Source organism: Haloferax sp. DFSO52, assembly GCF_048158745.1.
Lineage (GTDB): Archaea > Halobacteriota > Halobacteria > Halobacteriales > Haloferacaceae > Haloferax.
Window position 1 is genome coordinate 730,440 of sequence record NZ_JBLOPB010000002.1, and the last position, 56,064, is coordinate 786,503.

Sequence of the window (56,064 nt, forward strand, 5' to 3'; positions counted from 1 at the left end):
CATCTCCTCGTCGTGCCCTGCGTTCGGGATGAAGAGATACACCCGGTCGTCGCGGTCTGGTAACCGATAGACGACGGTGTCGTCGATGATGACGCCCTCGTCGTTGACGATGGCCGAATACTGCGAATCACCCGGGTCGAGGGCCGTCACGTCGTTCGTCGTCAGGCGTTGCATCAAGGCAGTCGCGTCCGGTCCGGACACCTCGATCTCACTCATGTGCGAGACATCGAAAATGCCAACGGACTCTCGGACTGCCGCATGTTCTGCCTTGATGGAGTCGTACTCCACAGGCATGTCCCATCCGCCGAACTCCGTGAAACGCGCCCCAGCGTCAGCGTGGGCGTCGTACAACGGCGGCTTTCGAAGGCCCATACGGGCCACTGCGGACCGCGATAAGTAATGCTTTGGTATCTCTTCTCGCGGTGTGTACACGATTGTGAATTGATTTGCTTGTCAGGGAGGAAGAAAGAGCATACATTCGCAATACTGGTGCCAAAAACAGCCATCTCGGAGCATCCATCTATATTGTTGCCATTCTCGGAAATAAACTGAATACTGCGATACAGAAACGTGCCGTACCCGAAATCATCGCTGGCGATATCTCTCCTCTGTCGAATAACGGGAGCGTGAGTGGCCTACCGACCGACGATGTCGGCCACGTCGTCGAGTGCGACGAACCGCTTTTCGCCGTCACGCGTCTCCAGTTCGACCGCCCCCGTCTCTCGGTAGTGATTTCCGAGGACCGCTTTCCAGGGGATGCCGAGTAAGTCGCTCTCGGCGAAGCGCTCACCTATCGTCTGGGTCGCGTCGTCGAAGAGGAGTGTCTCTTCTCGCCCGCACGCGTGATGGAGTTGGTCGGCCGCCGCCTCGATGTCTCCGTCGTAGTCGAGGGGGACGATTGCGAGGGTGTAGGGAGCGACCGACCCGTGGTCGGTCACGGGCCATCGGAGGCCACTCTCGTCGGCGTGCTGTTCGGCCAACGTGTGGATGAGTCGCTCGACGCCGATGCCGTAACTTCCCATCTGGACCAGTTGTGACGTCCCGTCGGCGGTGTCTACTGTCAGGCCGGCGGGTTCGGAGTATCGGGTTCCGAGTTTGAACACGTGTCCAATCTCGATGCCCTCGCTCGCGACGAGCGTCTCGTCGCAGTCGGGACACGAATCGCCGGCGTCGATACTGTGGTCGGGCGATTCGTCGGTGACGCCGAATCGACACCCGTCGGTCTGGCAGGAGACGAGTTCGAGACTCCCTGTTTCGACGGGGGCGATGAACTCTTCGGAGGCTGAGCCACCCATCACGCTGTTTTGTGCGCTGGCGACGACGAAGTCGACGCCGACGGCGTCGAAGATTCGGCAGTACGCCTCGCGGACGCGAGTGTACAGCTCGTCGAGTGACGCCTCCGTTGCGTGGAGGCTGTACGCGTCTTTCATCGTGAACTCCTTCGTTCGAAGCAGTCCGTTTCGAGGGTGGTCGTCGCGGTGTTTTCGCTCGACTTGGTACAGGAGCAGAGGCACGTCGTCGTAGGAGCGAACGAATCCGTCGACGAGGTGAACGATACCCTCCTCGTGCGAGGGTGCGAGACACATCTCCTGTCCATCGCGGTTTTCGAAGGTGAACATCTCACCCTCGAAACTCCCCCAGCGTCCGCTCTGTTCCCAGATGGCTTTGTGCTGGAGGTTGGGCAGGCTGATTGCCTGGCCACCGATGGCGTCCATCTCGGTTTCGATTCGTCGGACGACGTTCCTGCGAACGCGCTCCCCGGTTGGGGTGAAGCCGAACAGTCCGCTTCCGAACTGCCGGACGAGGCCCGCCCGGACGACGAGTTCGACTGTGTCGTTCTCCCAGCCCTGCGTCTCACGACTCGTGAACAACGTCACGTCGCTACGACGCACTCACACCACCTCCAGTAGTGCGGGTGTGACAGGCTCGAGGCTCGTCTTCGAGGATGAGGATGCTCGTCAGTCGTCGGGCAGAAACAGTGTCGATACGGCTATCGCGGAACCCAGCCGTGAGTCGCGCTGGACCCACGGCTTCGGATACAGAATTGATGATCTGTTGCCATACGATTGTCAGGAGCCACGGTGTGCGAATAAACTTTGTTTGGGTATGCGTGGCAGTGTCACGGTCTTTTTGCCACTGTGTTACCAGGCACAGTTTGAACCCGGACTGTGTTATCTGTCACCAGGCACAGTTTGAATCAGGAGATAGATTTATTAGCACCGGGATAGAAATAGTTACTATGATTGTTGTAACTTCTGAAAAACAGACGCCTGTCCGCTCCACGCCCGCCCGCCGCACCGCCACGTTCGCGGAGATGTCCGCCGCGATGCGTGACCTGTGAATCTCTGTTTTTGCTCCGAACACTCCGCCGATTCGACCACTGTGGGTCTCCTCTCTGAAGTTGTCTAACACTCCTTCGTCGACTGTCAGAGACACGGCCAGAAGTGTAGGTTAGCCTATTATTCCGCGAAATTCTGGCATCTGAGGCCCTCTAACCCGGGATTATGCGGGTGGTTGGATGCGTTTCGGGAAAACGGATATACCCTTGGGTGACATATCCTACCAAACTGGGCAACAGTGCCCTGATACCCATGGCAGACAAACCACACCAAAACTTAGCCATTATCGGACACGTCGACCACGGAAAGTCCACACTCGTCGGTCGACTCCTGTTCGAGACAGGCAGCGTACCCGAACACATCATCGAACAGCACCGCGAGGAAGCAGAATCCAAGGGCAAATCCGGTTTCGAATTCGCCTACGTCATGGACAACCTCGCAGAAGAGCGTGAACGCGGCGTCACCATCGACATCGCCCACCAGCGCTTCGACACGGACAAGTACTACTTCACGATCGTGGACACACCGGGGCACCGCGACTTCGTGAAGAACATGATTACCGGTGCGTCGCAGGCCGACCACGCGATTCTCGTCGTCGCCGCAGACGACGGTGTTGCACCGCAGACCCGTGAGCACGTCTTCCTCGCCCGGACGCTGGGTATCGAGACGCTCATCATCGCGATCAACAAGATGGACACCGTCGATTACAGCGAAGACACCTACAAACAGGTCAAAGAGGAAGTTCAACAACTTCTGAAACAGGTCCGCTTCGACAGCGACGACGCCGGTTTTATCCCCATCTCGGCCTTCGAAGGAGACAACATCTCGGAGCACTCCGACAATATGCCGTGGTTCGACGGCCCGACGGTGTTGGAGGCGCTGAACAACCTTCCAGAACCGTCGCCGCCGACTGACGCACCGCTTCGAGTCCCGATTCAGGACGTCTACACGATTTCGGGTATCGGAACTGTGCCGGTCGGACGCGTCGAGACTGGCATCCTCAAAACCGGCGACAACGTCCGATTCATGCCGTCAGACGCCGGTGGCGAAGTGAAGACCATCGAGATGCACCACGAAGAGGTCGGTCAGGCCGGACCCGGCGACAACATCGGCTTCAACGTCCGTGGTGTCGGCAAAGACGATATCCGGCGTGGCGACGTCTGTGGCCCGGCCGACGACCCGCCGTCCGTCGCGAAGACGTTCAAGGCGCAAATCGTCGTCATGCAACACCCATCGGTCATCACCGCTGGGTACACGCCGGTCATTCACGCGCACACCGCACAGGTCGCCTGCACGTTCGAATCACTCGACCAGAAACTCGACCCCGCGTCGGGTGAGGTCGCAGAGGAGAACCCGGACTTCATCAAAGCCGGTGACGCAGCAATCGTCACGCTCAGGCCACAGAAGCCACTCAGCATCGAGCCATCGTCAGAAATCGCCGAGCTCGGAAGTTTCGCGATTCGCGATATGGGACAGACTATCGCTGCCGGCAAAGTGCTCGAAGTCTTCGACTGAGCCTTCAGCCCGACTGTTTTTTGCCGTCCGTGTGGTCAGGCGTGGCTCTCGATACCGGGGTAGAGCGCTGAGACCTGCCAGACGTTCGCGCGGACGCCCGCACGTTCGATGTCCATCCGGACTTGTTCACCAGCCCGGTGGGTCGCGAGATAGTCGCGAAGCGCCTCGTCGTCGTAGGAGGTGACGTGGTACGTCGACCCGTTTTCGTCTCGGACTGTCGCCGCATCGTGGTCGTTTACTTCGTTTACGATTGTGAACGTCCTCACTTCGTTTGTGGACACCAGTTCGGGCATGTTCGGTAATATGGGCGAATATAGCATAAAACCGCCGACTCGTTTGATAAATAATTATAAACCAAGAAACAGTTGTTGCGTAGCTAGACGTGGGTATGGCGACGGCCAGGCATGGCGTCGCCTCGTCTCAAGGTTGCTTCAAAACGGCCCGACTCTGGCTCGCAACACACGTTTCACGCGCCGGTTGTTGGGACCCGGCGTGGGACGTGACGTGAGTCGGGACACCATCGTCGATGGTGTGTCTGTCTTGGGAATCGACAGGCGACCACGAAACTGTGATTCGTCGGCTGCAGTGAGTCGAGCGCATCCAAGAAAGGGCTCTCTAGTAGGTTAACAAACCGCCTTGATATAACAAGGGATACTTACACCGCTGGTTGACTACTGACGCGTCGACGCACGTCGACGTAGTAATTTTTGAGTACGTCGCGTCCGAGTCGCAGCGGTGTTTCGGGGTCGACTTCGTCGTCGAGGACGGCGGTCACGGTCCGTCTATCGCCCGCGATTTCGACGACGATATCGACACGAGGGGGAGCATCGTCGGTGACGACAGACGGCGGTTCGGTGCCGATTTCGAGGGCCAACTGCGGGTAGATACGGGTCGTCTCGGTGGCCGTGTCGATGTTCGCGAGGACGACTTTCGACCCACTGAGTCCGGTGACTGTCACTCGTTCTGTGAAGCCGACGACTGGGACCCGGTCGTCGCGAACCGTCGATGGTGCATCTTTTGGTGGCGAGCCGTCGAGTTGCCGGCTCAGCCGTTCGAGAAGTTCTTCGTCGACACTGCCGCCTGCTCGTTCGATGGCGAGTCGGGCAATCGCGGCAGCGGGCGAGCGTCCCGTCGCTCGGAAGAACCCGCGGAACCCTGCCGTCGGGTTGACTTCGAGAACGACCCATCCGTCGGGACCTTCGATGAGGTCCACACCGGCGTAGTCGAGTCCGAGCGCCTGAACTGCGCGGAGTGCCGCCGAGGCGGCCTGTTGGGAGATGTCGTCTGTCGCGTCTTCGACGTCGCCGCCGAGTGCGACGTTCGTTCGCCAGTCTCCGGCCGGAGCGTATCGATACATCGCACCGACGATCGTGTCGTCGACGACGTAGACTCTCAGATCGCGGTGTTCGTCTGCTTCACTGAGATACTCTTGGATGAATGCACGGCGGTCGTCGACGCTCACCGACAGCGGTCGTTCGTGTTCAACGAGCCACGTCCCGCCGCCGTTGGTTCCGATCGCGGTCTTGTAGACGAACGGCATCCCGAAGTCCGGCCGTGCTTCGTTCAGTTTGGCGTCACCAGTCGCGAGATAGGTGTGCGGCACTGGAACGCCTGCTGCAGCGAGCGTTGCCGACGTAGCCTGCTTGTGGACGGCGAACAGGACGTTTCGCGGGTCGTTGAGAACCGGACGGACAGCGGCGTAGCAACTGGCGATAGAGAGGTCTTCGAGCGGCGTCGTCGATTTCGAGAGTAAGAGTCGGTTGATGACGATATCGACGTCTGGGTCGAGTTCGACACCCTCCGACGAAACGTCGATACCGATTACTTCCTCGTGAAGCCACACCGCTTCGTGCCCCAGTTCCGTGATCGTGTTGCTGAGTGCTTTCGTCTCTCGGCTATCGTGAAAACCGAGAATTCCTACCGTAATTGTCGACTCACCTCCCACCATACCTCCAATACGGGGTGGAGTAGTATCAGCACATCGCGGAATCTGCGAGTGCGAGAACCACGACTGTCAGGATACGAAGAACGTTCTGGCAAGAAAAGAACAGTGACTGTCCACCGACCGGCGTGTTCGTGGACCCCATCTGGACGTGCTCATGAAACGTCCGTCGTGGGTGATGTGTTTGCTTGCACGGGTCTGTCCACGATATCGCTCGTTACTCACCACCCCTCTGAGAGTGCCCGCTCTGAGAGGGCCGACGAGTTAGTGATACCGCCGAATCTGTCGTCGTTGAACCGCGGGTTCGGCGGCGATTCCTGCATCATGGGTTCCGTTGACGTTCTCGAGCGCGCGGATGGATGCCTTCGGAGGCGACTCGACCGCGGCGGTCTCAAGTACGTCGTTCCCCCTCTGCCCCGATGACCGTTCTGGCGTCCCTGCTGCCACGCCGACCATGTCGGAGTGACCGGTCTCGGCAGCGCGCCGAGGGACGGGCCCTCGTCCGACATGTAGGGAACGTACCATGGGCACACCAATCTCAGAAGCATGTGCTAATATGTACTCGCTTGACTGAAATCGAGATTTCACCAACTAATCGAGAGCACAAGCAGAGATTGGAAAGATAGTTAGTGGGATATTTAGCCAACTCGCCTCCCCCGGCTCGTTGGTTAGCACACGAGGGGCACACTCACTCATCGCACTCACCTCGAAATTTATAAACGCGGAACCGGGTGAGGTGATGTATGGACCTCCTGCGCCGCTTGTTCGGTTCCGATGCCGCACCATCGGGCCGGGTTGCCCTCTTCGTGGACGGCCCCAACGTCCTCCGCGACGAGTTCGACGTCGACCTCGACGACATCCGTGAGGCGGCGCGGACCCTCGGCGGCCAGATGAGCGCGACGCGTCTGTACGTCGACGAACACGCCACGCCGGGATTGATTCAGGCGGCCGAAGCCCGCGGGTTCGAAGTCATCGTCACCAGCGGCGACGTAGACGTCAAACTCGCCGTGGACCTCACCCGGTACGCCGTCGAGGGACGTGCCGAAGTCATCGCAATCGCCTCCCGCGACACGGACTTCAAACCCGCACTGGAGACGGCCAACGAGTACGGAATCCGGACGGTCGCCATCGCACCCGGCAGTCACGGCCGGTCGGATGCCCTCCAGAACGCGGCGACGCACGCTGTCACCCTCGACGAACTCGCAGACGAACAGCGCGACTGACCGTCGATACACTCGCCGCCCACACCGTCGAACCCGAACGGTTCGCTTTTTTCCCGGCCGACCGACCACCCGTCTATGCAGGAGTTCGACACGCCGGTACTGGACAATCACCTCCACCTCGACCCAGACCATGGCCGCGGTGTCGAGGCAGTCAAAGATTTCGCCAGAAGTGGCGGCACGCACCTCCTCGTCGTGAACAAACCGTCGTGGCTCCTGGGCCACGAAGTCGAAACAGGTGCGGACTTCCGCCCTGTCTTCGAGACGACCATCGACGTGGTTCGCGGAGCATCGGAACTACTCGACGGCCGAGCGTGGCCCGTCCTCGGTGTCCACCCCGGACTGGTCTCGAAACTCGTCGACGACAGAGGGTTCGACCCCGAAGACGCGCACGACCTGATGTGTGCCGGCCTCGACACCGCCGCCGAGTTCGTCCGCGCGGGCGACGCGCTCGCACTCAAGTCCGGACGACCGCATTACGACGTGACCGACGCCGTCTGGGAGGCGTCGAACGACGTGCTCAAACACGGACTCGAACTCGCTGCCGACTGTGACTGCGCACTGCAACTCCACACCGAATCGACGACCGACCTCTCGGACGTGGCGTCGTGGGCCGACGAACGCGGCCTCCCCCGCGAGCGCGTCGTCAAACACTACGCACAGGGTCACCTCGTCGGCGGCACCCCGAGTGTCATGAGCGACAGAGACCGTCTCGAAGTCGCCGCAGAACGGGGCGACCCGTTCCTCATGGAGACCGATTTCATCGACGACCCGGACCGACCCGGTGCGGTGATGGGACCGAAAACGGTGCCCAGACGCGTGGACTGGATGCTGGAGGAAGGATACGACGCTGCGGTTCGAAACGCACACGTCGAGACGCCTGCGCTCGTCTACGATATCGATACCGAAGCGACGCTCGACCGGTGAGACAACGAGTTAGGCAAGCGAGACAACGAGTTCGACCGGTGCGACAGCGAGTTGGACAAGTGAGAGCGGCGGTTCGATAGGGCTCACCGACTGTCTGTTCAGTGAGAACGACCCTGGAATGGTCGACCATCTCGCCGTTGTCGGGGAGTTTCGTGCGTCATCTTCGCACGTTTCGGGGTCGCACACGCTGCCATCGGATAAGAAAGGCATTTGAGTCCGGCACGGGAGGATGTAGATATGACCGAGGCCGAGGAACGATACTACTCCCCGGAACGCTGGCAGAACTGGTTGACACGCGTCGAAGAAGAGGACTTGGACCTCGAAAGCGAGGAAACCGGCCGCCTCTTGATGAACATCCAGAACGACGCGGCCATCGCGCTCGCGAAGATTCTGGCCGCGTACGACGACGGCACCCTCGACGAAGAGGGCGCTCTCGACGAACTCGCCACCGTCCACGACATCGTCATGGCGGAAGCCGAGTTCGAGTCCGAGAACGAAGAAGGTGAGATTCTCATCGGAAGCGTCCAGACGAGTCTCACGTGTGCGTTCTTCGCGGCCGAAGAGTACATCGTCGCTGGCCCATCCGAACTCGAAGACGACGTGGAAGCGTACGTCCTCGCCGCCGCGGACGCCGAAGCGAACGACGATTTAGACGCCGCACTCGGCTACATCGTCCAGATGGGGACGAACGTCATCGACGGCGAAGACCTCGACATCTCCGTCCTCGACGACATCGAGTTCGGACTCGTCACCGAGTGGGTCGACGGCATCGAGAGCCTCAAGAGCGGTCTCTCGGAGCCTGAAGTCGTCGAAGAAGAAGACTAACTTCGGCCTCACACGCTCCACTTCTCTTCGTTTTCGCCCCGGAGAGCGTGTGCACCGCCACTCTCTGGCGACACTGTACCGACGAAGCGGAGCGCCGTCAGCGTCGGGGCGATAGCGCTCGAACGAAGTCTTTAGTTCGGGTTTCCGTTGCCAGTCCCGCTGCCGGTTCCACTTCCGCTAGTCGAGTCTTTCTTCGGAACGGCGACGAAGTAGGTCGCGAGCTGACCGTTGTCGAACCGAACGCTGAGGATGAAGAAGTCTCCACCGGCACCGAGTTGGTTCGTGCTCCCATCTTTGAAGAACTCCAGCGTGATGTCCGCCCGCCCGTCCGACGGGAGGGAGACGCTATTCGGTCCGAGGGTGTGTTGCTGACCGCCAATGGGTTGTTGAGCAGACCCGTTGAACGTGACATCGGTCGCCAGTTCGCCGCCCTGGTCCGGGTAGTAGAACGACACGCGGAAACTCGTGATGGTTCGGTCAGCGCCGGTGTTGTTGAGCGTTATGTTCACGATGTTGGCACCGGTGTTCGACCCGGCTTCTGCTCCGTCGAGAATGACGTCACCCTCGTAATCGTTTGGCGGATTTATCTCGTCGGTCGAACCACTTCCCGACCCGTCTCCAGACCCGCTTCCGTCGACGACCGGAATCGTGTAGGTCACAGATTCGACGGGTTCTATCGTCCCGTTTTCGTCGAAGTCGCTCGACGCCTCGATGGTGATGTCGCCCGACGCGTCGTCATCGACGGTGAACGTGAACTTCGACTGGCCCTCGTCGGTCGTCGTGATGGTTTGACTTGTCGGTGTCGCACCGCCGCTGAGCGTGAAGTTGATGTCTTCACCGCCGACCGGGTTGTTGTATCCGTCTCGGGCTTCCACGACCACCGAGGCGGTTTCACCGGGCGAGACAGTAAGGTCAGGCGTCACCGGGACGAGATATTCGGGGGGTGGCGCCTCGACTGACGATGTCGCAGACGCCGACGACAGTTCGACTTTTGCGAGTCGGAGTTCGTACGTCTCGTCGCCATCCAGCGTGATTCGAACGAGCGTGTTCGACGAGTCGGTTGCAGCGTCGAGATCCGTAATCGAGACGACGCGGTCGTTTTCTCGCATCCGGTCTGCCGCAGTCGACCGGTTCCACGCCGTCGCGTTGGTTCCGACGGGGACAGTAACTTCGATGTCGGCGCCGCTCGAATTCGTCACGGTCACCGTTCGCGTGGCCGACGTCACGGGCGTGACGGTGAGTGGGGTCTGGATGGCCGCCTGACCGATTCGACCATCGAGTGCGACGACAGTGAGTCGGTTTCCGGAGAGCAGTGTCTGCCCACCGAGTGGGACGACTCTCGTGCCCGCCTCACGCTGGACCGACATGCCCGTCACCGAGACGGGTTCGGCGTCGAACTCGTTGTAGTCGGGCGAGTAGCGAAGCACCCTGGTCTGGTACTGTCGGGGAGACCCATCCCACACCGTCTCGACCGAGTCCGGTTCTCCGTCGACAGCGTCTGCACCGACAACTGTAATGGTGCGATGGTTGGACAGCGAGAGACTCCCTGTCGGTGGACCGGGGTTCACGAAGAGCGCGCGCGGTTTGTATCGCACACCGGTTCGGACGACAGTCCCCGACTGCACGTCTTCTATCGCACCGGTGAGGATGTTGTTGTGCAGTGAGACGAGGTCGTCCGAAGCATCGAGGTACGCTTCGAACTCCGTCGCTTTCGTCTCCTGCGGGACGACCGTCGCCTGATAGAGCGACAGGCCGATGACGAGGATGCCGAACAGGAGGATGGCCCCCACCTGAATCGACTGCCCTCGTTCACTGTCGAGAAACTCCATTGGCGGGGAAAACCGCGTGGAAGCGTATAGGTCTATTGCCGTGAGTCTCAGTCAGCAGAGAGACTCTGCCACGCGGGCGGTTGCGTCCCGTTTCGCATCACTGGAACCCGCTGAGTCGAACAGGTGAGATTCGAGCAGCGAACGACGAGAGGGTGGTTATTCAGTGGATATCGACAACCGACGTAACTCCCTATCGACAAAACCATATGCCCCCACTCTGAAGAATCATCCATGACTTCCGTGGGCATCGATGCCATCGAGATTCGAACGGGCAAACTCTTTTTAGACCTTCCTAACACCTTCGCGCCGGTGAAGGGCGAAGACCCAGAAAAGTACACCAAGGGGCTTGGACTCTACACGTCGTCGTTCCCAGACGTGTACGAAGACATCGTCACGATGGGGGCGAACGCCGCCAAGACCCTCATGGACCGCAAGGGTCTCAAACCAGAAGACATCGGCCGAATCGACGTGGCGACCGAGTCCGCGTTCGACAACTCCAAGCCCGTGTCGACGTACATCGCTGGCTGTCTCGAACAGGTGTACGATGGCGACTTCCGCCACGCCAACAAAGGCGAGCGCAAGTTCGCGTGTATCGCCGGCACCCAGAGTCTCGACGACGCGTACAACTGGATCAAAGCCGGCCGCAACCGTGGCCGTGCGGCGCTCGTCATCGCCACGGACACCGCACTCTACGAACGCGGTGACCCAGGTGAGGCGACACAGGGTGCCGGTGCCGTCGCCATGCTCATCGACGAAGACCCGGACCTCGTCGAACTCTCGACCGAACAGGGCTACGGCAGCATGGACGAGACGGACTTCCTCAAGCCGAACCAGCAGTTCCCGTCTGTCGACGGCAAGCGCTCCATGCAGGTGTACCTCGCACGCATGCGCGAGGCGCTCGAAGATTACGAGAGCGTCGCAGGTCGCACCCACCCCGCCGACTTCGAGTACATCCCGTTCCACACGCCGTTCCCCGGCATGGTCCGAAAAGCGGCGCTCCTCGGCTTCCGCCACATGAGCCGCGACACGGAAATCGAAGACGAACTCGCCGGCGAAATCGGCCGTCAGCCGCGTGAAGCCGACTTCGAGACGTGGGACGACTACGAAGAAGCGATCCGTGGATACATGGACGACCTGAAGACGACCGAACAGTACCGCGACTGGTACGACCGTGTCATCGACCCGACCATCGACATCTCGAGTCGCGTCGGCAACTGGTACACTGGGTCTGTCCACATCGCTCGCCTGTCGGCGCTGAAAATCGCCGCCGAAGAAGGCAAGGAGATGACCGGGAAGAAGCTCCTCGTCGGCTCGTACGGCTCTGGCGCACAGGCCGAGATTCACGCCGAGACGGTCCAGGACGAGTGGCTCGACGAAATCAACGCCGTCGACGTCGACTCCCAACTCGAAGCCCGGACGGAGATTTCGTTCGACGACTACGAACTCATCCACGACGTGCACAACCACGAGAAGGAGATCGAAGTCGAGGAGTTCACCCAACCCGAAGGCGAGTTCGTCTTCACTGGGTGGGGTCGGATGAACGAGCGGCGTTACGAATACGTGGAGTAACGCGAATCGTCCACGTGAGCGAAGCGAACGTGGAGCCGGAGCAATTTATTGCTCCGAGCCTACGAGTACGTCGAATAGACGTCGAGTAGCGGTTGCGTCCGCGTGAACGGAGTGAACGCGGAGACGAAGCGAGATTTCGCTTCGGGATTACGAATACGTGGAGTAACGCGAATCGTCCTCGCGAGCAGCGCGAGCGAGGAGTCGAAGCGGCTTGCCGCTTCGGTATTCACACGAACGAAGTGAGTGTGAAGCCGGAGCAATTTATTGCTCCGAGCCTACGAGTACGTCGAATAGACGTCGAGTAGCAGTTGCGTCCGCGTCGAATCGCGTCGCACTCACTCGACTGGCCACCACTTTCTTCACGATTCCCTCCACAAGCCCCCGGTGCACCCATGTCCGGTCGAGCCGAAGGCACGGCCGAGACAGTATCGACACAGAACCATCGCGTACTCGACGCTGTCCGGTCCCATCCGTGGGCACTCTCGATAGCGGTCGGGTCACTCCTCGTCGCCTTCTGGGCGGCGGTTATCCAACCGCGGGCGTCTCCGAATGGGTACGTCCCGATTATGGTGTTCTACACCATCCTCGCGGTTGGATTCGTCTACGTGGACGAGTTCAAATCGATTCGACTCACCGGCTGACGACGCTGACTACTCGGACGGAGGCTCAAAACGACCGAATCTCGTCGGGGAGCGCCGACCACGACTCCGCTGGGTCTCCGCCACGGTCGTCGTAGAACTTCCGACCGATGTAGTCGTCGCTCACGTTCCCGATTATCGTGTTGTACAGGTCGTTCGCAGAGTCGAACGTCGTCGCTCCCAGCGGTGTGAGGACGGTCGCAATCGTCTCGGAATCGTCGACGTCTGGCGCGTCGAGTTCAACGTCACCGACCTGTTCGACGACGCGTTCGGACTCGACTGGATAGGTCAACTCGTCGGCGAGGAATGCGGGGAGTGCATGAAATTCCATACGGGCAGTAGCACGCGAGCCCCTTTCGGCTTTTTTCGCACTCTGGCAGACACTCACGAGTCTGGACGGAAATCGATGGGCGAGGAAAATCGAGCGACGGCGTTATGGAAGTTTTCGCAGGTCTTCGAGCATCGAGTCGAGGTCACGGTTCGTCACTGCGAGGCCGAATCCGTCGATGGTCGCGAGCGACGGCGCGTGCTCCCACAGGTCGTCTTCCGAGAGGCCGTGTAAGACGACTGCGTTCGGTGTCGGCGTGACGACGCGCATCGCGACGAGCGGCGACTCACCACGGGTAACGTCCGTGAAGACGAGTGCACGACTCGTCGATTGACCGTACAGTCGGTAGAACTCCTCCGACGAGAGGCGCGTGATCGCCTGAATGCTGTTGATGACGGTGTGGCCGCTGATTCGGTCCTCGTCGCCATCGACGATTTTGGTCGCGCCGATCGCGTCGTAGAACGTATCGAGCGGGATGGAAGTCGGATACTCGCGGAGGTCCTGGACGATATCGCTCTCGAACCCGGCCGAGAGGACGCGAGCGTACTGTCGGATGCGACTGCCACCGCGGGCCTCGTCGATATCGAGGAGCGCTTCGACCATGCGGCGGATGACGCCGATACCGGGGCTCTCGCGGCGACCACTCTCGTAGTCCGAGACGACCGACGACGACACGTCGAGCTGTTCGGCGAGCGCAGTCTGCGAGATATCGAAGTCAGTGCGCCACTTCCGGAGCGTTGCACCTGGGTCGTCAGAGAGGGTAATCTCTCCCGCGATTCTGCGGGCGAGGTCGTCGCGGGGTGCTGCGGTCACCGGCTACACCTCCATACGACGCGGGGGCTAGACATGCGATAACGTGCGGGAGTCCGCCGCAAAAGCGTGTCGAAAGTGGTAGTCGTCGCCTGACGAACTTGCAGGAGTTTCATAAGTGCTGGTGTGGGAAGCCGCCAAGAGGAATACTTAGCCCGCATTTGAATGGGTTGAGAGTAGTGACCCCGAGAAAGAAGAACGGCCATACGAGGATGTCATCTACGCTTCTTGATTTTACCACGGAAGAATCCGTTTCCACCACCATTTCTGTTCTGGCTTTTCGTGGTGTTCCTCGCTTTCTGTTCGCTGTACCGAACCATCGATAGCCACGTCAGGACTGCTATCGGTCTTTTGATGCTTACTCTCCGGTGTTCGACCAGGGAAACTTCTCCCAGAGAGATCCATTGACTTCGGGCCTCGTCCCTCAAGAGATTCATCGTCAGCGAGTCTTTCTCCTGTGCATTGGTGGTTCTCCGGTAGTCGGTGTGTTTCACAGACTAATTCGCCACAGTATGCACATCGATACGGTGGGCCGTTCTCGTTGGTTGGGGCACCACAGAGGTGACAATTTGCCATGTTCATTTTCAGATAGTTCACGGAGACAATATCAAACTCTCCCTAGATTGGACAGGATTCTGCAACGGTCAATACCTCGGAAGTCGTCGCCCGTCGGGGAACGAGCGAAGCGAGTGAACCCCACACAAAGTCTCAAGTCCGTTCGATGAGGAGTGTGTGCTATGCCATCGACCCTCGTTCACGTCGCCGTCGGCGGACTCGTCGGGGCGGCACTCCTCGGTCGTTGGTTCGATTTCCGGGCGATTCTCGTCATCCTCGCGGCGGCGGCGATCCCGGACCTCGACTCGTTTACGAGTACGATTCTCCCCGGAAGCCATCGGTCGCTCTTCCACTCGCTCTTGTTTCCGCTGGTGCTTGCCGCACTCCTCGTCTACGACACGCGAGTTCGAGAGCAGTCGGTGATTCGTGGACAGTGGGGGACGCGTGGCGTCGTCGTCTCGTGGGTCGCACTCGCCGCGCTCTTCGGCGGTGGTATCATGCCCGACCTCTTTACCAACGGTGTCAACGCCTTCTACCCATTTCACGACGCCTTTTACGCGATCAACGGGGAAGCGCTGTGGTCCAGCACACGAGGATTCGTCCAGACGTTCGTCGAACTCTCTCCCGAGTCAGCCCCACCGACGACAGAGACACTTCACTACAGCACCGTCGTGGACCCGTCGCCGGGTGACGAACCCGAGAACGTCGAACGGATTGCGCCGCTCGCGTCGTCCGGTCTCGAACTCATGCTCGTCGTCCTCGGGGGCTGTGTCGTCGGTGGACGACTCGTTGCTGAGCGTCTGTGGTCGCCCCGAGAGTGAGGCGAGAGTCGGTCACCCCACGCGACACCTGTTCGACTCCGAGGGTTCTTATCCGATGCCGGCGCACCGCTTTCTATGAGTGAGACACCGGATGGCGTCGAGATACGCCCGTACGATTCGAGCGATGCCGATGCGTTCTGGGAACTCAAGCGCGGGTTCGAACTCGGCATCGGTGAGGGAACCGGCGGCGACGACAAACTCTCGAAGTACGAAGCAAAGCTCACCGACGACTACCGAGCCCGGTATCTCTCGTGGGTCGCCCGCTGTGCGACCGACGACCCTGGCTGTGTCGTCGTCGCAGACGATGGCGAGACGCTCGTCGGCTACGCGTTCGTCCTCCCCGAAGAGATGACGTTCATCTGGGACGCCGCAGTGCTCAACGAGCTCTTTCTCGCACCCGACTACCGAGGAAGTGGGGTCGCCGACGAACTCATGGAGGCAGTCCTCGACCACGCGCGGTCGCAAGACCTCCCACTCGACCGGCTCGTGCTCGACGTGGACGAGGCGAACGACCGGGCGCGAGCGTTCTACGACCGCTACGGCTTCGACCACTGGGGCGAACTCGTCGCTCGCGACCTCTGAGCGCCGCGTTGAACCCACGACAAAACGGAGGGCGGGCCGACGTTACCGGAGCGCAGCAGCGAGTGCGCCACCGGCGGTTCCGAGTGTAAGCGGGTACACCAGTCCGGCGAGGAGAATCGAGGTCACTGGGTCCGGCCGAGCCGCGCCGTCGCCGAGTGTGACTGCAAAGAGCAGGATTGCAGCGACTGCGACCGGAAGGTAGCCGACGACTGTCGTCGCGCCCGCAACTGCGCCAGACTTCACGGTCGATGCGCCGCGAGCGACTGCGACGGCGACACCTGCACCGACGAGCGCCAGGACGGGAACCGCGTAGAGGAGCACCGAAAACGCCTCGAACTGTTCGACGAGGTTGGCTGTCGAGGTCGTGCCGAAGAGCCCGGGGAACTTCGTCACGACGCCGTGTGTGTTCAGAAACACCCAGCCGACGACTTTCCACGTCGGGAGGCCAGACCCGAGCGCTTCGAGAATCTGACTGGCAGTCGAGTTCTCGATAGTCTCGGACGTCGTGAGATAGGTGACCAGATAGCCGAGGAGGGCGGCACCGAGACCGGACACGGCACCGATTCCGGCGGTTCGTAGTCGTGTCTGTGTCGATTCGGGGGCCGATTCAGTTGCCACTGGCATGATAGTCGGCACCGATGGAGTTGGCGCATATATGTTTCGTGGCCGCCGTGTGGGGTGAACCCAACACGCACACTCGGAAACGTATCAGCGAAAAGGGCCACGTTCAAGACCCGTGACGTGATACCGACTCACATGCTCCTTCGCAGCGCTCGGCTCATAGACGGCGGGCACGTCACCGAACAGACCGACGTGCGAACGGACCCAGCGACGGGACGAATCGAGTCCGTCGGTGACCTCGCCGCCCGAACCGACGAGCGCGTGGTCGACCTCGCTGGCAAGACGGTGACTCCCGGCCTGGTGGACGCTCACCTCCACTTCTCGCTGTCTGGCGAGCGAAGCGTCGAAGACGTCGTTGGGCTCTCCGACGCTCAGCTCACGCTCGTCGAAGCGCGAAACGCCCGAAAGACACTCGAAGCGGGCGTCACCGGCGTCCGTGGGATGGGTGCACGAGATATCGACGTCGTCCTCAAACGCGCAATCGACGCCGGTGACGTCCCCGGACCACGGATGATAGCGAACTGCCGGTCGATTACCATCACCGGCGGTCACGGCCACCATATGGGCAGAGAAGTCGATGGTGCTGACGACGCCCGACGGGCAGTCCGCGAGCAGGTGAAACTCGGTGCAGACTTCATCAAATTCATGACCACCGGTGGGGTGACGACGCCCGGGAGCGACCCCGGTTCCGTCGCGTTCACCGACGAGGAACTCCACGCGCTCGTGGACGAGGCCCACAGACGTGGTGTCCACACCGCAACCCACGCCCACGGCGCTGAAGGCGTCAAAGCAGCTATTCGGGCCGGTGTCGACACTGTCGAACACGGAACGTTCCTCGACGACGAGGCCATCGACCTCTTTCTCGAACACGACGTGACGCTCGTCCCGACGCTCTCTGCGCCGTACCACATCTCTCGCAACACCGAGGCGGCGACGAACGAAGACGTGTCGAAAGTCGATTTCGTCTACGACAGACACCTCGACTCGTTCCGGAGTGCAGTCGATGCGGGCGTCACCATCGCCGGCGGAACCGACGCGGGGACGCCGTTCAACTACCACGGTGGCAACGCCTCGGAGGTCCAGTTCATGGCACAACACGGGATGGACCCCGTCGACGCGATCCGCGCGATGACCGAGACGGCAGCAGAGGCAATCGGGCTAACGGACTGCGGCGTCGTCGAGCCCGGTGCCTACGCCGACTTACTCGTCTTCGACAGCGACCCGCTCTCCGACCTCACCGTCCTCAACGACCCGTCGGCAGTTATGAAGGGTGGGCGCGTCGTCTCCGGGTCGTTGCCGGCGAACTGAGCGCGATTTTCAGAGGGCGCTAGCGGCATCCCAGTGGAACTCGGCGTCGTACTTGCCACCGGTCGTGTCTCGCCACTCGTCGCGAGAGACGCTGTAGACGTACACGTCTGCAATCTCGTCGTCCGTCGGCAGATGGTTCGGTTTTCGTCCATCTCGCCGCCCACCGAGTGCCTCCATGTACTTCTCGATTGCTCGCTGTGAGTTCTCGTTCGCGACTGCATGCTCGACTACGACGAGTTCCAGATCGAGCACGTCGAAGGCCAACGCGACGAGTGCGCTCGCTCGTTCGCCGGAGTAGCCACGGCCCCAGAATTTCGGCTGTAACCACACGCCGAGGGTCGCGATCCGGCGGTCCCACTCCGTGTATATGCCGCCGAACCCCGCGAGTTCACCCGCACCGTCTTCACCCTCGCGTGGGACGATGAAGAACTGGGCGCTCTCAGCGTCGTTCCACTCCGACGCACACCGGTCGAGGAAGTCTGTCGTCGTTTTCGGCGTCTCGTGACGCGACCACGTCTGGAATCTCGTCACCTCGTCCATGAACGGTTGCGAGCAGAACTCGTAGGCGTCGAACGTATCGATGTTCTCGGGGAGAGCCGCGACGAGTCGGAGACGCTCGGTCTCGACGACGTCCGGGAAGAGGTCACTCATCGTCCGCCTCCAGTGGGTCACGGCGTTCGAATCGGTCGCCTGCTTCCACCCCGCCGTCGCATTCCAACCGGTCGTCACCCGCCCAGTGGAACTCGGCGTCGTACTCGCCGCCGGTCGCCTCGTACCACTGCTCGCGGGTCACAGCCCACCCACGAACGTCACGGGGCGTGCCATCGGCATCGATGGCATCGTTGCGGAAGGTTCCAATTTCGTCGCCGCCGAATCGCTCGGTGTACTTCGAGATGGCGCGACACGAGGGTTCGTTCTCGGGCATGGCGTACGCGAGCGCGACTTCGAGGTCCAGCACATCGAAGACAGCGGCGAAGAACGCGGCGGCGCGTTCGCCGGAGTAGCCACGGCCCCAGAACTCCTTTCTGAGCCACATCCCGAAGACGGCGCGACGCTTGTCCCAGTCGGTGCCGAATCCGGCGGTGCCAGCCAGCTCGCCAGCACCAGCTTCGCCTTCGCGTGGGAAGATCGCGTACGTCGCTCCCTCGGCGTTTTCGTGGGCCTCACTGGCTTCACTGAAGTAGTCGTACGCCTCTTTCGGCGTTTTGTGCGGCCCCCACGTGACGTATTTCGTCTCTTCTTCGATGGTGTCGGACCGCGACGCGGCGAAGTAGTCGTAAGCCGCCAGCGGGTCGACTTCCTCCCGCGATAACGGACGTAGACGGAGTCGCGGGGTCACGATTTCGTCGGGGAACATAGACCGGAACGAACTCGTACAGAGCTAATAAATTTTCTGAATACTGACACGTGAGAGCATGCCTCTCGGCGTGTCTTATGGTCGTTTCCACCGATTTCAGTGTGTGCCCTCCAGACGGATGTTTCTCCGGACACTCGCCGGTGTCACAGGGGTCGGAATGATCACAACTGCCGGGTGCATCGGCCGCATCCAACTCCCCGAGGAAGGTGTGTTGACGTACAAAAGCGTCCACGTCGGGTGGCGGTACGAAGAACGAATGCGCTGGGCGGACCTCTGTTGGGTCTGGTCGGATGGTGAGCGTCGAATCTTTGGGTGGTACCCCGAAGAGTATCCGGAGGTTGTACCGTCTTCCAGTGTGGTCGTCGCGACCGACGAACTCGAACGGCGTCTGAACCGAGACTTCGACGGCCTCGAGTACCGCCTCGGGTTCACCAGACCGAACAGGACGGGTGGGGAACTCCGCTCGACAGACTGGTTCGTCGCACTCGCTTCCCGCCACGATTTCAACAGCGTCCAGTTCGGCGACGTGGCCACCGTCGCGTTCGACACGAGTCACGTCTCCGTCTCTCACGTCAGGAAAGACGCGGTGGGACCGGTCGACGACTGGGAGCAGTTGGTTCGTCCGATGGACTTCAGCGAGACGTTCGCCTCCGCGGGCGTCCCAATTACGTGACAGTCGACGGCTACTCCTCGGAAGAATATCGCGTGCTCAGTCGTCTACCTGCGGGTCTTTCCGTTCGAGTCCACCCGCCGACTGGTAGTCACCAAACTCCGGGTGCGTCTCGCGCATCCAGACGAGCGCGATGCCACCTGAGACGAACATCGCGGCAGCAGTGACGTAAAACGCCATCTGGACTGAGGCGAAATCGGCAGCGAGGCCGATAACAATCGCGCCAAATCCGTAGCCAGCGTCGCGCCACATCCGGTAGACGCCGAGTCCCGTCGCCCGCCACGTTGGGTGGGCAGCGTCGCCGACGACAGTGATGAGGTTCGGATACAACAGCGCCATCCCAACACCAGTGAGGCCGGCGGTAGCCATCCATGAGAGATAGCCGGAGACGAACGCCGTCGCAAGAACCCCTGCGCCAGCGAGGAACATTCCGACCACGACCGGTGGTCGGCGGCCGATGTCGTCGGCGAGTTTCCCGGTGTAGAGCTGGAAAACGCCCCAGACACCACCGTAAACGCCGACGACGCCGCCGACTTCCACGACAGTAAGTCCAGCCGAGGTGAGATAGAGTGGGTACGCAATCCAGACGAGTGCATCGACGAACTTCTCGACACTGCCGGCCTGTACCGCCGCGAACAGTGTCCTGTCACCCCACGTCGCTCGCTTCAGCACGGCAACGAACGGGAGGTTCGCCGCCGAGTCGTCGTCGCTGTTCGACGCTTCTGCCTCCGCTTCGGCGTACGGCAACGTCTCGTCGACGAAGAACACAGCGACCAGCAGGCCGACGAGGACGACGCCAGCGAGGAAGACGAACGGGGCTGGGCGAAGGCCGTACTGGCCGGCGATGACGCCAGTAACCCACGACCCGACGGCGACACCACCGTATCCGAAGGCTTCGTCGAGGCCGACTGCGAGACCACGGCGTTCGCTTCCTGCGAGGTCGATCTTGGCGTTGACGCTCATGCTCCACGCGAGGCCCTGATTGACGCCGAGGAGGACGTTTCCAATCGTCACCCACCACCAGTTCGGTGCGTAGATGAGCACGAACGGAATCGGCAGGGCGACGAGCCATCCCGCGACGAGAATCGGCTTTCGGCCGTACGTCTCTGCCCACTTCCCGCCGTAGAGGTTGAGGAGCGCCTTGACGAATCCGAAACTGACGACGAACGACCCGATGACGAGGACCGATTCGACCCCGAGGACGTCGCGTCCGAGGATGGGGACGACGTTGCGTTCTGACCCGATCGTCAACCCGACGGCGAACACCGTCAGCAACTGGAGGGCGAACTGCTGCCAATTCTCGCGAATCCCCTGAACGTACCTGACCATCACTCTGTGAATGTGTCCGAGGTTGGGCTATTAATATTGCACGATGTTCCCACTATAACGATTTTCTGCCTGCTGCTGGTCACGCCGTCGCGTTCTGGTCGTTGGACGCGACCCGCTTCCCGTACTGGACACCTGCCCTGTCGTATGCTTCGTCGAGAAGTGGTGAAAGAACCGTCTCGATGGTCGCCTGAGAGGGAGATAACACGCTCACCCACCCAGCCCAGCCGTAGACTGGGTGTGGTGTGAGTTTGTCGATAACTGTGAAGTCGTGTCCTGTTTCGACAACACCACCGGTCGGAGGATGTTCCGGTCGAGGGCCGAACAGTCGCCGATAGGTGGCCTCGCTGATGCCGAGGTTCACCCGCCAGCAGTCGTCGCGATAGAGGTGCGAGGCGTGGTCGTTCTCGCTGTCGCTGTCTTTGACGGTCACGAAGTACGTGCCGCGAGGGAGTCGCTCGCCGGGGTTGTAGAAGAGCCCTCGCTCACCCCACGCGTCGTGGAGTACCACGTCGTCGTACCGCTGGTCGACGTACTCGAGAAAGTCGTCCGGAGTCATACCCCCTGTATCGTGCGCTGAGAGCGTTATCTTTCCGCAGGCAGGTGGTGTGAGACACTCTCACGCACTAAGAATCACGTGTGAAGTATTTGTTACTCCGACACGTCTGTGTTTGGGGGGGAGAGGATGAACTGGAAGAAGGTCGTCGCAGTGTACGCGCTTCTCACAGGCATTGCGATACTTGGGTTGTGGACGATGCTCGTGATGACTGAACAGGCAACTGAGCTCCGAACTGAACCGTATTCGATGTTTACCCATCTCGTCGCCGAAGGGTTGACAGCGGTGGCACTGGTCAGTGCAGGAATCGGGTTGTTTCGAGAGAGCGAATGGGCCGAATCGCTCTGTCTCGTCGGCTTCGGCATGTTACTCTACTCGGTCATCAACAGTGCAGGCTACTACGCACAACTCGGTGAAATCGGTGCGATGCTGGTGTTTTCGGCGATGTCGCTCACGACTGTGGTTGCACTCGGCTGGGTGCTGGTGGACGGAGCTCAACGGCAGAATCGGCCGTCGTGGTGAGTACTCTGGTGGTGCGGTGAGCACGCGTTCGACTGTGTGAGCGATTTCGAGTCTTTAGGGCCGGTTAGATTCTTCCCAGTCGTGATTCGCTCTCCGCAACCACTAAACGCACCTCGTTCCTCCTTCCGGTAATGGTAGACTGGACGGAGAAGTACCGCCCATCGACGCTCTCGGAGGTTCGCGGGAACGACAAGGCCCGAGACGCCCTCGCAGACTGGGCCAAGTCGTGGGACGACCACCACGAGGCAGTCGTCGTCCACGGGAGTCCGGGCATCGGAAAGACCTCCGCCGCCCACGCACTCGCCGCAGACATGGGGTGGGAGACGGTCGAGTTGAACGCCTCGGACCAGCGAACCGGTGACGTTATCGAGCGATTCGCGGGTCGTGCCGCGAAGAACGCGACGCTCTCGGGGTCGTCGACCGGAACCTCGACTCGGCAGTTGGTCATCCTCGACGAAGCGGACAACATCCACGGCAACTACGACCGCGGCGGGTCGAGCGCCGTGACGAAACTGGTCAAGTCGTCGAGCCAGCCCATCGTCCTCATCGCCAACGAGTTCTACGACATGAGTCGTGGCCTGCGAAGCGCCTGCCGCGAAATCGAGTTCCGCGACGTCTCGTCACGTTCCATCGTGCCCGTTCTCCGCGACATCTGTCGCAAAGAGGGCCTTGAGTTCGAGTCGGCGGCGCTGGAACGCATCGCAGACATGAACAGCGGCGACCTGCGGTCGGCGATCAACGACCTGCAGGCCATCGCTGAGGGCCGTGACCGTATCACCGAAGAAGACGTGGTCATGGGTGACCGCGACCGGTCGGTCGGGCTCTTCGAGTTCCTCGACGCCGTCCTCAAAGAGAAGTCCGCACAGGAGGCGCTCTACACTGCTTACGACGTCGACGAGACACCCGACGACCTGACGAAGTGGATAGAGGACAAGGTGTCGCTCGTCTACGAACCGGACGAACTCGCTCGCGCGTACGAGTTCCTCGCGAACGCCGACCGCTGGTTGGGTCGGGTTCGAGCCACGCAGAACTACTCGTACTGGCGCTACGCGACGGACAACCTCGCCGCCGGTGTCGCCGCCTCCAGAGACCGGACGCGTGGCGGATGGACGCGCTACGGTGGCGCACCCTATCGGTCGACGCGAGACAAGACGCGCGACACCGTCGTCCGAAAGATTGCAGAGAAGGGCGGATTCAGCATGGCGACCGCTCGCCGAGAAGTCCTGCCGTATCTCTCGGCGCTGACGCATCACTGCAAACCACGCGAACTGACCGTCGCCATGACGGCGTACTACGAGTTCGACGAATCGCACGTCTCCTTCGTCACCGGAAGCGGCGAGACGACGAACAAGGTCCAGTCCATCGTCGAAGACGCGGAAGCACTCCGCGAGGAACTCGTCGAGGAACACGCCGGCGGTGCGTTCGCCGGGATGGAGAACGTCGAGATGGACGACGCCGACGCGGACGCCGACACGGACGACGTTCTCGACAGAGACCCCGACGCCGAGGACGCCGCCCAGACCGAAGAGGAGTCGGAGAAAGACGACGGACAGGCCGGCCTCTCCGACTTCTTCTGAACCGCGTCCTGCGCATCTCAGGAGTCGACTCTCGACTGCGTTCGGTGTGGCGAGGGTTTTTATGCGATACCGCACCCACCCGTGAGTATGCGTGCCGCAGTCCTCCGCGAACACGGTGAACCACTCGACGTAACCGAGGTGCCCGACCCAGTACTCGACCCAGCGGGCGTCGTCGTCGACGTCGAAGCCTGCGGCATCTGCCGGAGCGACTGGCACGCGTGGATGGGCCACGGCGAGTGGGCAGACGACGCAGTGTCGCCCGGACAGATTCTCGGCCACGAACCCGCCGGACGCGTCGTCGCCGTCGGCGAACGCGTCGAGACGATTCGAGAAGGTGACCGCGTTGCACTCCCGTTCAATCTCGCCTGCGGGTCGTGTGGCTACTGCCAGACCGGCCATGGAAACGTCTGTACCGGCGACCATCCACACGCATTGGGCTTCGAGCACACCGCACAGGGCGCGTTCGCCGAACAGGTTCACCTCCCGTCTGCCGACTACAACGCCATTCGACTGCCCGACGGAGTTGCATCGCGCGACGTCGCCGCGCTCGGCTGTCGGTTCATGACGGCCTACAACGCCCTCGACGCGCGGGCGGGTCTTCGCGCCGGTGAATGGGTCGCCGTCCACGGCTGTGGCGGCGTCGGTCTCTCGGCCATTCAGGTGGCGAACGCGCTCGGAGCGCGCGTCGTCGCCGTCGACGTTCGTGAGTCAGCACTCGACGTAGCAGCGGAACTCGGTGCCGACGTACTCGTGAACGCGGCGGACGACGACCCAGTGGCGGCGATTCGCGACGTGACCGACGGCGGTGCACACGTCTCGGTGGACGCACTCGGCGTCGCGGAGACCTGTCGAAACTCCGTGCGGAGTGTCAGACCCCGTGGCGTCCACGTGCAGGTCGGACTCACGACAGATGCAGAGCGAGGCGAGGTGTCGCTGCCAACCGACTGGATGACGCGCCACGAAGTGTCGTTCGTCGGTGCCCGCGGGATGCCGCCGACGAGTGCCACCGACCTGTTGTCGCTCCTCGCCTCCGATGCGGTCGACCCGGGGTCGCTCGTGACGAAGGAAGTCACTCTCGACGAGGTTCCCGACCGGTTAGCGGCGATGACCGACTACGACACCGTCGGTGTCGAAGTCATGACCACGTGAACGTCAGGGTGGAGGAGGGGGACCGGTGTCGCGTCAGGCAGTCGGCGTGAGGACGCGTGTCGTCTCGTCACTCTCGTCGGCGTCGAGTCCGCGCCAGACTGTCGTGCCGCAGTCGGGACAGTCGAGACGGTCAGTCCGATCGCCGTCCATCTGTGCCGGCCAGTCGTCGATTCCGGCGGTCCGGCCACAGGTCTGACAGAACAGGACTGTCTTTCGTCGGTGCGTATCGGGCGGGTCGTTGCTGAACGTGTGTGGAGGGCAGTTCATGCCGCAGAAAGCGTCACTCCCGGCTATAAGCCTGTTGGATAGTTGTCGGGTGTGTGCCCGTGTAACCCACCGCAGAGGGTGGAATGAAAGAGCGTGCTCAGAGAAGTACGGGCGTGCTCAGAGAAGTTTCGAGAGGAACTTCTTGCCACGCTCGGTCTTCGGGTTCTCGAAGAACACGTCGGGTGGTGAGTCTTCGACGACGCGGCCATCGGCCATGAGCACGATTCGGTCACCGACTTCACGGGCGAAGCCCATCTCGTGGGTGACGACGAGCATCGTCATCCCTTCGTCGGCGAGTCCGTGCATGACGTCGAGCACTTCCCCGACGAGTTCGGGGTCCAGCGCGCTCGTCACTTCGTCGAAGAGCATCACGCGTGGGTCCATCGCGAGCGCACGGGCGATGGCGACACGCTGCTGTTGGCCGCCCGAGAGCTGGTTCGGGTAGGAGTGAGACTGTGCCGAGAGACCGACACGGTCCAGGAGCGTCTCTGCCCGCTTTTGGGCGGTCGCTTCGTCGGCACCCTTGACCTTCGTCGGTGCGAGCGACACGTTCTCCAGTGCCGTCTTGTGCGGGAAGAGGTTGAAACTCTGGAACACCATCCCGATGCGCTGACGCAGGTGGTTGATGTCCGCGTTGGGGTCCGAGATGGACGTTCCGTCCAGACGAATCTCTCCGCCCTGAATCTCTTCGAGGCGGTTCGCACAGCGAAGCAGCGTCGACTTCCCCGACCCGGACGGGCCGATGATGACGCACACTTCGCCCTCTTCGACGTTCAGGTCGACGTCCTTGAGGACGTGCGTCTCACCGAAGTATTTGTCAACCTCGTCGAATTCGAGGAGACTCATCGGCGGTCACCTCCCCATTCGGAGCGGGCTTCGAGGTAGCGAACCACCTTGCCGAGCGGCAGCGTGATGCCGAGGTAGGCGATGGCGACGAGCAGAATCGGCGTCCACGGGTCGAACGTCGCGGAGTTGATCTGGCGGAACGCGCTGATAAGTTCCGGGACGGCGATGACCGTCAGGAGCGACGTGTCCTTCACGAGGATGACCTGGTCGTTACCGATTGCAGCGAGTGCGTTGCGCCACGCCTGCGGGAGCACGACTTCGCGCATCGCCTGGACGTAGGACATTCCGAGCGAGCGAGCGGCCTCCATCTGCCCTTCGGGGACGGCGTTGATACCGCCACGAACAGCCTCGCCGACGTAGGCGGCGTGGTTGAGCGTCAGCCCGATGATTGCGGCGGGAATCGCCCAGTTCGTGATCGGGAACTGGCCCGGCGGCCAGAACGCAGGAATCCCGAAGAAGATGACGATGAGCTGGAACAGCAGTGGCGTTCCACGGAAGAACTCGACGTAGCCGCTGGCGACCATGTTGGTGACGCGGGTCTTCGAGACGCGTCCCAGACCGACGAAGACGCCGGCGACGATAGAGAGGACGCTCCCGACGAGGAAGATTCCGAGCACCCGGAGGTACGCGAAGACGAACTGCGGGTAGATGATCTCGACGAACAGCTCGAAATCTACCTGTGTGAAAATGATGGCGGCGACGAACGCACCGACGCCGAGTGTGAACAGGATGGCGACAGCAGCGCCCACCAGTTTGAGCGTCTTGTCGTTCAAAATCTGTTCTTGGAACTCGTCGTCGGCGGTCCTCCCCTCCGAGTATGATTCAGCCATTGGTAATTGTTGTCACAGTGTTTATATAAAAAGCGAACGCTACGACCGTCTACCCGGCGAAGTACTTCGCGTAGATGTCGTCGTACGTGCCGTTCTCCTTGATGGTTGCAAGTGCGCCGTTGACCTCTTCGCGGAGGTCGTCGTCGTCCTGACGGAAGCCGATACCGTACTCCTCGACGGTGAGGGTGAGGTACGGCGGTGCATCTTTGCCTGCCTCTTCGGCGGCTCCTGCGCCCTCGAGGAACTCGACATCGCCGCTCTGGTTGACGAATTCAGCGTTGACGGTGTTGTCGTTGATGACCGCGACGACCTGGTTGTTGATGAGTGCGTCGAACGCACCGGTGATCTGGTCGTAGCGCTGGATGGTCAGGTCGCCACCGAACTCTTCTTTGAGTCCGTCAGCAGCACCTGCGCCGGTGGTCCCCTTCTGGACACCGACGGTCTTGCCTTTGAGGTCCTCTTTCGAGGAGATGTTGCCGTTCTTGAGGACGACGATGGTCTGGTACGCGGTGAAGTACGGGTCAGAGAAGTCGATCTTCTCTGCACGTTCGTCGGTGATGGTCATCGCCGACATGATGACACGGAAGTTCCCGTTGTTCAGCGACGGGATGATACCGTCGAAGCTCGTCTTCTGGAACTCGTGCTCGTAGCCGAGTTCGTCGGTGAAGATTGCCTGTGCGATGTCGACGTCGAAGCCGGTGAGTTCGCCATCCGTCGTCTCGTATTCGAACGGACGATACGGAATGTCGGAACCGATCGTAATCGTCTCGCTGCCACCACCGCCACCACCGAGACAGCCCGCCAACGTGAACGCGGCTGCTGCCCCAGCGGAGCCTTTAAGATAGGTACGTCGCTTCATAACACAGAATCGTAGTACACCTCCCTATAACACTTCTTCGATTTTGACCTCTATTCACGCAGTATTTTGTGAAAATTGCCAAGAATACCGCTGAACGAATAGATTGAGCACGATTTTTCAGACAGACTTCGACATCTCCGAAATACATTGGATATTGGTCCAATCATCGGATGTCATCTTGTTTTGGACGAATCCACACGTCCAGACGAATCGCTGAGAAGCTATCATTCGTTCGATGAGACAGCGCCGATGGGTGAAGCGACGTTTCGAACGAGCGTTTCTCTCAGTCCTTTCGAACGAGCGTCTGTCTCAGTTTGGTTCGTTCGTTGGTCCGTCACGTGGTGCGGGCAGTCCGCCACGGACCACGAGCACAGCGGCGGCGACGAGAATCAACGCGACGACGGTTCCGCCGAGGTGAGCGAGTTGGAGCGTCGGGCCGTACACCTGTCGACCAGCGATGAGCAGGCCAACGACGACGACGCTCGCGGGGGCGGTGACGAATTGGAGTCGGCGATACACGTCCGCTCGAGACCCGTGGGCAGCGTTCGCCCATAGCGTCACGGCCACGAGTGCGGCGTACGTCGTGAGGCCGACGACGTAGTACGTCGCCTGCGTCAGCGGGCCGAACGAGACGAAACTGTGTGGTGCGAGCACGAGCAAAACAGGGGTTCCGACGAGTGCGAGTCGAAGGGCATCAGCGATGCGTGGAATCCCACGGTCGGCGAGTCCCCACGCCGCGGCGGCGACGACGGCGGTGAAGATGGACGTCGCGACGACGTAGTGGGCGGTGAGGATGACCCACTCATACTCGGTGACGGTGAGTGCACCGAGCACGATCTGCGCTGGGAGGATGACGGTTGCGACGACGAGCGCCCAGCGGACGCGTGCTTCGACGCCTTCACGCCAGGCTTTCACCGTCGTCCCGAGGATGAGGAAGCCAGTGAGCATGGCGACGAGTCGGTGGAACCACTCGATGAAACTGCCCCAGTTGGCCGGAAACAGTCCCAGAAACCCGTCACAGAACGGCCAGCGACCGGCACACGTCAGTCCGGCACCCGAGGCGGCAGTGTAGACCCCGAGCACCATCAGGACGCCAGTCATCGCAGCAGCCCACGCGAGGAGGCGGCGAAGCTGAGGTGTCATAAGCGAGGGTCAGGTCTGCGCAAACTTATACTTCGTAGGTCTGCGCCTCGAAGGTGCGTCTCGGAACGCACGAGCGCGAGTCGTCCCATTCAAGTCGGTTCAGTTGGACGCCGGGATATGAACGAGCGACTCGCATCTCGGGCCGACCGCCTCGACCCGTACCTCGAAGAGACCGGCCTCGAAGCAGTCTGGTTCGCCCGCCCGAACTCGTTTGCGTGGCTTCTCGGCGGCGACAACGTCGTCGACAGGGACTCCCCCGTCGGCGTCGCGGCCGCTGGCTACGACGGCGACGAGTTCCACGTCGTGACCGACAACATCGAAGCGACTCGTCTCCTCCACGAGGAAGTGCCGCAGGAAGACGTTCGAATCCACCAGTACCAGTGGTACGAGGGTTCGCTCGCAACAGGTGTCGCCGCAGTCTCGCCGACGCCGGCGGCCGCCGACTTCGACGTTCCCGGGTTCGAATCTGTCGATGCGGGCGAACTCAGACACCCACTGACCGAAGCCGACATCGAAACCTTCCGAGAACTCGGCCGCGACGTGGCGAGTGCTGTCGAACGCGTCTGCCGGCAACTCGAACCGCAAGATTTGGAAACCGAAGTCGCATCGGCCCTCCGTGTCACACTCGGTGCGATGGGCATCGAGACACCCGTCGTCCTCGTCGGGGGGAGTCGACGCGCCCAGAAATATCGCCACTACACGCCGACCCAGGAGCGCATCGGCGACTACGCACTCGTCTCCGTGACGGCCCAGCGTGACGGCCTGTACGCGAGTTGTACGCGCACCGTCGCGTTCGACGCCCCCGACTGGTTGGAATCGCGGCACCAGAAGGCGATGCAAGTCGAGACGAACGCACTCGCGGCGACACAGCGAACCGCCGCAGACGGCGGGACTGCCAGTGACGTGTTCGACGCCATCCGCGACTCGTACGACGCAGTTGGCGAGTCCGACGAGTGGTTGAATCACCATCAAGGCGGGGCCGCGGGATACGCCGGACGTGAGTGGTTCGCACGCCCTGATGCTGCCGACACAGTCTCGGTCCCGATGGCGTACGCGTACAACCCGACTATCGAGGGTGCAAAGAGCGAAGACACCGTCCTCGTCACCGACGACAGCATCGACGTGTTGACGACGACTGGCCAGTGGCCGACGACGGCGGTCACAGACTCGACAGGGGATGTCGAACTCGAACGCCACGACATCCTCCACATCGAGACGGCGTAATGCGCTGCTAGAGACGCCCGTCTGTCCCTGTCCACCGTCTGCCCAGCATCCGGTGGCGGTTCGACTTGTCCGCTGTCCGGCGACGGTTCGACTATCGTCGAATCCGATATTCGACGGTGTGGATAGTTTTTTGCCTCCAGCGTGTACAGGTCTAAATCATGGGACTGGACGACGATTCACGGGAATATCACCGGCAAGACCCGCCGGGTAAAATCGAGATTGCAACGACGAAACCGACGAACACACAGCGAGACCTGAGCCTCGCGTACTCGCCGGGTGTAGCGGCACCCTGCCGCGACATCGCCGAGGACGAAGATGCCGCCTACGAGTACACCGCGAAAGGGAACCTCGTCGGTGTCGTCTCGAACGGGACGGCGGTCCTCGGACTCGGTGACATCGGTGCGCAAGCGTCGAAACCCGTCATGGAAGGGAAGGGTGTGCTGTTCAAGCGCTTCGCCGATATCGACGTGTTCGACGTCGAACTCGACATCACCGACGTCGAAGACTTCGTCGCCGCGACGAAAGCGATGGAACCGACGTTCGGAGGAATCAATCTGGAGGACATCAAGGCCCCGGAGTGCTTCGAAATCGAACAGCAACTCCGCGACCAGATGGACATCCCTGTCTTCCACGACGACCAACACGGGACGGCCATCATCTCCGGTGCGGCCCTCCTCAACGCTGCAGACATCATCGAGAAGGATTTAGACGAACTCGAGATCGTCTTCTCCGGTGCGGGTGCGTCTGCGCTCGCCACGGCGCGGTTCTACGTCTCTCTCGGCGCGAAGAAAGAGAACATCACGATGTGTGACTCGTCGGGTATCATCACCGAGTCGCGCGTCGATGCGGACGACGTCAACAAATACAAAGCCGAGTTCGCCCAGCCAGTCGAAGAGGGTGACCTCGCCGATGCGATGGCGGGTGCAGACGTGTTCGCCGGCCTCTCCATCGGTGGCATCGTCTCCCAGGAGATGGTCCAGTCGATGGCTGACGACCCCATCATCTTCGCGATGGCGAACCCGGACCCCGAGATTTCGTACGAGGACGCCAAAGACGCCCGCGACGACACGGTCATCATGGCCACGGGCCGGTCCGACTACCCGAATCAGGTGAACAACGTCCTCGGATTCCCGTTCATCTTCCGGGGCGCACTCGACGTCCGAGCGACCGAAATCAACGAAGCGATGAAGCGTGCTGCTGCAGAAGCGCTCGCGGAACTCGCTCGACAGGACGTTCCCGATGCCGTCGTCAAAGCCTACGGCGACCACCCGCTCCAGTTCGGTCCCGACTATCTCATCCCGAAACCGCTCGACCCGCGCGTGCTGTTCGAAGTCGCACCGGCCGTCGCTCAGGCAGCGATGACCTCCGGCGCGGCCCGCAAGCGCCTCGATATGAACGAGTACCGCGAGCGCCTCGAAGCACGTCTCGGCAAGTCCCGAGAGATGATGCGCGTCGTCCTCAACAAGGCGAAGTCCGACCCCAAGCGGGTCGCGCTCGCCGAAGGCTCCAACGAGAAGATGATTCGGGCGGCCTACCAGATGCAAGAGGAGGGAATCGCCCACCCCATCCTCATCGGGAACACGACGACCATCCTCCGGAAGGCAGAGGAACTGGGACTCGACTTCGACCCGACCATCGCCAACCCACGCGACGGCGAGTGGGACCACTACGCCGACAGACTGTACGACCTCCGCAAGCGCAAGGGTGTCACGGAGTCCGAAGCGACCGAACTCATCCGCCGCGACTCCAACTACTTCGCCAGCATCATGGTCGAACTGGGTGACGCAGACGCGATGCTGACCGGATTGACCCACCACTACCCCGGTGGCCTGCGCCCGCCACTGCACGTCATCGGCACGGCCGAAGACGCCAACTACGCCGCGGGTGTCTACATGATGACGTTCAAGAACCGTGTCGTCTTCTGTGCCGACACGACGGTCAACCTCGACCCCAACGAGGAGGTTCTCGCGGAAGTCACCAAACACACCGCCCAACTCGCTCGCCGGTTCAACGTCGAACCACGCGCTGCACTCCTCTCGTACTCGAACTTCGGCAGTGTCCGAAACGATGCGACGGCAAAGCCCCGAGACGCAGTGAAGTTGCTCCAGGAAGACCCCGAAGTGGACTTCGCAGTCGACGGCGAGATGCAGGCCGACACGGCGCTCGTCGAGGACATCCTCAAGGGAACCTACGGCTTCGCAGAACTCGAAGACTCAGCGAACGTCCTCATCTTCCCGAACCTCGAAGCGGGGAACATCGCCTACAAACTCCTCCAGCGACTCGGTGGAGCGGAGGCAATCGGCCCGATGCTCGTCGGTATGGACAAACCAGTTCACGTCCTCCAGCGCGGCGACGAAGTGAAGGATATCGTCAATCTGGCGGCGACAGCGGTTGTGGACGCGCAGAAAGAGTAACGTCGCATCAGGCGGCCTGATTTTTCGATTCACGCACCGACTCAGCGATACTCAACCCACGCAACAGCGACCGCCAACCCGACCAGTAGCGGTATCGCGTAGAGTGCAAACGTCGTCGGGTCGGGCGGCGAGAAGAACGCGGCGAATCCGACGACGAACAGGAGAATCAACCCGCTGACGCGACCACTCAACCGGGAGCGGAGCGCCCTCGCCCGAACCAACCCAACCAGAAGCGGTGCAGTGGCAACGCCGACTCCCACGGCGACTGGGAAGAACAGTTCGAGTTCGAGGACCGCTTGTCTGGTCCCGGGTGCGATTCGGCCTGCGCTGACGAGGATGTCGACGACGGCGGGAGTGACGTATCGCGTCAGTGCGATTCCGACGAGAAACAACGCGGCGGCGGCGGTGAGATGTGGCGCAGCAACGCGGAGGTCGACTTCGGGGTCACGCCCGGTCAGGGAGACGAGGTAGATGCCACCTACGAGAACTCCGACGAGCAAAGCCAGTTCGAGTCTGACGAGAAGGTCCGATGGCTGACTGAGAAGGACGTCCGAGCGGATTCCTGCGGTCGGCGCGAGGTAACCCGGGTCGGGCACGAAGCCAAAGACGGCGATTGACGCGACGAGGCTACTGATGACGAGTCGCAGTGCGTGACGCCTGAGTGTGGCACCGAGCGGTGACAACCCCTGTCCACGCGGGTCGAACGACCCATCGGTTCTCGTCGCATCCATGGCGACGATACATCACACTTCGTTGTCAACTTTGTGACGGACAGTGCTAACGGGTTCTCTCCACGTCTGACTGCCGAGTCGCTCGGTGGTGTGCTATTTGAACTGCACCGAACCGAGCGAAGCGAGGTTCGGCATTTTTCCCTCCACCGTGAGACGCTCCACGTCTCACGAGCCTCCGTTCGCTGACGCTCACGGAGACAGATTTTTGCTCCGAGCGGGTCGCGTAGCGACCCCGAGGAGGAAAAAGGTGGGGTGGCTAGTCACTCGCTCGGCCTTCGAATCGCGACGGTGGGAGGTAACTCACGTCGTTGTCGGTGTCGAACTCAGGTGGTTCGGGGAGGACACACCGGTCGGCCTGTCTGTTGACGTGTTCGTACTCGGCGGGTGAGTTGGCGAGTGGGTGTGCCGGGTTGTCCCGACTGTCGATGCGGGCGGCGCGCACCTCGTCGAATCCAGCGATGCGGGCCTCAATCCCGCGCCAGTGGTGCTCACTTCCCGGTGGGACGACGATGCGCTTCGGCGACTTCCAGTCGGGGTGGTTCCCAGCGAGAACGGCGTTGTTCACGTTTGCAGCGAGGTCGTCGTGGTCGACGAGGACGCCGACGCGAGAACCCGGCGGTGCGCGGTGGGCGAGAACGTCCAACCCGAGATGGAGTGCTCGATACTCCGAGATGTTGTTGTTCGGAGCGACATCTGAGAATGCGATACGGGCGACTCGCTCGCCGTCGCGGGTCTCTATTACTGCACCGAGACCGCCGCCGTTCGGTCGATACGACCCGTCTGTCGCCACGTAGAAGTGGCGGTGATGGGTCCGCGGTGGGTGCGCGATGTGGGGCGTGGGCGACTCGTCGAACAAGTCCCTGAGGGTGGGACGGCCGGTCACGGCCATAGGAGTTGTTCGGGGATAGTGGCTAATAAACATACTCGGTGGTAGTGGCAAACTATGTTAAATGCTGTAAATATATATAGGGTAATAATTCCGTTCGCCGGCGCAAGGCAATGGATATAAGAACGACGGACGCAATCATCCTCCGATGACTGATAGCAATTCTCACATCGGACGACGGTCATACTTGAAGCTCGCTGGCGGCGCTGCTGCCTCCGCCGCACTCGCCGGCTGTGCCGGCGGTGGCGACGAAGAGACCACGACTGAAAGTGGTGGCGAGACGACGACCGAAACCGGCGGCGAAGAGACGACCACGTCGACGCCGGACGAGTCGAGCGAACCGTTCGACGTGACGATTACGCAAGGTCAGATGCCTTCGGGTCTCGACCCGCAGGACCACCGTGAGACGCCGACGGACATCGTCGTCCTCCACGCGTACGAGGGAGTGTTGACCCGTGACGCTACTGGCGCGATGACGGAAGCACTCGCGACCGACTACTCGCGAATCGAAGGCGAAAACGCCGTCCGATTCGAAATCCGAGAGGGCGTCACATTCCACAACGGCGAGGAACTCACCGCCGAAGACGTCGCGTTCAGTATCAACCGCGTCGTCGACCCTGAGGTTAGCTTCGCAAGCCCGCAGTCCGACCAACTCGCTGGTGTAGCCGGCGCAGAGGTCATCGAGGGCGAGAACGCTGTGAAGGTGAACAACTCGTCGCTCAACCCCATCGTGTTCTCCGAGTTCGCGACGTACCTCGACGTCATGCAGCGGTCGTGGGTCGAAGGAAACAGCAAGGCGTTCATCAGCCAGAACATGAACGGAACCGGTCCGTTCGAACTCGACTCCTACACCGAAGACGAGGAAGTCGTCCTCACGCGCTACGAGGACTACTGGCAGGAGACCGCTGCGGTCAACACGCTCACGTTCCGTGCCGCATCCGAAGCGAGCACCCGTGTGAACCAGCTCCTGCAGGGCGAGACGGACGTTATCGTCAACGTCCCGCCACAGGAAGTCCAGCGTGTCAACAACGCCGAGAACACCCGTGTCGCTGCGGCACCGTCGACGCGTATCATCTACAACGCGATGCGCTACGACGTCGAACCGTTCGACTCGGTCAAGTTCCGTCAGGCGATGAACTACGCCATCGACCTCGAGAGCATCGTTCAGAACGTTCTCGGTGGCTTCGGTGCGCAGACGAGTCAACCGACGCTCCCCGAGTTCGTCGGCCACAACGCCGACCTCGACCCGTACCCGTACGACCCTGACATGGCCGAACAACTCGTCGAAGAGTCCGGCTACGCAGGTGCAGAAATCGAACTCAACACGCCTGTTGGTCGCTACCTCAAAGACCTCGAAATCTCGCAGGCAGTCGCCGGATACATCGACGAACTGCCGAACGTGACGGCATCTGTCCGCCAGCGCGACTTCGGTTCGCTCGTCGACGAACTCCTCGCCGGGTCCATCGAAGAACGCCCGCACTGGTTCCTCATCGGATGGGGCGAAGCGACGTTCGACGGCGGTCTCGTCATGACGGCACTGCTGTCGTCTGAAGGGCTGCTCACGACGTGGCAGAACGAAGAGTTCGACGCGCTCCTCGAGCAGGCTGGCAACCAGTCCGGAGACGAACGTGACGCGACGCTCCAGGAAGCAAACGCGATGGCACACGAACAGTGTCCGTGGATCTTCCTGAACCAGCAGTTCAGTGTCTACGGCGTCAACGACGCTATCGAGTGGGAAGCCCGCTCCGACGAGCGTATCGACGCGTACGACATGAGCCTGAAGTAGTCGATGTCACTGTCGAGGTTCCTCATCAAACGCTCGCTCCAGGGGCTGTTCGTCATCTGGGGGGTCATCACGGTCGTCTTCGGGCTCCGGTTTATCTCACCGGGTGACCCGGCGAACGTGCTGTTACCGCCCGACGTCGACCCCGAGACCAGAGCGGCGGTCATCGCAGAACTCGGGCTGAACAAACCCCTGTACATCCAGTACTGGGATTTCATCTCGGGCATCCCGTTCGGTGACCTCGGTCTCTCGCTCGTGACGAGAACGCCAGTTGCATCTCGCGTCGTCACGAAACTCCCGGCGACACTCGAACTCGCGATTGCGGCGACGATCGTCGCGGTCATCATCGCGATTCCGCTGGGCGTCATCTCCGCGACGAGGCGGCACGAGCCTGCCGACTACACCGCGACGGTGTTTTCGCTCATCGGCATCAGCACGCCGAACTTCTGGCTGGGCGTGATGCTCATCCTCGTCTTGGCTGTGCAACTGAACCTGTTCCCGACGAGTCAACGTCCCATCGGTATCGATGGCATCCTCATGCTCGTCGCCAATGGGGACCTCGGTGCGGCAGTGGATGGCTTCACCACGTGGGTGTGGCACATCACACTGCCCGCGATAACACTGGGAACCTACTTCACGGCGCTCATCACGCGCCTCACTCGCAGTGGAATGCTCGACGAGTTAGGCAAGACGTACGTCCGGGCGTCCCGAGCGAAGGGGCTTCCAGAGACCCTCGTCCGCTACAAGCACGCGCTTCGAAACACACTCATCCCGGTCATCACCATCATCGGCCTCCAACTCGGTACCCTCATCGGCGGGGCCGTCATCACGGAGGCCGTCTTCGCGTGGCCGGGGCTGGGGACGCTAATCATCAACAGCATCAACGCACGCGACTGGCCGGTCCTGCAAGGGTCGCTCATCGTCGTCGCGGTCGGTTTCGTCCTCGTGAACATCCTCGTAGACGCGCTGTACGCCTACGTCAACCCACAGGTGGCCTACGATTGAACCAGGTCGTTAATCGATGATATCGGAACGAACACGCAGAAACCTTCGCCGGGAACTAAACCGAAGTCTGCTCGCGAAGATCGGCATCGCAGTCGTCATCCTGATGCTCGCGATGGCCATCTTCGCGCCGTTTATTTCGCCGTATAGCCCGGGGACACAGAATCTCGAAAATGCACGCCAACCACCCCTCGGATTCAGCACGAAAGAGACCAAGGAGGTGACGAAGACAGTAAACGGGAGTGTGGTCATCGAAAATGGCCAGGTCGTCACCGAAGAGCAAACGGTGTACACGAACGCCACGGTGGCTCACCCCCTCGGAACCGACGGTAACGGGCGAGACATCCTCTCCCGTATCATCTACGGTGCCCGAACGTCTATCCTCGTCGGCCTCTTTGGGACCGCACTCGCCGCCATTCTCGGCGTCGTGGTCGGTCTCTCGGCGGGGTTCTACCGTGGGCGCGTGGACGACATCCTGATGCGCGGTGCGGACATCATGCTGGCGTTCCCCTCGCTCGTCCTCGCAATCGCCCTCGTGGGCGTCTGGGGACAGGCACAGGCACCCATACCCGACCCGTTCGTCGTCTCCGGAATCGCACCCGCGTTCCGGTCCGCCGTCGGGTTACCGACGGGGATGCCCGAAACGATTGTCCTTCCGGGGACAGTTATCGTGGTCGTCGCCCTCGTCAACTGGGTGTGGTTCGCTCGTGTCGGACGCGGTGAAGCACTCTCGATTCGTGAAGAGGAGTTCGTGAAAGCCGCACGCGCACTCGGTGCGAGTGACGGACGGACGCTGTTCCGACACGTCCTCCCCAACGCGATTACGCCGATTCTCGTGTTGGCGACGACGCAAGTCTCTGCGATTATCCTCCTCGAATCCGCGCTGTCGTTCCTCGGTTTTTCCGGGGCCGACGTGTCGTGGGGCTTCGACATCGCACTCGGCCGCCAGTACCAGTCGACTGCGTGGTGGATTTCGACGATGCCCGGTCTCGCAATCGTGGTGACCGTCATCGGACTGAACCTCGTCGGCGACTGGCTCAGAGACGCGCTCGACCCCGGCATCGAAGGGGAGGGAGGTGTCTGAGATGGCCGAGAATATCCTCAAGGTTCGTGACCTCACGACCCGGTTCTTCACGGAAGAAGGACAGGTCAACGCCGTCGAATCCGTCTCGTTCGACGTCGAAGACGGGGAAATCTTCGGTATCGTCGGTGAGTCCGGGTCTGGAAAGTCGGTGACCGCGTTGTCGGTCATCGACCTCGTCGACACGCCCGGTCGCGTGACCGGCGGTGAAATCTGGTACCGCAACGAATCGCTCGCGGAGGAGTTCCGTGGGTCGCGTCCCGAAGCCGTCGATGCAGACTTCGTAGACGTTCGGCGGCTCCCGAAAGGCGTCCGACGATCACTTCGCGGGCCGTCGTTCAGCATGGTGTTCCAGGACCCGATGAGCAGTTTCAACCCCTCGATTACCGTCGGTGAGCAGATTGCCGAGGCAGTCGAGGTCCAGCGCCGTGCCCGAGCGAACCCGCGAACGACTCGGTCGCGGACCCAGGGCTACGGTCTGGGGTCACTCGTTGCCGGGACGTTGCTTCCGTCGAGAGACTACGTCTCGGACGCCAGCATGGACCGAGCGATCGAACTGCTCGAACAGGTCGGGATTCCGGACCCGGAAGACCGGGCCCACGAGTATCCGCATCAGTTCTCTGGTGGGATGCTCCAGCGGGCGATGATTGCACAGGCACTCGCCGGCGAACCCGACATCCTCGTCGCAGACGAACCGACGACGGCGCTCGACGTGACCATCCAGGCGCAGATTCTCAACCTCCTTCGCGACCTGCAAGAACGCGAAGGAATGAGCATCCTGCTGATCACCCACGACCTGGGCGTCATCGCTCGGATGTGTGACCGCGTCGGTGTCATGTACGCCGGTGAAATCGTCGAACGTGGGCCGCTCGAAGACATCTTCGACGACCCCGTCCATCCGTACACGCAAGGCCTCCTCGGGTCCATCCCGGACGTCGACGACCCATCGACCCGTCTCCAACCCATCTCGGGGAACGTGCCGAGTCTTCTCGACTCGGAGATGCCGAAGGCGTGTTACTTCGCAGACCGGTGCCCAAAAGCAATGAACGACTGTCTGACTCGCATCCCAGAGTACGAACTCGACGGCCGCCACAGCGTCCGTTGTGTGCTCGCAGAACGAGAGTACGACTCGAACGAGGCCATCAACCCGGAGGTGCTGGGCGATGACTGAGCCACTCCTCCAAGTTCGTGACCTGCAGAAGTACTACTACGAACAGGACACGTTCATCGACTCGCTTCTCGGCCGAGAGACTCAGAGCGTCAAAGCGGTCGACGGCATCTCGTTCGACATCGAACCGGGCGAGACGCTCGGACTCGTCGGCGAGTCCGGGTGTGGGAAGTCGACCACCGGTGAGACGCTCCTTCGCCTCCGAGAGGCCACAGGTGGCTCGGTTCGATTCCAGGGAGACGACGTCTTCGAGATGGACTCGGGCGAACTCAAGGCGTTCCGCAAGGACGCACAAATCGTCTTCCAGGACCCGTTTTCGAGTCTCGACCCCCGGATGACGATCGGCGAGATTATCGCCGAACCACTGAAGATTCACGGCATCCCCGAGGGCGACGCCGAACAGTCGAAACGCGAATGGCGACGCGACAAGGCCAGCGAGTTACTCGAACGCGTCGGACTCTCGGCCAACCACCTCGACCGGTATCCACACGAGTTCTCCGGTGGCCAGCGCCAGCGTATCGGTATCGCCCGTGCGCTCGCACTCGAACCGGACTTCATCGTCCTCGACGAACCGGTGTCGGCGCTCGACGTGAGCGTGCAGGCACAGGTGTTGAACTTGCTCGACGACCTGCAGGACGAGTTCGGTCTTACCTACCTCTTTATCGCACACGACCTCTCTGTCGTCCGCCACATCTGTGACCGCGTCGCGGTGATGTATCTCGGTAACATCGTCGAACTCGGCCCGACCGACGAACTGTTCGAGTCACCGAAACACCCCTACACGCAAGCACTCCTCGAGAGTGTGCCTCGGCCATCGACTGCCGAACACGGCCGTCGTGTCGAAGCGCTCTCTGGCGACGTTCCGTCGCCACGGAATCCGCCGTCGGGCTGTCGTTTCCGGACGCGCTGTCCGAAGATTATCCCACCGGACGACCTCAGTATCGACCAGGAGACCTACCGCGCTGTGATGGACCTTCGAGACGCACTCGTCGTCGGCGACGTCAACCCAGAACACATCTGGGACGCAGCAGACCCCGAACGAGTGGACGAAGAAGCGTTCATCCAGGAAGCCCGGTCTCGTCACGTCGACGCCGAACTTCGCGGTGAAGTCGCAGGTATCGTCGATACCGCGCTCGGCCACCTCGCAGAGGGTGACAGCGAACGTGCACAAGAGACGCTCCGCAAGCGCTTCGAGAGTCCGTGTGAGACGCGCCGACCCGCGGTTGGCGACGCGACACACCCTGCGGCGTGCCATCTCTTCGAAGGGTCCGACGAGGTGACCGTCATCGAGACGACCGCAAGAAGCCCAATCGAAGCGGACGACTGAACTCTCTTCAGTCGGATTTTTCGCAGACTGTACTGCCTTCGCCGAGTCCACAGACGCCGGTGAAACCACCCCACATCGAAACGTTCAGGCCCCCACCGAGTGCATCACAACTGTGACACGGTACCGTAACTTTGGACTGTTCGTTATCCTCGCTGCCATCTGGGGGTCTGCATTCATGGCTATCAAAGCCGGATTGGAGTTCTTCCCACCAGTTCTCTTCGCGGCCCTCCGATACGACATTGCAGGTGTGATAATGCTCGTCTACGCCCTCTACGTGACCGACGCCCCACTCCCACGCGGACGGGCAGAGTGGACAGAGATCGCGATTGGGTCTACGCTTCTCATCGCGGCGTATCACGCGCTGTTGTTCATCGGAGAGACCGACCCATTCGTTACGAGCGCTGCTGCGGCCGTTATCGTGAGTCTCAGCCCGGTACTCACGACTGGATTCGCACGTGTGTTCCTCCCCAGTGAGCGGTTGACGGCGCTGGGCATCGTTGGCCTCCTCCTCGGACTCGCCGGTGTCGCAGTGCTCTCGGAACTCGACCCAAGTAACCTACTCGCTGGAGGAACCGTTGCGAAACTTCTCATATTCGGGGCAGCGGCGTCGTTCGCTCTTGGGTCAGTTCTCACACGCCGAATCGACTCAGAGATGCCGATAGAGACGATGGAGGCGTGGTCGATGATTGGCGGTGCGCTGTTGATGCACGTCGTCTCCGTGGCGCTGAACGAATCGGTGACAGACGTCGTCTTGAACACAGAATCACTGCTCGCACTCGGATATCTGGCTATCGCGGCGAGTGCAATCGGCTTTCTCATCTACTTCGACTTGCTCGACCGATTGGGACCAATCGAAATCAACCTCGTCTCCTACGTTGCACCGGTCTTCGCTGCACTGTCTGGCTGGCTGTTCCTCAGCGAGGTGCCGTCAGTCTCGACTGTCAGCGGCTTTGCGCTCATCCTCCTCGGGTTCATCTTACTGAAACGCGGTGCGATTCGGCGTGAGCTTCGGCACCGATTCGGCGACGGCGTCACGGCGACAGACTGAGCGTCTGCGTCGCTACTCGTCGATTCGTTCGACTGACGTGACTTCCCCGACCATCGACCACCCATCGTCACCGGCGGCCTGTCGCCCGACGATAACTGCCTCGTTGTCGTCGGTGGTTGCGAACCGATACAGTGCATCGTCGCCCGTCCGTGTCCCTTCTGCTTGAAACTCCGTCTGGAAGAACTCGGCACTCTTCAGGGTGAACGTCCCTTCTAGTTCGTCACCGACGACGAGGGACATCGCCTTCGGGTGGATATTGTACATGCGTTTGGCGACGCGATTGAGGTCAGACATAGTTCGGCAATCGGCCTCCCACAGTAAATCGATACGGAAACGCCGTCGTAAGCTGCCGGGACCAGGCCGATTTCCGGCCACGACCACGGTTAAGCTGTCAGACAGTCTCACAGCGGGGTCGATTTTGACACCCCTAATTGACGTGTCGAAGGGGGTAGTGTACACCGGTTTGTGTATGTCTAACGTCACGTTTGACCGCGATATTCACGGGGAGAACACAATCAGATATTACGGACAATAATTTAGAATAAAAACGTTAGGATGGTCGATAAACTGTTAGATGCCCCCTCGGTAGTCGATGAAATTTCGCATTTACCTGACTATCACCGATAAATGAGGGTGAAACGAAGCGAATTCTCGCACGTAATTATGACCCCCCATGTCGTTATAGAAAACGCAGGTTCCCCCGCTATGTCGAATTCATCAACCAACCTCCCCCGCGAACGCATCTCCAGACTCCGGGAGATGGTCGCAGACGACCAGCAACTACCGACCGGTGTAAAACTCGTCGCAGCACCCCTCCGCTTCGTCGGGTTTTGGGCCGCCGTCGCGCTCCCCTTCCTGTACGTGCCACTCTTGTTCGGTGGCCTGCAGGCAAGCGAACTAACCGTCTTCGTAGCGCTCGTCGCCCTCAACGCGCTCGCTCTCGTAATCGGTCACAACTACGCCCGTTCGTAAGCTCTCGGGCCGCCCCTCCTCCACACTGATTTTTCGGTCGCCAGACCTGCGATAGTATTCCGTTAATCTACGATATTCCGGTGTGAACGGAACTCGAGACTCTGTCTCTGAAGCCATTCTTCGAGTCGAGTATGTCGCTCCAGATGGTCCCGGTGGGACGAACCGGGACGAGTGTTTCGGAGATCGCGTTCGGAACGTGACGAGTCAGCCGACAGAACAGCTCTGGCGGCGTCGAAGTCGGTGCGTCGCAGGCGCACTCGCTTCTGGACGCGTATGCCGCGTGGGAACTTCATCCACCAGTTCGAGCGTTCACCTACGGCGTCGAAACCGTCAGGTGTAGGTGTCACGGGCGGAAATCCCCGTCTATGACCGACGACGCGTTCGACTCCGAAGCCTATATCGAGGAACTCCGAGCGAAGCGAGGCGAGAAAGACGAGTTCTTCGACTCGCACCCACAGTCGCCGATACCTCCAGCAGAGCGTGACGCCTTCGACGGACTGGACTACTTCGACCCGGACCCGACGTACCGCGTCACTGCGTCCGTCGAAACGCACGCCGACCCGGACCCCGTCGTGATGGACACGACTGCGGACCGTGAAGTGCGGTACCTCCGCGTGGCGACGTTCCGCTTCGAACTTCGCGACACCGAACTCGAACTCGGTGCGTATCAGCAGGAACACGACGACTCACGGACGCTGTTCGTCCCCTTCCGCGACAAGACGACCGGACAGCAGACCTACGACGGCGGGCGATATATGGAACTCACTCCCGACGTCTCACTCGACGAGCTCGACGACATCGTCGTGGACTTCAACCTCGCGTACAATCCGTTTTGCGCGTTTAGTGAGGCGTTCGACTGCCCGCTCCCACCAGAGGAGAACTGGCTCCCTATCGTCGTCCCCGCGGGCGAGAAGAAATACGACGCTCCGTAGCGACCGAAAGCGGAAGTTCCATATCACCTGATTCCTCAGAGGAAATCGTATGGGACTCCTCAGTTCGCGAAACGCACTCATCGGTGTCGTTCTGATGCTTGTCGGAACGGTCGCTATGCTTCCAGCCGCACTTCCGAACACAGAACAGCTCTTCTCGTACGCCGTCGTCCTCGGCGCGGCAGCAATCGTCCTCGGGACGTGGATGGTCGGCACGTCCGAAGGCGGCCGACCGGTCTAACGCCGTCGCTCAGGAATCGGCGTCGAAATAATCTGATTGTAGCGAATTTTACGCGTCAGGTCCACTCCACTTCTGGAGCGTTGCGGACGTCGAACCGGATTCGTCGGTCCAGACGATGCGGACGGTTTGGTTGTTGAGGTCGCCAGTTTTCGGTTGGATAGTTATCGACGAACCAGCCTGGACATCGACTGTCGAACCGGTGTCGAAATCGGTCCAACTCAAACTCTTCGCAAAGGGTGAACCACTAGAGTTAGTAATGTTAATTCCAGCAGTAATGTTCAGTTGGTCCGAATTAATCGAATCACCGCTCTCGTGCGTGATGGTGAGATTACCGTTTGCACTGGAGTTGTAGTCGAAACTGAAACTCGCCTGCGGTGCAGTCGCCGTGTTTTCGCCGAGTCCGAGAACGAACGTTCCGATGACTGCAGCGAGGATAACCGTAATCGCAACCATCAGGATAACCCCGATGACCGGTGATACCGCGTCGTCGTCTGTGAGTAGGTCAGTAAAGTTCATGATTTCTGACTGTGTGTTCAGTTGAACATTCAACTCATTTGAACCTAAAGCTACCGGGGCGTCAGACGTTGAAGAAAACGGAAACGGAAGGTTGCTCGCTAATTAGGCGTCAGGTCCGGACCACTTCTGAAGCGTGGCGGAGTTGGAGCCACTCTCAGAGGTCCAGACGATGCGGAACGTTGCGCTATCGAAGGGAGCGCCCCCGACTTGGACGGACGTTCCTGCAGTAACGTCTCCAGTGACGTTCATGTCTGCGAAAGATTTACTCGAATTCGAATCGCCAACAGGTCCTACAGTACCGTTGACTTCTTTGACTTCATTGAAGCTAGTCGATGCGGTCAAGTTGATCTGCTCTGCGTTAATTGCAGTCCCACTGTCGTGCGTCACAGTGAGATTATCGTTTCCTCCAGCGTCTTGGAAGTCGAAACTGAAACTGGCTTGCGGTGCTGTGTCTCCGACTTGATCACCGAGTCCGAGAACGAACGTTCCGATGACCGCCGCGAGGATAACCGTAATCGCAACCATCAGGATAACTCCGATAACTGGAGACACTGCGTCGTCGTCAACGAGGAGTTCTTTGAAGTTCATTTATGCGTTGTAGGTCCACTTCTGGAGTGTCGACGAGGTGCCACCACTTTCCGAAGTCCAGACGATACGGACAGTTTCGCCGTCTGCGAATTCAGAGGCACTGGAATTGACGACAACAGAACTACCAGCAGAAATCGGGTCTGAACCACCGTAAGAAGTCCAGTTCCCGCCAGAGTTGTTGATATCTCCGGTGATCGTCACTTGGTTTGCTGCAATCTGTTCACCGCTTTCGTGTGTGATAGTAAGATTACCCTCACCGTTGTAGTCGAAACTAAAGCTCGCCTGCGGTGCGGTTTCGCTCACTTGGTCACCGAGACCAAGGACGAAGGTCCCGATGACGGCCGCCAAAATGACGGTAATTGCAACCATCAGGATTACCCCAATGACTGGACTGACTGCGCGGTCTTCTGTGAAGAGGTTTTTGAGTTGCATGGTATGTCCAACACCCGGACGGTGGTGTTATTGCCGGACGACATGTGTGCGCTAAGGCGCACGGGAGTGAGAGAATCACCCCGCACTCCGTGCCCGGATTTCCGTCGCGGTGTGTGTAATCGTTGGTTACTCTCGGGTTACTTAAATGTGGCTGCCAAATTAATGGTCAATTATCACTCTCCAATCGGTGTTTAATAAGCTGTTTATAAGTTGTTTATATACTGAATGTCCTCTCACAATTCATTACTGTTTGTATAAATTGACATGTTGTGGCGATTTCGAGTACTATTCGTCGCGGACGGTGCTGAACGACGAGTGAATTTGTGTATGATTCAGCGCGCGTACGCGAGAGTTAGATCTCGGTAACGTGGTTCAGTTGGTACCAGAACTAGGCGACGGAGCTGTCGCTCGGGATTCAGTGTCGTTCGAGAACGGAATGTCCTCGGAAATCCGAGGACACCGTTCCTACCCAAGGTGCGTGCACACGCGTTACTGTAAATGATTTGAGTACATATATGCTTTCGGGCACACACAGCATTCTCGGTGTTTCTGCGTGCCGTTTGGTACCGTTTCAGGAATAGTCAGTCACACAAAGTATTTACCGTGAAAGGTCAAGATGTCTTACTGTACCCCTGCCCATGGAGGCATCTGTGAGTACCTCGCCTCGGCCCGGGTTCCCGCCCGGCTTGGTTACGTCCGAGGGTCGACGAAAACGGTGTCCCCGACTGCAACACCCATCAAAACAACAATGACACGCAATAAACAAATTCGTGCTGTACTGCTCGCAGCGCTGATGGTTTTCTCGGTTTTCGCCGGGTCCATCGCGTTCTCGGGTAGTGCGGCCGCTGTTGTCAACTCCATCGACACGACGGAGATGGGCAACAGCGCAACAGAAGAAATTGCCGTGACCGTCACACCACAGAATGGTGAAAACAACACCACTGTCTGGTATGACGCGAACGACAATGGAGTCCTTGACTCTGGAGAACTGTCAGCAACCAACACAACCTTCACTCCGACGACGGATGGAAGCTCGCAGACTGTTATCGTCGAGTTCGACGCTTCCACCCTCGCTGACGGAGAGTACAACTTCTCCGCAGCCGCGACGGCTGGTGGAGTGACTGTCGGCACGACTGAGGCGGAAGCGAACGGGTCGATCACCGTCGCCACCGAACCTCAGGAACCTGAGGACGTCGAAGGTGCACCAGAGCTCATCTCTGCAACCCACTACTCGACGACCGCAGACGGCAACAACCCGGTGCTCGAGCTTTCGTTCGACGAAGCCATCGACAGCAGCGACTACGAGAACATCACCGTCTACCGTGACGAAGAAGATGTGACCGAAACCGTTGTTGGCTCTTCGCCGACTATCACTCAGACCACCAGCGGTCAGGTTGTCATCGAGACGACCGACCTCTACACGGGTGACCTCGAAGTCAACCTCGAAGGCGTCACCGACAATGGCGGTAACCAGGTCGACGAAGGCCTCGACAGCGACTTCAACGCGACCATCACCGTCGCGACTGTCACGATCGAGGACGGCAACACCGGTACGGTCAACGCCTACCGTGGTGAATTCGTCGCGCTGACCGACGGTACCACCGCTACGAGTATCCAGATCGAGTCCGACGAATCGCAAGACGACAACGAGGCATTCTTCCGCTCCGGTTCCACGGGAGACACCTCTGCTGTCTACACGTTCAACACCGCGAACCGTGAACTCGAGCGCTACAACGTCTCGATCGCTGGCGGCTCTGACGGCAAGGTCCAGGTCCGTGACCTCGGTCTCGACGTCACCGTCGACGACCTGAACGTCACCGACGAGGAAACCATCGAAGGAACGGTCTCCGCGAACGCGGGCGGCCGCACCATCGACGTGAACCTCCTCGACGACGACGGAGACGAAGAGTTCGAGATCAACGACGTCACCCTCAACGGTCAGGGTGAATACGAGTTCGAAATCGACGTTGATGGAGAAAGCATCGACACTGGCGACTACACGGTCGAAGCTGTCGACAAAGGCTCCGGTGTCTCTGTCGAATCCGACACGGTCACCGTTTCGGAGGCCGCTGACGGAGATGCAGACTTCGCGCAGAACGTCGTCACCGACCAGCGTGGTGACGTCGTCGCGATTCCGATCACACTCTCGAACACCGACGAGGCAACTGTCACCATCGGTACGGAAGACCAGGGTTACCAGGCTAACGTCACCGTCGAAGACGGTAACGACGACGGTGAGGTTATCCTCCTCTGGGACAGTTCGCAATCCACCAGCACCAGCGTTAACGCTGTCTTCGACGTCGACGACGGCGACGACGACATCCTGACCGGCTCTGACGGTCAGACCGAAATCACGGAGACGACGAGTACGCTCATCGACGCCGGTGACTACGACCTCGAGGTCCGCACTGGTACGGTCGCAACTGAGGACAACGCCGACAACGTCGGCACGCTCGTCCTCGAAGAAGGTAGCGTCCAGACGGTCGCTACCTGGACCGCACCTAACAGTGAGAGCTTCAGTGACCTCGACGACGTCGCTGAAGCACTCGAGGATGGAAACATCACTCAGGACGACCAGATCGCCTTTGGCGACAAGGTCGTCGTCCAGATCGTCGCGTCGGGCCTCGAAGGCCAGACCGGCGCTCAGGGTGACGAGACGCCGAACTTCTTCGGCTCCGACTACGGTGAATCCTACCAGCTCGTCATCAACCAGACCAACCCCGGTCCGAACCGCGACCCCAAGACGCTCAACGTGACGGACGCTGAGGTCATCGCGGACGGAGACAACGACACCTACTTCGTCGTCTTCAACTCGGAGAACATCGACGCAGAGCGTGAAACCAGCGATGACGGTCTCTGGACCGGTACTGGCACCGCCGTCGACACCGAGGACGACGATGCATACCAGGTCGAGTTCAAGATGATTGGTGAGGACGATGTCCCGTCCGGTGCAACCGCACTGGTCGAAGACAACAGCTCGATGACGGCCGAGTATCAGAACGTCGAGGCGACGCACGACTTCGACGCTGACCCGGCCAACGTCACGAACGCTGAAGCCCAGATGATCTCGGGCTCGTCCACCGTTGCACCTGGTTCGGAACTCACCGTTCGCGTGAAGTCTGACGGCGACACGCAGCCGCGCTTCCTCAAGACGGGAACGGCCTTCGTCCAGGCCAACGGCACGTGGTCGGCTGAATTCGACTTCTCCGAACAGAACGTCGGCGACACGTTCGTTGTGACCGTGTCCGGCGGCGTCGCTGACGAAGAGGAGATCGACGGTAACGTCGTCGAGGCGGTCGAAGAGACCACCGAGACGACGACGACCGAAGAGACCACCGAGGAGACGACCACGACGACTGAGGCAACCACGACTGAAGAAACCACCGAGGCAACTACGACGACCGCAGCCACGACTGAGGAGACCACCACGTCTTCCAACACGCCTGGCTTCGGCGTCGTTGTCGCCCTCGTGGCCCTCATCGCTGCGGCACTCCTCGCGATTCGCCGCGACTAACGACCGCTAACTAACTACCGGGAACGCTCCCGGCCCGTTTCCATTCTTTCGACGCTCACACAGTGAGCGACTGCGCTCGTCTGACTCCGACAGATGCGTCGCTCCCGTACCGACACGAGAACGTCACCGTCTGTCTGCTGTGAGCGAACTCCGCTGCATTGTCCCGATTGATAGACGCTTGAGTCTCACCAACATCTGTGCGAGCGGTCGTGCTCTGAGAGAGACGATTCGACGGCCGATAAGTCGACGACGCAGAGAAGAACGACTACAGCACACAATCACGAGTCAGTGGCCCCAGAGTGCGCTTGAGCGACGGAACAAGAGAGATATACTCACGTTCATCGTGTCGTTTGAGAGCACGGACATCGCGTCTTGGTGGCGCTTCGTGGTTCGGACATCTCGTCTTGCTGGCGCGTCGCAACCGAGGCTCCTGACGAAACTGACTAGCTCAGACTCTCGACTCGGCAGTGCGTCGAGCGGTCGAAAGAAAAGAACGTCGCAGTGCCGGTTGCCGGACCGGCGTGTTGGTTACGTCGCGTTCAGCACTCGGACCAGCCGCAGTTCTGGCAGGTCTTACAGCCCTCGGAGTAGTAGAGGTTCATCTCTCCACACTCTGGGCACTCAGGACTCTCGCCGGCGGCCAGCAGGTCTGCGGTCGCGTCGGTCTTCTCGCTGGAACCATCGTCGACGGCGACGCCACCGTCCGTGTTGGTGTCGTCAGCCTTGGCGGCCTCTGCTTCGACTTCGGTCAGGTTCTTCTGCCGTGGGTAGCCCTTGTCGATGTCACCGTTGAGGTACCGGCGCATCGCGGTGCCGATGGCGTCCGGGATGGAGTTGATCTGCTCACCTTTGTCCCAGGCGACCTTCGGGCTCCGGATGCCCTTCAGTTCGTTCGCAATCTCTTCGGGGTCGACACCCGAGCGGAGCGACGTGGAGACGGTCTTCGCGAGCGCTTCGGTGAAGGACGCAGTGAAGCCACCGGAGTTACCGATGTTGGCGAACAGTTCGAACGGTTCACCGTTCTCGTCTTCGTTGATGTTGACGTAGAGCTTCCCGTAGCCCGTGTCGATGCGCTGGGTGACGCCGTAGAGCACGTCCGGACGGGGGCGCTTCTTGCCAACCTCACTGGGCGAGTCGGCGAAGGCGAGTTCGAGTTCGTCGCCGATGAGGTCGGAAGCTTCCTCGGATTCGAGGAAGGCTTCCACGTCGCCGAACACGTCGCGAATCTGCGAGACGATGGCTTCTGCGGCCTCTTCGTCGTCGGAGAACTCGGTGTTCTTCGCACGCGTGGTGAGGACCTGCTTCGAGCGGGTGCCGTCACGGTAGACGGTGACACCCTTGCCGCCGTGGTCGTAGATGTAGCGGTAGACTTCGTCCATGTCCTCCTTGGACGCGGAGTTCGGGAAGTTACAGGTCTTCGAGATGGCGGAGTCGACGCCCTCCTGCAGGGCACACTGGACACCGGCGTGTTCGAGGCCGGTCAGGTCGGCCGTGACGACGAACAGTTCGGAGATAGCGTCCGGAACGGACGAGAGCGAGGAGACGCCGTCGAACTCGTTGTTCGCCATCTGCTCTTGTGCCTCGCGCTTGACGGCCTCGACGTCGATGTCGTTGGCCTCCAGCACGCGGAGGAAGTAGTCGTCGAACTCGACGAGCATCTCGTCGCCCTGCACGTCGTCGGAGACGTTCTTGTAGTAGGCGACGTTGTAAATCGGCTCACAACCACCCGTGGTGTTCGACACCATCGACGTGGTGCCCGTCGGGGCAATCGTCGTCGTGTTGTGGTTGCGGATGGGGAAGCCGTCTGCCCAGTCGTCGGCGGATTCGCCGGTGTGATGTTCGAACCACTCGCGGTACTCGGTCGGGTTGGCGTACTTGGAGTCGGCCCACGCCTCGAACGACCCACGCTCTTCTGCGAGTTCGTGGGAGGCCCACTTGGACTGGTGGTTGATGTGGGTCATGAGTTGACGCGCCATCTCGTTGCCCTCGTCGGAGCCGTAGCGGACGCCGAGTTGGATGTAGAGCTGCGCGAGACCCATGATGCCGAGGCCAATCTTACGGAGTTCGCGGACCTTCTGTTCGATCTTCTCGACCGGGAAGTCCGACATCGTGACGACGTTCTCGAGGAAGCGCGTCCCGTTTTCGATGCGGTAGTCGAACTCGTCCCAGTCGATAGCGTCTTCGAGGAAGGCGTCGATAGCGGCCGAGCGGTCGTCGTACTCGTCGCCGTGTTCGGCGTACCAGACGCGCCAGTCGGGCGCGTCCACGTCGACGAGGGTCGAGAGATTGATGTGACCGAGGTTACACGCCTCGTACTCTTCGAGCGGCTGTTCGCCACACGGGTTGGTCGCGAGGATGCGGTGGTCGGGGTGTTTCTCGACGTCGAAGGAGTGTTCCTTGTTCGCGCGTTCGAGGTAGACGACACCCGGTTCGCCGTTCTCCCACGCGCCGTCGATAATCTGGTTCCAGATTTTGGCGGCAGGAATCGACAGCACTTCGCCGACTTCGACGTGCTCGCCGAGGCCGAACATGTCGTAGATTTCCTTCGTCTCAGGCGTGGCGATGTGCGGTTCTTCGGTACGCGGGTTGGTGAAGACGAACTCCTCGTCGTTGTAGAGCGCCTCCATGAAGCCGTCGGTGATGCCGACGGAGATGTTGAAGTTCGAGAGGTGGCCTTCGACGGCGTTCCGGAGGTGCTTGGGGACACGTCCGTCCTCGTCGATGAGTTCGCGTGCTTCTTCGAGCGCGTCTGCGAACTTCGTGTGCGTGAAGTCGTCAGGGTCGTTCAGACGAAGCGTGTGCGCCAGCGAGACGTCCTTGTTCTTCGCGTGGAGGAACTGGATGATGTCTGGGTGCGAGACGCGCATGACGCCCATCTGCGCGCCACGGCGGGCACCACCCTGCGCGATGGTCTCACACATCTGGTCGAACGTTCGCATGAACGTGATGGGGCCGGATGCGATACCACCGGTCGATCCGACTGCGTCGCCGTAGGGGCGGAGTTTCCAGAACGCGTAGCCCATGCCACCGCCGGACTGGAAGACCTCTGCGGCCTCCTTCGCGGTCTGGTGGATGTCGGTGATGTCGTCACCGGGGGAATCGACGAAACACGCCGACAGTTGCTGGAGTTCGTCGCCAGCGTTCATCAGCGTCGGCGAGTTCGGCATAAAGGAGAGCTGTTCCATCATGTCCTGGAACGTCGCGCGCTTTTCGACGACGACGTCGCGAATCTCCTCGGGGAGTTCGGGAACGAGCGTGTCGTACGCGAACTTGTTGACGTTGTAGACCGAGAGCGTCGTCTCGGCGTCGGTGTCGTCGGCTGTGACGCCTGTTCCGAAGACTTCTGCGGCGAGTTCGTCACGGCGCGGGTGGTCGGGCTTGAGAAGGTCGGGCGTGACGGTGATTTCGATGTCTCGCTGTTCGGCCTCGAAGACTGCCTCGGCGAGGGCGATGTTCTTCGCAACGCGAGGGAAGAGGTCTTCCTGCGTCTCGATCGGGTCGCCGTTGGCGTCTTTGCGGAGATACCGCGCAGGCAGGATGTTGTTGTAGGCGTTGCCAGTCATCCGTTCTGCGAGCGTCTCTCCTTCGGTCCGTTTGACCGGCAGGACGAGTTCGTCCGTCGAGAGTTCTGTGTCGCTCATCTTACTGTACCTCCCGCCCGAGGCGTGTTCGGGCGTGGTGTCGTAGGGTTCGTGAAAGTCCGCTCATTGTGACGATATTGGTGTGTGGGACGTGGTCGGTTAAGGCTTCGGACTCCGGGGCGTTTCACCCCCGAAACTATCACATATTGTGCAGTTAAGTGGAGGGGAACAACCCGGTTCCGAAACGCACAGTTTCTCTAGAGGAGAGCAGACCACATAACGGTAGCCAGAGCGGAGCGGAAGTGAAATAATACACCATGTAATCGACAGACGATATCCGGAAATGCAGTAGAATACGAGGGGGGACGAGAGGCCTCTGAAACAGTCACATGGGTGTGTGTCACGCGTTTTGGCCCGTAATATAAAGGAACCTATGACAAACATAAAGGCCAGAATTATCACAAAGCGTATATTTTTTACATCGGGGTTTTAGTGGGGGCTGAGAACACCCGATTTCGGGCATGTGAGTCTCCCATGGCTGACCCACGATATCGTGCAGCAAACTTATTCACCTCGCCGGTAACATATCCGGATATGGTACTATCACCCCTCGCACTCGTGCCGTTGCAACTCGGCGGATTCCTCTCTGGACCACTCGGGCAGATTCTCCTCGTCCTCGCCGCGATTGCGGTCGTCATCCTCGTCGGCCGTCTCGTGTTAAAAGTCGCATGGCGTCTCGTCACTATCGCGGCGATTATCGTCGGATTGCTGCTGTTGCTGTCGTTCTTCGGCATCAACGTCATCTAGACGACGAAGGAGGATACGAGACGAAGTGGAATCGACCGACAGGTTGCCGTTATTCGTTAGGCGACGTCGAACCCGGCGACTGCCGAGAGGAAATTTCTGACAACTCCGTGTCCCGACCCCGTGAGGACGCTCTCGGGGTGGAACTGCACACATTCGAGTGGGTACTCTCTGTGTCGGACACCCATGACGAGTGACTCACCGTCGTGGTCCGTGGTCGCCGTCACCGAAAAACAGTCGGGGACTTCGGTCGCGACGAGTGAGTGATACCGGCCTGCAGGAAATCCGTCTTCGATGCCGGTGAAGACACCCGCGCCGTCGTGGTCGACGGGAAACGCCTTGCCGTGTATCGGTTCCGGTGCGTGGCCAATCGTTCCGCCGTAGGCGTAGACGGCCGCTTCGAGGCCGAGACAGACACCGAGCGTCGGAATCTCCGTCGAGAGTTCCGTGAGGACGGCAGTCGTGACGCCCACGTCGCGCTCGTTTTTCGGGTGACCCGGACCGGGTGAGATGACGAGTGCGTCGGGTTCGAGGGCGCGAATCTCGTCGAGTGTGGCCGTGTTCTTTCGAACCACGATGTCGAGCGGTTCGCCATCGACTGTCTGTTCGGAGAAGTACTCCACGAGATTGTACGTGAACGAGTCGAAGTTGTCGACGACGACGACGCGCGTCATCGTGGGACCTCCGTCTGTCCGACCCCAGAACTCGCGGATTCGTACTCGATATTTCGGAGTGCGTCGAGGACGCCACCCATCTTCTGTTCGGTCTCGTCGTACTCCGAAGCAGGGTCCGAGTCAGCGACGATTCCAGCGCCCGCGCGGACGGTGACGACGTCTTCGTGACCGTCGGTTTCGACCGTCGCCGTCCGGATGACGATTGCCATGTCGGCGTCACCAGTCCACGAGTAGTAGCCGACGCCGCCGCCGTAGACGCCACGCGGGTCGTCTTCGAGGTCGTCGATAATCTCCATCGCACGAACCTTCGGCGCGCCCGTCAGGGTTCCGGCGGGGAACGTCGCACGAGTGGCGTCGAAACTATCGAACTCGGCGTCGAGCACGCCAGAGACGGTCGACTCGATGTGCTGGACGTGACTGTACTTGATGACGCTCATGAACTCCTCGACGCGGACGCTTCCCGGCGTCGAGACGCGGCGAACGTCGTTGCGCCCGAGGTCGACGAGCATCGTGTGCTCGGCGCGTTCTTTTCCGTCTGCGAGGAGTTCGCCAGCGAGTCTGCGGTCTTCGACCGGGCCGGACCCGCGTGGACACGTCCCCGCGATGGGGTTGACGACGACGCGGTCACCGCGAACGGAGACGAGCGTCTCTGGACTCGCGCCGACGACGTGTCGGTCTCCGTGGCGAAGCAGGTACATGTACGGAGAGGGGTTGACCTCGCGGAGCGAGGCGTACAGACCGACGGGGTCGATCTGTCCCCGGAGTTTCCGGGTGCGCGAGAGGACGCCCTGATAGATGTCGCCGTCGCGGACGTGCTCTTTCGTCTTTCTCACTGCGGCCTCGTAGGACGCTCGCGATCCAGCCTCTGCACTGGTTCGTTCGAATCCGCCGGGTTTGGGGTCGTCAGCAGTTGTCAGCGTCTCACTGACCGCTTCAGCTTCTTCGACGACGGCGTCGTAGACGGCTGCGACGTCGTCGTCTGGGGTGACGACCGGCGTGCAGACGAGTCGGACTGTATCTTCGCGGTGGTCGAACGCGAGCGTCTTCGTCGTCAGGACGAACTCGGCGTCGAGGTCGTCAGTCTCGGGTCGCTCGCGGCCAACTTCGTCCAACCAGAGGTCGTAGACGGCTTCGTAGGCGAGGAATCCGACGAGCCCACCGGTGAGCGTCTGGCGCTCCATCTCGGGGAAGTTGACGCGCGGAAGGTCTGGGAGTGCGCCGCGAAGCGAATCGAGTACGTCGCCGTCGGTTTCGCGAACGAACGCCGCTGCCGGGCCGCCGAGGTCAGTTATCTCGGTTCCGTCCGGGCCGACTGTGACGACTGCTTCGGGGTCGTAGCCAACGAACGAAAACCTCGCGTGCGAATCGGCCGTCGTTGCGGGTGAAGAAAACGCACCCTGTGGGTTGCTCGACGAGACTTTCTCGGCGCTCTCCAGAAGGAATCCGTACTCGCTCTGGTCTGCGAGTGCCGTGTACGCCGCGAGTGGGTCGATATCCACGTCGAGGTCGGTCACGAGATGCGTCACGACGGGTTCGTCGTAGTCGGCGACAGCAGAGACGAACGCTTCACGACTGGTTTCTGGTCGCGTCACGCGGGCACCTCCTCGTGGTCCTCTGCGTTCTGGTCGGTTTGTGCGTTCTGGGCCTCGGTGACGAAGGTTCGAACCGCGTCGTGGTCTTTGACTCCGCCGGAGGCCTCGACGCCGCTGGCGACATCGACGCTGTCAGGGCAGACTGTTCGAATCGCGTCGGCGACGTTACCGGGAGTCAGTCCGCCGGCGAGAATCACGGGGACATCGACTGCGTCGACGAGCGCGCGTGAGGCGTCCCAATCGTGCGTCTGGCCGGTTCCGCCGGCACCTGAATCAGAGGGGGTGTCGACGAGGATACCGTCCACAGCAGGGGCGAGCGTGCGCGCACGCGCCACGTCAGTTGCTTCGACGACGGGGACGACCCGAACGCCTTCGTCGCGCAGCGACGCGAGTTCGTCTGCCGAGAAGTCGCCGTGGAGTTGGAGGACGTCGGGTCTGACCTCGCGGACGAGTTCGCGGGCGTGGTCGACGGAGTCGGGCATCGTCACGAGCGTCGTCGAGAGGAACGGTGGTGCCGCATCGAAGAGTTCGCGGGCGCGTTCGCGCGAGATTTCACGCGGTGTCTCGACGGGAACTTCGCAGATTGCGCCGACAGCATCTGCACCAGCGTCGGCGACGACGCGGAG

55 protein-coding genes and 1 pseudogene (2 of these 56 running past the window's edge) are annotated in these 56,064 nt (G+C 60.8%); 27 read left to right on the top strand and 29 right to left on the bottom strand.

From position 1 onward, the window contains the following. Together gcvT and ACK3SC_RS13210 are read right to left on the bottom strand one after the other, a co-directional pair. Positions 1–372, bottom strand: the beginning of a protein-coding gene (gene gcvT, locus ACK3SC_RS13205) for a glycine cleavage system aminomethyltransferase GcvT (protein WP_416840655.1). Its footprint begins 723 nt before the window's first position; the window shows 372 of its 1,095 coding nt (coding positions 1–372); the start codon lies at positions 370–372; the stop codon falls past the left edge of the window. A gap of 263 nt (positions 373–635) precedes the next feature. Further along, entirely contained in the window at positions 636–1,892 is a 1,257-nt protein-coding gene (locus ACK3SC_RS13210) for an aminoacyl--tRNA ligase-related protein (protein ID WP_416840656.1), read from the bottom strand. A 699-nt stretch (positions 1,893–2,591) separates the two neighbouring features. Here ACK3SC_RS13210 and tuf point away from each other — a divergent pair. Beyond that, positions 2,592–3,854, top strand: coding sequence for a translation elongation factor EF-1 subunit alpha (tuf, locus tag ACK3SC_RS13215; RefSeq protein ID WP_416840657.1), 1,263 nt, complete (start codon positions 2,592–2,594; stop codon positions 3,852–3,854). A 35-nt stretch (positions 3,855–3,889) separates the two neighbouring features. Here the strand turns inward: tuf and ACK3SC_RS13220 are convergent, their stop codons facing one another. The 3 genes from ACK3SC_RS13220 to ACK3SC_RS13230 all read right to left on the bottom strand — a co-directional run bounded on the left by ACK3SC_RS13220 (position 3,890) and on the right by ACK3SC_RS13230 (position 6,321). Beyond that, on the bottom strand, positions 3,890–4,147 hold the full coding sequence (locus ACK3SC_RS13220) for a hypothetical protein (RefSeq protein WP_416840658.1): 258 nt from the start codon (positions 4,145–4,147) through the stop codon (positions 3,890–3,892). Positions 4,148–4,509: 362 nt separating this feature from the next. Next, a complete protein-coding gene (locus ACK3SC_RS13225) occupies positions 4,510–5,802 on the bottom strand; it encodes an ATP-grasp domain-containing protein (protein WP_416840659.1) in 1,293 nt (430 codons plus the stop codon). A 258-nt stretch (positions 5,803–6,060) separates the two neighbouring features. Next, on the bottom strand, positions 6,061–6,321 hold the full coding sequence (locus ACK3SC_RS13230) for a hypothetical protein (RefSeq protein WP_416840660.1): 261 nt from the start codon (positions 6,319–6,321) through the stop codon (positions 6,061–6,063). A gap of 218 nt (positions 6,322–6,539) precedes the next feature. On the opposite strand from ACK3SC_RS13230, the gene ACK3SC_RS13235 reads away from it, so the two are divergent. The 3 genes from ACK3SC_RS13235 to ACK3SC_RS13245 all read left to right on the top strand — a co-directional run bounded on the left by ACK3SC_RS13235 (position 6,540) and on the right by ACK3SC_RS13245 (position 8,768). Continuing rightward, positions 6,540–7,019 (top strand): NYN domain-containing protein, encoded by a 480-nt coding sequence (locus ACK3SC_RS13235; protein WP_416840661.1) that lies wholly within the window; start codon positions 6,540–6,542, stop codon positions 7,017–7,019. Positions 7,020–7,094: 75 nt separating this feature from the next. Continuing rightward, on the top strand, positions 7,095–7,943 hold the full coding sequence (locus ACK3SC_RS13240) for a TatD family hydrolase (RefSeq protein ID WP_416840662.1): 849 nt from the start codon (positions 7,095–7,097) through the stop codon (positions 7,941–7,943). A 237-nt stretch (positions 7,944–8,180) separates the two neighbouring features. Continuing rightward, positions 8,181–8,768 (top strand): DUF2150 family protein, encoded by a 588-nt coding sequence (locus ACK3SC_RS13245; protein ID WP_416840663.1) that lies wholly within the window; start codon positions 8,181–8,183, stop codon positions 8,766–8,768. A gap of 131 nt (positions 8,769–8,899) precedes the next feature. On the opposite strand, the gene ACK3SC_RS13250 is transcribed toward ACK3SC_RS13245, so the two are convergent. Continuing rightward, complete coding sequence (locus ACK3SC_RS13250; RefSeq protein ID WP_416840664.1) at positions 8,900–10,597, bottom strand: hypothetical protein; 1,698 nt, start codon at positions 10,595–10,597, stop codon at positions 8,900–8,902. 231 nt (positions 10,598–10,828) lie between these two features. Between ACK3SC_RS13250 and hmgB the strand changes: the two genes are divergently transcribed. Further along, a complete protein-coding gene (gene hmgB, locus ACK3SC_RS13255; RefSeq protein ID WP_416840665.1) occupies positions 10,829–12,166 on the top strand; it encodes a hydroxymethylglutaryl-CoA synthase in 1,338 nt (445 codons plus the stop codon). Positions 12,167–12,558: 392 nt separating this feature from the next. Then, positions 12,559–12,807, top strand: coding sequence for a hypothetical protein (locus ACK3SC_RS13260; protein WP_416840666.1), 249 nt, complete (start codon positions 12,559–12,561; stop codon positions 12,805–12,807). A gap of 25 nt (positions 12,808–12,832) precedes the next feature. Here ACK3SC_RS13260 and ACK3SC_RS13265 read toward each other — a convergent pair whose 3' ends face one another. The 3 genes from ACK3SC_RS13265 to ACK3SC_RS13275 all read right to left on the bottom strand — a co-directional run bounded on the left by ACK3SC_RS13265 (position 12,833) and on the right by ACK3SC_RS13275 (position 14,524). After that, entirely contained in the window at positions 12,833–13,135 is a 303-nt protein-coding gene (locus ACK3SC_RS13265; protein ID WP_416840667.1) for a hypothetical protein, read from the bottom strand. A 102-nt stretch (positions 13,136–13,237) separates the two neighbouring features. After that, positions 13,238–13,945, bottom strand: a complete 708-nt coding sequence (locus tag ACK3SC_RS13270) for a helix-turn-helix domain-containing protein (protein ID WP_416840668.1) — start codon at positions 13,943–13,945, stop codon at positions 13,238–13,240. Positions 13,946–14,176: 231 nt separating this feature from the next. Then, entirely contained in the window at positions 14,177–14,524 is a 348-nt protein-coding gene (locus ACK3SC_RS13275; protein ID WP_416840669.1) for an AN1-type zinc finger domain-containing protein, read from the bottom strand. Positions 14,525–14,679: 155 nt separating this feature from the next. Between ACK3SC_RS13275 and ACK3SC_RS13280 the strand changes: the two genes are divergently transcribed. Together ACK3SC_RS13280 and ACK3SC_RS13285 are read left to right on the top strand one after the other, a co-directional pair. Next, positions 14,680–15,318, top strand: coding sequence for a metal-dependent hydrolase (locus ACK3SC_RS13280; RefSeq protein WP_416840670.1), 639 nt, complete (start codon positions 14,680–14,682; stop codon positions 15,316–15,318). 75 nt (positions 15,319–15,393) lie between these two features. Next, positions 15,394–15,900 carry a GNAT family N-acetyltransferase gene (locus ACK3SC_RS13285; protein ID WP_416840671.1) on the top strand — a complete coding sequence of 169 codons (507 nt, stop codon included), beginning with the start codon at positions 15,394–15,396 and terminating at the stop codon, positions 15,898–15,900. Positions 15,901–15,942: 42 nt separating this feature from the next. On the opposite strand, the gene ACK3SC_RS13290 is transcribed toward ACK3SC_RS13285, so the two are convergent. Then, the gene (locus ACK3SC_RS13290; protein WP_416840672.1) at positions 15,943–16,524 is read right to left on the bottom strand and encodes a transporter; all 582 of its coding nucleotides are present in this window, start codon (positions 16,522–16,524) and stop codon (positions 15,943–15,945) included. 132 nt (positions 16,525–16,656) lie between these two features. On the opposite strand from ACK3SC_RS13290, the gene ACK3SC_RS13295 reads away from it, so the two are divergent. Next, the gene (locus tag ACK3SC_RS13295) at positions 16,657–17,829 is read left to right on the top strand and encodes an amidohydrolase family protein (RefSeq protein ID WP_416840673.1); all 1,173 of its coding nucleotides are present in this window, start codon (positions 16,657–16,659) and stop codon (positions 17,827–17,829) included. A 9-nt stretch (positions 17,830–17,838) separates the two neighbouring features. Here ACK3SC_RS13295 and ACK3SC_RS13300 read toward each other — a convergent pair whose 3' ends face one another. Next, the gene (locus ACK3SC_RS13300) at positions 17,839–18,480 is read right to left on the bottom strand and encodes a GNAT family N-acetyltransferase (protein ID WP_416840674.1); all 642 of its coding nucleotides are present in this window, start codon (positions 18,478–18,480) and stop codon (positions 17,839–17,841) included. Continuing rightward, positions 18,473–19,186, bottom strand: coding sequence for a GNAT family N-acetyltransferase (locus ACK3SC_RS13305; protein WP_416840675.1), 714 nt, complete (start codon positions 19,184–19,186; stop codon positions 18,473–18,475). Before ACK3SC_RS13305 ends, ACK3SC_RS13300 begins: the two co-directional genes overlap by 8 nt. Before the next feature lie 103 nt (positions 19,187–19,289). On the opposite strand from ACK3SC_RS13305, the gene ACK3SC_RS13310 reads away from it, so the two are divergent. Beyond that, positions 19,290–19,859: a hypothetical protein gene (locus ACK3SC_RS13310; RefSeq protein ID WP_416840676.1), complete on the top strand. Its 570-nt coding sequence runs from the start codon at positions 19,290–19,292 to the stop codon at positions 19,857–19,859. A gap of 36 nt (positions 19,860–19,895) precedes the next feature. Here ACK3SC_RS13310 and ACK3SC_RS13315 read toward each other — a convergent pair whose 3' ends face one another. Further along, entirely contained in the window at positions 19,896–21,185 is a 1,290-nt protein-coding gene (locus ACK3SC_RS13315) for an MFS transporter (RefSeq protein WP_416840677.1), read from the bottom strand. A gap of 79 nt (positions 21,186–21,264) precedes the next feature. Then, on the bottom strand, positions 21,265–21,741 hold the full coding sequence (locus tag ACK3SC_RS13320) for a DUF6194 family protein (protein WP_416840678.1): 477 nt from the start codon (positions 21,739–21,741) through the stop codon (positions 21,265–21,267). Positions 21,742–21,867: 126 nt separating this feature from the next. Here ACK3SC_RS13320 and ACK3SC_RS13325 point away from each other — a divergent pair, with 126 nt between their 5' ends. The 3 genes from ACK3SC_RS13325 (at position 21,868) to ACK3SC_RS13335 (ending at position 24,986) form a co-directional block, all read left to right on the top strand. Then, positions 21,868–22,260, top strand: coding sequence for a hypothetical protein (locus ACK3SC_RS13325; RefSeq protein ID WP_416840679.1), 393 nt, complete (start codon positions 21,868–21,870; stop codon positions 22,258–22,260). A gap of 131 nt (positions 22,261–22,391) precedes the next feature. Then, complete coding sequence (locus ACK3SC_RS13330; RefSeq protein ID WP_416840680.1) at positions 22,392–23,837, top strand: replication factor C large subunit; 1,446 nt, start codon at positions 22,392–22,394, stop codon at positions 23,835–23,837. An 87-nt stretch (positions 23,838–23,924) separates the two neighbouring features. After that, a complete protein-coding gene (locus ACK3SC_RS13335) occupies positions 23,925–24,986 on the top strand; it encodes a zinc-dependent alcohol dehydrogenase family protein (RefSeq protein WP_416840681.1) in 1,062 nt (353 codons plus the stop codon). 33 nt (positions 24,987–25,019) lie between these two features. Here the strand turns inward: ACK3SC_RS13335 and ACK3SC_RS13340 are convergent, their stop codons facing one another. From ACK3SC_RS13340 to ACK3SC_RS13360, 5 genes are all read right to left on the bottom strand, one after another. Further along, positions 25,020–25,253 (bottom strand): hypothetical protein, encoded by a 234-nt coding sequence (locus ACK3SC_RS13340; RefSeq protein ID WP_416840682.1) that lies wholly within the window; start codon positions 25,251–25,253, stop codon positions 25,020–25,022. A 117-nt stretch (positions 25,254–25,370) separates the two neighbouring features. Continuing rightward, positions 25,371–26,099: an amino acid ABC transporter ATP-binding protein gene (locus ACK3SC_RS13345; RefSeq protein ID WP_416840683.1), complete on the bottom strand. Its 729-nt coding sequence runs from the start codon at positions 26,097–26,099 to the stop codon at positions 25,371–25,373. Then, positions 26,096–26,929 carry an amino acid ABC transporter permease gene (locus tag ACK3SC_RS13350; RefSeq protein ID WP_416840684.1) on the bottom strand — a complete coding sequence of 278 codons (834 nt, stop codon included), beginning with the start codon at positions 26,927–26,929 and terminating at the stop codon, positions 26,096–26,098. The genes ACK3SC_RS13345 and ACK3SC_RS13350 overlap by 4 nt, the downstream gene beginning before the upstream one ends. 49 nt (positions 26,930–26,978) lie before the next feature. Continuing rightward, a complete protein-coding gene (locus ACK3SC_RS13355) occupies positions 26,979–27,788 on the bottom strand; it encodes a basic amino acid ABC transporter substrate-binding protein (RefSeq protein ID WP_416840685.1) in 810 nt (269 codons plus the stop codon). A gap of 309 nt (positions 27,789–28,097) precedes the next feature. Further along, on the bottom strand, positions 28,098–28,889 hold the full coding sequence (locus tag ACK3SC_RS13360) for a COX15/CtaA family protein (RefSeq protein ID WP_416841224.1): 792 nt from the start codon (positions 28,887–28,889) through the stop codon (positions 28,098–28,100). Between the two features lie 159 nt (positions 28,890–29,048). Between ACK3SC_RS13360 and ACK3SC_RS13365 the strand changes: the two genes are divergently transcribed. Together ACK3SC_RS13365 and ACK3SC_RS13370 are read left to right on the top strand one after the other, a co-directional pair. Next, complete coding sequence (locus ACK3SC_RS13365; protein WP_416840686.1) at positions 29,049–30,155, top strand: M24 family metallopeptidase; 1,107 nt, start codon at positions 29,049–29,051, stop codon at positions 30,153–30,155. A gap of 158 nt (positions 30,156–30,313) precedes the next feature. Further along, on the top strand, positions 30,314–32,569 hold the full coding sequence (locus ACK3SC_RS13370) for an NADP-dependent malic enzyme (protein WP_416840687.1): 2,256 nt from the start codon (positions 30,314–30,316) through the stop codon (positions 32,567–32,569). A 41-nt stretch (positions 32,570–32,610) separates the two neighbouring features. Here ACK3SC_RS13370 and ACK3SC_RS13375 read toward each other — a convergent pair whose 3' ends face one another. Next, complete coding sequence (locus tag ACK3SC_RS13375; RefSeq protein WP_416840688.1) at positions 32,611–33,300, bottom strand: twin-arginine translocase subunit TatC; 690 nt, start codon at positions 33,298–33,300, stop codon at positions 32,611–32,613. Between the two features lie 256 nt (positions 33,301–33,556). Further along, on the bottom strand, positions 33,557–34,189 hold the full coding sequence (locus tag ACK3SC_RS13380) for a ribonuclease H (protein ID WP_416840689.1): 633 nt from the start codon (positions 34,187–34,189) through the stop codon (positions 33,557–33,559). 145 nt (positions 34,190–34,334) lie between these two features. Here ACK3SC_RS13380 and ACK3SC_RS13385 point away from each other — a divergent pair, with 145 nt between their 5' ends. The 6 genes from ACK3SC_RS13385 to ACK3SC_RS13410 all read left to right on the top strand — a co-directional run bounded on the left by ACK3SC_RS13385 (position 34,335) and on the right by ACK3SC_RS13410 (position 41,595). Then, a complete protein-coding gene (locus ACK3SC_RS13385) occupies positions 34,335–35,972 on the top strand; it encodes an ABC transporter substrate-binding protein (protein ID WP_416840690.1) in 1,638 nt (545 codons plus the stop codon). Between the two features lie 3 nt (positions 35,973–35,975). Further along, complete coding sequence (locus ACK3SC_RS13390; RefSeq protein ID WP_416840691.1) at positions 35,976–36,974, top strand: ABC transporter permease; 999 nt, start codon at positions 35,976–35,978, stop codon at positions 36,972–36,974. A gap of 16 nt (positions 36,975–36,990) precedes the next feature. Next, positions 36,991–38,055 carry an ABC transporter permease gene (locus ACK3SC_RS13395; RefSeq protein ID WP_416840692.1) on the top strand — a complete coding sequence of 355 codons (1,065 nt, stop codon included), beginning with the start codon at positions 36,991–36,993 and terminating at the stop codon, positions 38,053–38,055. A 1-nt stretch (position 38,056) separates the two neighbouring features. Continuing rightward, positions 38,057–39,223 (top strand): ABC transporter ATP-binding protein, encoded by a 1,167-nt coding sequence (locus ACK3SC_RS13400; protein WP_416840693.1) that lies wholly within the window; start codon positions 38,057–38,059, stop codon positions 39,221–39,223. Next, entirely contained in the window at positions 39,216–40,547 is a 1,332-nt protein-coding gene (locus ACK3SC_RS13405; protein ID WP_416840694.1) for an ABC transporter ATP-binding protein, read from the top strand. Before ACK3SC_RS13400 ends, ACK3SC_RS13405 begins: the two co-directional genes overlap by 8 nt. Before the next feature lie 112 nt (positions 40,548–40,659). Continuing rightward, a complete protein-coding gene (locus ACK3SC_RS13410; protein ID WP_416840695.1) occupies positions 40,660–41,595 on the top strand; it encodes a DMT family transporter in 936 nt (311 codons plus the stop codon). A 12-nt stretch (positions 41,596–41,607) separates the two neighbouring features. On the opposite strand, the gene ACK3SC_RS13415 is transcribed toward ACK3SC_RS13410, so the two are convergent. Further along, complete coding sequence (locus ACK3SC_RS13415; RefSeq protein ID WP_416840696.1) at positions 41,608–41,889, bottom strand: transcriptional regulator; 282 nt, start codon at positions 41,887–41,889, stop codon at positions 41,608–41,610. A gap of 411 nt (positions 41,890–42,300) precedes the next feature. Here ACK3SC_RS13415 and ACK3SC_RS13420 point away from each other — a divergent pair, with 411 nt between their 5' ends. From ACK3SC_RS13420 to ACK3SC_RS13435, 4 genes and pseudogenes are all read left to right on the top strand, one after another. Then, positions 42,301–42,567 carry a hypothetical protein gene (locus ACK3SC_RS13420; RefSeq protein ID WP_416840697.1) on the top strand — a complete coding sequence of 89 codons (267 nt, stop codon included), beginning with the start codon at positions 42,301–42,303 and terminating at the stop codon, positions 42,565–42,567. Between the two features lie 131 nt (positions 42,568–42,698). Beyond that, positions 42,699–42,848, top strand: a pseudogene (locus ACK3SC_RS13425) (aldo/keto reductase); the annotation flags it as partial. Between the two features lie 84 nt (positions 42,849–42,932). Next, positions 42,933–43,499 (top strand): DUF1684 domain-containing protein, encoded by a 567-nt coding sequence (locus ACK3SC_RS13430; protein WP_416841225.1) that lies wholly within the window; start codon positions 42,933–42,935, stop codon positions 43,497–43,499. A 49-nt stretch (positions 43,500–43,548) separates the two neighbouring features. After that, complete coding sequence (locus ACK3SC_RS13435) at positions 43,549–43,737, top strand: hypothetical protein (RefSeq protein WP_416840698.1); 189 nt, start codon at positions 43,549–43,551, stop codon at positions 43,735–43,737. Positions 43,738–43,785: 48 nt separating this feature from the next. Here ACK3SC_RS13435 and ACK3SC_RS13440 read toward each other — a convergent pair whose 3' ends face one another. The 3 genes from ACK3SC_RS13440 to ACK3SC_RS13450 form a co-directional block, all read right to left on the bottom strand. Next, positions 43,786–44,253, bottom strand: coding sequence for a type IV pilin (locus ACK3SC_RS13440; protein WP_416840699.1), 468 nt, complete (start codon positions 44,251–44,253; stop codon positions 43,786–43,788). Between the two features lie 102 nt (positions 44,254–44,355). Then, positions 44,356–44,841: a type IV pilin gene (locus ACK3SC_RS13445; RefSeq protein ID WP_416840700.1), complete on the bottom strand. Its 486-nt coding sequence runs from the start codon at positions 44,839–44,841 to the stop codon at positions 44,356–44,358. Further along, complete coding sequence (locus ACK3SC_RS13450) at positions 44,842–45,273, bottom strand: type IV pilin (RefSeq protein ID WP_416840701.1); 432 nt, start codon at positions 45,271–45,273, stop codon at positions 44,842–44,844. Between the two features lie 748 nt (positions 45,274–46,021). On the opposite strand from ACK3SC_RS13450, the gene ACK3SC_RS13455 reads away from it, so the two are divergent. Then, complete coding sequence (locus ACK3SC_RS13455; RefSeq protein ID WP_416840702.1) at positions 46,022–48,787, top strand: BGTF surface domain-containing protein; 2,766 nt, start codon at positions 46,022–46,024, stop codon at positions 48,785–48,787. Between the two features lie 539 nt (positions 48,788–49,326). Here the strand turns inward: ACK3SC_RS13455 and ACK3SC_RS13460 are convergent. After that, entirely contained in the window at positions 49,327–52,428 is a 3,102-nt protein-coding gene (locus ACK3SC_RS13460; protein ID WP_416840703.1) for an adenosylcobalamin-dependent ribonucleoside-diphosphate reductase, read from the bottom strand. 534 nt (positions 52,429–52,962) lie between these two features. Between ACK3SC_RS13460 and ACK3SC_RS13465 the strand changes: the two genes are divergently transcribed. Then, positions 52,963–53,175 (top strand): hypothetical protein, encoded by a 213-nt coding sequence (locus tag ACK3SC_RS13465; RefSeq protein WP_416840704.1) that lies wholly within the window; start codon positions 52,963–52,965, stop codon positions 53,173–53,175. Positions 53,176–53,231: 56 nt separating this feature from the next. Here ACK3SC_RS13465 and trpG read toward each other — a convergent pair whose 3' ends face one another. The 3 genes in view from trpG to ACK3SC_RS13480 are tightly spaced (each overlapping or abutting the next) and all read right to left on the bottom strand, a layout consistent with a single transcriptional unit that may run on beyond the window. After that, positions 53,232–53,846 carry an anthranilate synthase component II gene (gene trpG, locus ACK3SC_RS13470; protein WP_416840705.1) on the bottom strand — a complete coding sequence of 205 codons (615 nt, stop codon included), beginning with the start codon at positions 53,844–53,846 and terminating at the stop codon, positions 53,232–53,234. Next, complete coding sequence (gene trpE / locus ACK3SC_RS13475; protein WP_416840706.1) at positions 53,843–55,438, bottom strand: anthranilate synthase component I; 1,596 nt, start codon at positions 55,436–55,438, stop codon at positions 53,843–53,845. Before trpE ends, trpG begins: the two co-directional genes overlap by 4 nt. Next, positions 55,435–56,064, bottom strand: partial view of a phosphoribosylanthranilate isomerase gene (locus ACK3SC_RS13480; RefSeq protein ID WP_416840707.1) — the 3' portion only. 42 nt of this gene lie beyond the right edge of the window; the window shows 630 of its 672 coding nt (coding positions 43–672); its start codon lies beyond the right edge, outside the window; the stop codon is at positions 55,435–55,437. The genes trpE and ACK3SC_RS13480 overlap by 4 nt, the downstream gene beginning before the upstream one ends.

Excerpts from the sequence above, each read along its gene's own strand:
- ACK3SC_RS13440 (WP_416840699.1), bottom strand. The coding sequence starts at position 44,253 with ATGAACTTTACTGACCTACTCACAGACGACGACGCGGTATCACCGGTC.
- ACK3SC_RS13355 (WP_416840685.1), bottom strand. The coding sequence starts at position 27,788 with ATGAAGCGACGTACCTATCTTAAAGGCTCCGCTGGGGCAGCAGCCGCG.
- tuf (WP_416840657.1), top strand. The coding sequence starts at position 2,592 with ATGGCAGACAAACCACACCAAAACTTAGCCATTATCGGACACGTCGAC.
- ACK3SC_RS13330 (WP_416840680.1), top strand. The coding sequence starts at position 22,392 with ATGGTAGACTGGACGGAGAAGTACCGCCCATCGACGCTCTCGGAGGTT.
- hmgB (WP_416840665.1), top strand. The coding sequence starts at position 10,829 with ATGACTTCCGTGGGCATCGATGCCATCGAGATTCGAACGGGCAAACTC.
- ACK3SC_RS13325 (WP_416840679.1), top strand. The coding sequence starts at position 21,868 with ATGAACTGGAAGAAGGTCGTCGCAGTGTACGCGCTTCTCACAGGCATT.
- trpG (WP_416840705.1), bottom strand. The coding sequence starts at position 53,846 with ATGACGCGCGTCGTCGTCGTCGACAACTTCGACTCGTTCACGTACAAT.
- ACK3SC_RS13235 (WP_416840661.1), top strand. The coding sequence starts at position 6,540 with ATGGACCTCCTGCGCCGCTTGTTCGGTTCCGATGCCGCACCATCGGGC.
- ACK3SC_RS13315 (WP_416840677.1), bottom strand. The coding sequence starts at position 21,185 with ATGGTCAGGTACGTTCAGGGGATTCGCGAGAATTGGCAGCAGTTCGCC.
- ACK3SC_RS13280 (WP_416840670.1), top strand. The coding sequence starts at position 14,680 with ATGCCATCGACCCTCGTTCACGTCGCCGTCGGCGGACTCGTCGGGGCG.
- ACK3SC_RS13375 (WP_416840688.1), bottom strand. The coding sequence starts at position 33,300 with ATGGATGCGACGAGAACCGATGGGTCGTTCGACCCGCGTGGACAGGGG.
- ACK3SC_RS13445 (WP_416840700.1), bottom strand. The coding sequence starts at position 44,841 with ATGAACTTCAAAGAACTCCTCGTTGACGACGACGCAGTGTCTCCAGTT.
- ACK3SC_RS13420 (WP_416840697.1), top strand. The coding sequence starts at position 42,301 with ATGTCGAATTCATCAACCAACCTCCCCCGCGAACGCATCTCCAGACTC.
- ACK3SC_RS13260 (WP_416840666.1), top strand. The coding sequence starts at position 12,559 with ATGTCCGGTCGAGCCGAAGGCACGGCCGAGACAGTATCGACACAGAAC.
- ACK3SC_RS13435 (WP_416840698.1), top strand. The coding sequence starts at position 43,549 with ATGGGACTCCTCAGTTCGCGAAACGCACTCATCGGTGTCGTTCTGATG.
- ACK3SC_RS13320 (WP_416840678.1), bottom strand. The coding sequence starts at position 21,741 with ATGACTCCGGACGACTTTCTCGAGTACGTCGACCAGCGGTACGACGAC.
- ACK3SC_RS13365 (WP_416840686.1), top strand. The coding sequence starts at position 29,049 with ATGAACGAGCGACTCGCATCTCGGGCCGACCGCCTCGACCCGTACCTC.
- ACK3SC_RS13265 (WP_416840667.1), bottom strand. The coding sequence starts at position 13,135 with ATGGAATTTCATGCACTCCCCGCATTCCTCGCCGACGAGTTGACCTAT.
- ACK3SC_RS13390 (WP_416840691.1), top strand. The coding sequence starts at position 35,976 with ATGTCACTGTCGAGGTTCCTCATCAAACGCTCGCTCCAGGGGCTGTTC.
- ACK3SC_RS13395 (WP_416840692.1), top strand. The coding sequence starts at position 36,991 with ATGATATCGGAACGAACACGCAGAAACCTTCGCCGGGAACTAAACCGA.
- ACK3SC_RS13450 (WP_416840701.1), bottom strand. The coding sequence starts at position 45,273 with ATGCAACTCAAAAACCTCTTCACAGAAGACCGCGCAGTCAGTCCAGTC.
- ACK3SC_RS13360 (WP_416841224.1), bottom strand. The coding sequence starts at position 28,889 with ATGACTGGCGTCCTGATGGTGCTCGGGGTCTACACTGCCGCCTCGGGT.
- ACK3SC_RS13370 (WP_416840687.1), top strand. The coding sequence starts at position 30,314 with ATGGGACTGGACGACGATTCACGGGAATATCACCGGCAAGACCCGCCG.
- ACK3SC_RS13305 (WP_416840675.1), bottom strand. The coding sequence starts at position 19,186 with ATGTTCCCCGACGAAATCGTGACCCCGCGACTCCGTCTACGTCCGTTA.
- ACK3SC_RS13345 (WP_416840683.1), bottom strand. The coding sequence starts at position 26,099 with ATGAGTCTCCTCGAATTCGACGAGGTTGACAAATACTTCGGTGAGACG.
- ACK3SC_RS13220 (WP_416840658.1), bottom strand. The coding sequence starts at position 4,147 with ATGCCCGAACTGGTGTCCACAAACGAAGTGAGGACGTTCACAATCGTA.
- ACK3SC_RS13250 (WP_416840664.1), bottom strand. The coding sequence starts at position 10,597 with ATGGAGTTTCTCGACAGTGAACGAGGGCAGTCGATTCAGGTGGGGGCC.
- ACK3SC_RS13415 (WP_416840696.1), bottom strand. The coding sequence starts at position 41,889 with ATGTCTGACCTCAATCGCGTCGCCAAACGCATGTACAATATCCACCCG.
- ACK3SC_RS13295 (WP_416840673.1), top strand. The coding sequence starts at position 16,657 with ATGCTCCTTCGCAGCGCTCGGCTCATAGACGGCGGGCACGTCACCGAA.
- ACK3SC_RS13350 (WP_416840684.1), bottom strand. The coding sequence starts at position 26,929 with ATGGCTGAATCATACTCGGAGGGGAGGACCGCCGACGACGAGTTCCAA.
- ACK3SC_RS13340 (WP_416840682.1), bottom strand. The coding sequence starts at position 25,253 with ATGAACTGCCCTCCACACACGTTCAGCAACGACCCGCCCGATACGCAC.
- ACK3SC_RS13300 (WP_416840674.1), bottom strand. The coding sequence starts at position 18,480 with ATGAGTGACCTCTTCCCGGACGTCGTCGAGACCGAGCGTCTCCGACTC.
- ACK3SC_RS13465 (WP_416840704.1), top strand. The coding sequence starts at position 52,963 with ATGGTACTATCACCCCTCGCACTCGTGCCGTTGCAACTCGGCGGATTC.
- ACK3SC_RS13455 (WP_416840702.1), top strand. The coding sequence starts at position 46,022 with ATGACACGCAATAAACAAATTCGTGCTGTACTGCTCGCAGCGCTGATG.
- ACK3SC_RS13430 (WP_416841225.1), top strand. The coding sequence starts at position 42,933 with ATGACCGACGACGCGTTCGACTCCGAAGCCTATATCGAGGAACTCCGA.
- ACK3SC_RS13240 (WP_416840662.1), top strand. The coding sequence starts at position 7,095 with ATGCAGGAGTTCGACACGCCGGTACTGGACAATCACCTCCACCTCGAC.
- ACK3SC_RS13400 (WP_416840693.1), top strand. The coding sequence starts at position 38,057 with ATGGCCGAGAATATCCTCAAGGTTCGTGACCTCACGACCCGGTTCTTC.
- ACK3SC_RS13405 (WP_416840694.1), top strand. The coding sequence starts at position 39,216 with ATGACTGAGCCACTCCTCCAAGTTCGTGACCTGCAGAAGTACTACTAC.
- ACK3SC_RS13230 (WP_416840660.1), bottom strand. The coding sequence starts at position 6,321 with ATGGTACGTTCCCTACATGTCGGACGAGGGCCCGTCCCTCGGCGCGCT.
- ACK3SC_RS13290 (WP_416840672.1), bottom strand. The coding sequence starts at position 16,524 with ATGCCAGTGGCAACTGAATCGGCCCCCGAATCGACACAGACACGACTA.
- ACK3SC_RS13275 (WP_416840669.1), bottom strand. The coding sequence starts at position 14,524 with ATGAACATGGCAAATTGTCACCTCTGTGGTGCCCCAACCAACGAGAAC.
- ACK3SC_RS13245 (WP_416840663.1), top strand. The coding sequence starts at position 8,181 with ATGACCGAGGCCGAGGAACGATACTACTCCCCGGAACGCTGGCAGAAC.
- ACK3SC_RS13285 (WP_416840671.1), top strand. The coding sequence starts at position 15,394 with ATGAGTGAGACACCGGATGGCGTCGAGATACGCCCGTACGATTCGAGC.
- ACK3SC_RS13385 (WP_416840690.1), top strand. The coding sequence starts at position 34,335 with ATGACTGATAGCAATTCTCACATCGGACGACGGTCATACTTGAAGCTC.
- ACK3SC_RS13335 (WP_416840681.1), top strand. The coding sequence starts at position 23,925 with ATGCGTGCCGCAGTCCTCCGCGAACACGGTGAACCACTCGACGTAACC.
- ACK3SC_RS13225 (WP_416840659.1), bottom strand. The coding sequence starts at position 5,802 with ATGGTGGGAGGTGAGTCGACAATTACGGTAGGAATTCTCGGTTTTCAC.
- ACK3SC_RS13460 (WP_416840703.1), bottom strand. The coding sequence starts at position 52,428 with ATGAGCGACACAGAACTCTCGACGGACGAACTCGTCCTGCCGGTCAAA.
- ACK3SC_RS13380 (WP_416840689.1), bottom strand. The coding sequence starts at position 34,189 with ATGGCCGTGACCGGCCGTCCCACCCTCAGGGACTTGTTCGACGAGTCG.